This window comes from Streptomyces sp. NPDC052496 (assembly GCF_040679095.1).
Taxonomy (GTDB): domain Bacteria; phylum Actinomycetota; class Actinomycetes; order Streptomycetales; family Streptomycetaceae; genus Streptomyces.
The window spans coordinates 57007-114677 of the sequence record NZ_JBFAUH010000004.1 but is presented as its reverse complement, the minus strand read 5'-3'; the positions used below and the strand labels follow the sequence as shown (position 1 = coordinate 114677).

Here is a 57671-nt window from a genome sequence, read left to right as displayed (position 1 = left end):
GTCGGTTTTCGTCATGGTCGTTTGGCGGTACCGAGGGTAACCACGCATCGGGGTTCACCTGCACCACGCTGACCAGCAGCGGTACCCCGCGACGCAGTGAAGGGGGTGCCAAACGTGACGTGAGGCACGTGGTGGTCGAATGTTGGACCTCTGTATCGTCCTCCGCGTCGGGCAGCTTGTGCCCCTCCGCCCCGAAATCTACTCAGCCGAACACCACACTGCCGCTGCCCCGGGCGGCCGCAGACCGCACGGCTTCGCCGGCGGTCCCTCCCCACCACACGACACGACAACAGCCCGGGCCGGCTGTGCGGGACCTCGCGCGCCCATGGGCGATTTCCACCTGCTCCGCCGCCCGGCGGGCACGGAAGAAGAGGGGACGGGTAGTGCCCGGTACTTCGCACCACAGCAGGCCCTTGTCGTCGGCGCAGCGTGGCATCTGGTTCGCGCAGCAGCTCGATCCGGACAGCCCCAGCTACAACACCGCCGAGTACGTGGAGATCGAGGGCCCCCTCGATGTGCCGGCGTTCGGGGCGGCCGTGCGGCGGGCGGTGGCGGAGACCGGCACGCTCAACGTCCGCTTCGCGGACGACGGCCAGGGGCCGTACCAGGCGTACGCGCCCGCGGGCGACTGGTCCTTCCGCGTGCTCGATGTCGGTGCGGAGCCGGATCCGCGGGCGGCGGCCGAGTCCTGGATGCGGGCGGAGATGGCACGGCCCGTGAGCCTGGAGACGGGCCGGACGTTCACCCTGGTGCTGCTGCGTGCCGGGGCCGGCCGCTGCTTCTTCTACCTGCGGGCCCACCACCTCGTCACCGACGGCCACATGTGCGCGCTGTTCACGCACCGGGTGGCCGAGATCTACACGGCCCTGGTCACCGGGGTGCCGGAGCGCGAGGACGGTGGCGGCTCGCTGGAGCTGCTGCTGGCCGACGACACCGCGTACCGGGAGTCGGAGCGTTTCGCGAGTGACCGGGTCCACTGGCTGGACCAACTGGCGGGCCGGCCCGAGCCCGTGACCCTCGCCGGCCGCACGGCCCGGGTCTCGCGGAGCTTCCTGCGGCACAGCGCACGCATACCGGACGCGACCGCCGACGGCCTGCGGGCGCTGGCACGGCGGTTACGCGTCGGCCTGCCCGTCCCCCTGATCGCCGCCACGGCGCTCTACCTCGGCCGGATGACCGGCGCCGGCGAGGTGGCCTTGGGCATTCCGGTGGCCGCGCGGAGCGGCGGCGGCCGGCACATCCGTGGGCCGATGGCCAACGAACTGCCCCTGTGGGTGGCGGTCCGGCCGGACATGAGCGGCCGGGAACTGATACGCCAAGTCTCCGCCGACGCGCGGAAGCTGCTCGGGCACCAGCGGTACCGGTACGAGGACATCATCCGCGACCTGCGGACGGTCGGCGGCGGGCGCCGCCTCTTCGGCCCGACCGTCAACATCATGTCCTTCGCTTCCGAGCTGACCTTCGGCGAAGCCCGGGGGACCGCCCGCAACCTGTCCATCGGGCCCGTCTCCGACCTCTCCGTACGCGTCGACGACCGCCTCGGCGGTGGCGCGCTCCAGCTCGACCTCGACGCCAACCCCGCCCTGTACGACGCGGCGGAGACCGCCGCGCACCACCGGCGCTTCCTGCGCCTGCTGGAAAACCTCGCCACGGCCGACCCGGAACTCCCCGTCGGCCGCCTCGACTTCCTGCTGCCCGGTGAGCGTGCCGAGGTGCTGCCCGCGCGGCCGACGGAGGCAGCTCCCAAGGTGGAGGGCTCCGAGGCTGACCTCCACGGCCCGACGCTGCCGGCGCTGTTCGAGGCGCAGGCCGCGCGCACCCCCGGCGCTCTCGCGGTCCTCGCGGGCGACGCCGGGGACGACGTACTGACCTACCGCGAGCTGAACGAACGGGCCAACCGGCTGGCGCGGCTGCTGCTGAAGCGGGGAGCGGGGCCGGAACGGCTGGTGGCCGTGGCGCTGCCGCGCTCCGCCGACCTCGTGGTGGCCCTGCTCGCCGTGGTGAAGACGGGCGCCGCGTACCTGCCGGTCGACCCCGGCCACCCGGCGGAACGCATCGCGCTCATGCTCCGTGACGCCGACCCCGTGTGCCTGGTCACCACGGGCCGGGCGGGCGCCGCGGCCCCGCATGCCGCGGACGCCGTGCGGCTGGACGACGACACCACGGTCCGCGCCCTGGCCGAAGGGCCCGGTGGTGACCTGACCGACGCCGAGCGGGCCGGACGGCTCGACCCCGCGCACCCCGCGTACGTCATCTACACCTCCGGGTCGACCGGCACCCCCAAGGGCGTCGCGGTCCCGCACCACAACGTGGTGCGGCTGTTCCGGCAGACAGCCGGGTGGTTCGGCTTCGGCCCCGACGACGTGTGGACGCTGTTCCACTCCTACGCCTTCGACTTCTCGGTGTGGGAACTGTGGGGGGCGCTCCTGCACGGCGGCCGGCTGGTCGTCGTCCCGCAGGACGTGAGCCGTTCGCCCGAACGGTTCCTCGACCTGCTCGTACGCCACCGGGTGACGGTGCTCAACCAGACACCGTCGGCCTTCTACCCGTTGATCCAGGCCGACCACGACCACCCGGAGCCGTCCGCGCGACTGGCGCTGCGCACGGTCGTCTTCGGCGGCGAGGCGCTGGACCCCGGCCGGCTGCGCGACTGGTACCTGCGCCATCCGGCCGACGCGCCGCGCCTGGTGAACATGTACGGCATCACCGAGACCACCGTGCACGTCACCCACGCCCCGCTGGACGAGCACGACGCCGCCGCCGACCCGCCCCGCAGCGTGATCGGCGAACCCCTCCCCGACCTGCGCGCCTACGTACTCGACAACGCCCTGCAACCGGTGCCGCCGGGCGTCACCGGCGAGCTGTACGTGGCGGGTCCGGGCCTGGCCCGCGGCTATCTCGGACGGCCGGGACTGAGCGCGGAACGCTTCGTGGCCGACCCCTTCGGCCGCCCCGGGCAGCGGATGTACCGCACCGGGGACCGGGCGCGCAGGCACCCGGACGGCAGGCTCGACCACGCCGGGCGGGCGGACGACCAGGTCAAGCTGCGCGGGTTCCGTATCGAGCCGGGTGAGATCGAGGCCGTACTGGCCCGGCACGAGTCGGTGGCGCGGGCCGTGGTGCTGCTGCGCGAGGACCGGCCCGGCGACCGGCGGCTGGTGGCCTACGCGGTCGCCGCCGGCGGTGACCGGCCCGAGCCCGCAGCGCTGCGCGAGTTCACCGGCCGGCACCTGCCGGGACACATGGTCCCGGCGGCCGTCGTCGTCCTGGACCACCTGCCCCTGACAGCCAACGGGAAGCTGGACCGGGCCGCCCTGCCGGCCCCGGACTACACCCGGGGCCAGGCGCAGCGCCCCGCGCGCGACACGGCGGAACGGGTGCTGTGCGACCTGTTCGCCGAGGTCCTCGGCGTGGACCGGGCGGGCATCGACGACAGCTTCTTCGACCTCGGCGGGGACTCCCTGCTGGCCACCCGGCTGCTGAGCCGTGTACGGACCGTCCTCGGCGCCGAACTGCCGATCCGCGCCCTGTTCGACGCGCCGACCGTGGCAGGGCTGGCCGTGGCGGTGCGGGAAGCGGGCGGGGACGTCCGGCCGGTCGTACGGCGTGCGGAGCGGACCGAGGTGCTGCCGCTGTCGTTCGCCCAGCGGCGGCTGTGGTTCCTCAACCAGCTGGAGGGCCGCGAGGCCGGGGCCGAGTACAACATGCCGTTCGTCCTGCGGCTGGAGGGCACCCTCGACCGGACGGCCCTGGAAAGGGCGCTCACCGACGTCGTCACGCGTCACGAGACGCTGCGCACGGTCTTTCCCGAGGTGGACGGCGCGCCACGGCAGGTCGTGCTCGACCCCGGTGCCGCCGCGGTCACCCTCCCGGTGCGCGGCACCGACGCGGCCGGGCCGGCGGCGGCCCTGGCGAAGAGCGCGGCCACCGGCTTCGACCTGACCACCGAGCCGCCGCTGCGCGCCGAACTGTTCGCGCTCGCCCCGGACCGGCACGTGCTGTCGCTGGTGGTGCACCACATCGCGGGTGACGCGTGGTCCATGGTGCCCCTGGGCCGCGACCTGTCCACCGCCTACGCGGCCCGGCTGCGGGGCGAGGAGCCGTCCTGGTCCCCGCTGCCGGTGAGCTACGCGGACTACACGCTGTGGCAGCGTGACCTGCTGGGGCAGGAGCACGACGGGGGCAGCCGGATCGCGCGGCAGGTGGCGTACTGGGCCCGCACGCTGGCCGGGCTCCCCGAGGAACTGGCCCTCCCCGCCGACCGGCCCCGCCCCGGCGTGGCGAGCCACCGCGGCGGGACCGTGCCGCTGCGCCTGGACGCCGCCCTGCACGCGCGGCTCGCGGCGCTGGCCGAGGCCCACGGAGTGACGCTGTTCATGGTCCTCCAGGCCGGGCTGGCCGGGCTGCTGACCCGGCACGGCGCGGGCACCGACATCCCGCTCGGCTCGCCCGTCGCGGGCCGCACCGACGACGCCCTGGACGACCTGGTCGGCTGCTTCGTCAACACCCTGGTCCTGCGCACCGACACCTCCGGCGACCCCGGCTTCGGCGAACTGCTCGCCCGCGTACGGGAGACGGACCTGGCCGCCTTCGCCCACCAGGACGTGCCCTTCGAACACCTCGTGGAGGTGCTCAACCCCGCCAGGTCGCTGAGCCGGCACCCGCTGTTCCAGGTGCTGCTGACCCTCACCGGCCGGACGGCGGCGCCCGACGCGCTCCCCGGGCTGCGCGCCGAGGCCGAGCGGGTGGAGTCGGGCACCGCCAAGTTCGACCTGGCGGTCAACCTGACCGAGGCGGTGGACGCCGAGGGCGGCCCCGGCGGCGTCGCAGGGTATGTCGCCTACAGCGCCGACCTGTTCGACCGGGCCACTGTCCAAGCGCTGGTGACCCGCTTCGTACGGCTGCTGGAGGCGGCGGGGTCCGACCCGGACCTGCCGCTGGGCGCCCTGGAGATACTGGGCGAGACCGAGCGCCACCGTCTGCTGACCGAGTGGAACGGCACCGCGGCCGAGGGCACCCGGCCCACCGCGTTGCTGCCGGAGCTGTTCGAGCGGCAGGCCGCCGCCACCCCGGAGGCCCGCGCGGTCGCCGCGCCCGACGCCGAGCTGACGTACGCGCAGGCCGACGCCCGGGCCAACCGCCTGGCCCGCCTGCTGATCTCCCGCGGGACCGGCCCGGAGCAGGTGGTCGCCGTCGCGCTGCCCGGCTCCGCCGGACTGGTCGTCGCGCTGCTCGCGGTGCTCAAGACCGGCGCCGCCTACCTGCCGCTCGACCTGGCGCAGCCCCGTACGCGCATCGCCGGCCTGCTCGACGACGCCGCGCCCGCCCTGCTGCTGACGGACGGCGCCTCGGCGGACCGACTCCCCGACGACACCGCCACCGCCCGTCTGCTGCTCGACGACCCGGACACCGTGCGGGCACTGGAGCGGCAGCCCACGACCAGCCCCACCGACGCCGGCCGAAGCGCGCCACTGGTGCCGGACCACCCCGCGTACGTGATTTACACCTCGGGTTCCACGGGCCGCCCCAAGGGCGTGGTGGTCACGCACCGCGGCCTCGCGCACTACGTGGCCCGCGCACGGCGTGTCTACACCGGCTTGGACGGAACGGTCCTCGTCCCCACGTCCCTGGCCTACGACTTGGCCGTCACGGGCCTGTACGGGGCGCTGACCTCCGGCGGGTGCGCGGTCGTGGCCGGCCTGGACGACGACCCGTGGCTGACCGGGCTGCTGGCCCGCACCCCCGCGACGTTCATGAAGGCGACCCCGAGCCACCTGGGCCTGCTGGCCACGCTCCCGGCCGCCCTCACCCCGGCGCGGCAGCTCGTGCTCGGCGGTGAGGCGCTGCCCACCGGCGCCCTGGAGGAGTGGCGGGCACGCCACCCCGAGGTGGCCGTCGTCAACCACTACGGGCCGACAGAGGCCACCGTCGGCTGCCTGGACCTCCACCTGGCCCCCGGCGGGACCAGGGACGGCGCCACCGTTCCCGTCGGCCGGCCGATGACGGGCATGCGGGCGTACGTCCTCGATGCCGGACTGCGCCCGGTGCCGCCGGGCGTGGCAGGCGAGCTGTACGTCGCCGGGCCGCAGCTCGCGCGCGGTTACCTCGGCCGCCCCGACCTGACGGCGGAACGGTTCACCGCCTGCCCCTTCGGCGCGCCGGGGGAGCGGATGTACCGGACCGGCGACCTCGCCCGCTGGACCGCGGACGGCGTCCTGGTCTTCGCGGGCCGCGCCGACGAGCAGGTCAAGATCCGGGGCCACCGGGTCGAACCCGGCGAGGTCGAGGCCGCGCTGGCCGGTCACCCCTCGGTGGCGCGGGCGGCGGTGGTCGTACGGGAGGACCGGCCCGGTGACCAGCGGCTCGTGGCGTACGTCGTCCCCGCCGACGGGGCCGGCGCGGACCCGGTGGACCCGGCGGAGCTGCGCGCGTACCTGGCACGGCGGCTGCCCGAGCCCATGGTCCCCGCGCTGTTCACCACCCTCGGCGCGCTGCCGCTGACCCGCAACGGCAAGGTGGACCGGCGGGCCCTGCCCGCACCCGCGCAGGCACCGGCGACCACCGGACGGCCGCCGCGCAGCCCGGAGGAGGACATCCTCTGCGGCCTGTTCGCCGAGGTGCTGGGCGCGCCCCGGGCCGGCGTCGACGACGGGTTCTTCGACCTGGGCGGCCACTCCCTGCTCGCCACCCGGCTCGTCAGCCGCGTCCGGACCGTGCTCGGCGCCGAACTGCCCGTCCGGGCCGTGTTCGAGACCCCCACGGTGGCCGGGCTCGCGGCCCGGATCAAGGAAGCGGCCGGCCGCAGACGCCCACCGGTCCGGCCCGTCGCCCGGCGCCCGGAGGCGGTGCCGCTGTCGTTCGCGCAGCGCCGGCTGTGGTTCCTGCACCAGCTCGAAGGGGCGGCCCCCAACTACAACCTGCCCTTCGTCGTACGGCTGGAGGGCCCGCTCGACCGCGCCGCGCTCACCGCCGCGTTCGGCGACGTAGTGGCCCGGCACGAGAGCCTGCGCACGGTCTTCCCGGACACCGGCGGCACTCCGCGGCAGGCCGTCCTGGACGCCGGGTCGGCCGCAGCCGCCGTCGAGCTGCCGGTACGGCACGTCGCGGACGAGGACGAACTCGCCGGGGCCGTCGTCGCGGCGGCCGCCCACCGCTTCGAACTGACCCATGAGCTGCCGCTGCGGGCAGAGCTGTGCGCGCTCGGCCCGGAGCTGCACGTCCTGGTCGTGGTCGTCCACCACATCGCCGGCGACGGCTGGTCCAACGGCCCGCTGGCCAGGGACCTGTCCGAGGCGTACGCGGCCCGCCGGGCCGGGCAACCGCCGCGCTGGGAACCGCTGCCGGTCCAGTACGCCGATTACACGCTGTGGCAGCGGGACCTGCTGGGCAGTGAGGACGACCCGGACAGCCTGGCCGCCCGGCAGATCGCCTACTGGTCCCGCACGCTCGACGGGCTGCCCGAGGAGCTGGACCTGCCCGCCGACCGGCCCCGCCCGGCGGTGCCCGGCCACACCGGCGGGATCGTGCCCGTCTCCGTCGACGCCGCACTGCACGCCCGCCTCGAAGAGCTGGCCCGTACCTCGGGCGCCAGCCTGTTCATGGTGCTCCAGGCGGGACTCGCGGCGCTGTTCACCCGCCTCGGCGCGGGCACCGACATCCCGCTCGGCAGCGCCATCGCCGGGCGCACCGACGACGCGCTCGACGACCTCGTCGGGTTCTTCCTCAACACCCTCGTACTGCGCCTGGACACCTCCGGCGACCCGGCCTTCGACGAGCTGCTGGGCCGGGTACGGGAGACCGCGCTGGCCGCCTACGCCCACCAGGACGTGCCCTTCGAGCACTTGGTGGAGGTGCTGAACCCGGCCCGCTCGGCCGCCCGGCACCCGCTGTTCCAGACCATGCTGACACTGCACAACAACGCCCGGCCCCGGCTCGACCTGCCCGGGCTGCGGGTGAGCCCGGACATGGCCGAGGTGGGCACGGCCAAGTTCGACCTGTCCTTCGGGCTCGTCGAGGAGCGCGGCCCGGCCGGTGAGCCCGCGGGCCTCGGCGGCATCCTGGAGTACAGCACCGACCTCTTCGACCACGCCACCGCCGAGGAACTGGTGGCCCGCTTCGTCCGGCTGCTCGGCGCCGCGGCCGACGGGCCCGGCCGTACCGTCGGGGAGCTGGACATCCTCTCCCCGCCGGAGCGGGAACGGATCCTCGGTGTCTGGGCCGGGACGCCGCGGGACGCGCCCGCCCGCACCATCCCCGAACTGTTCGAACAGCAGGCCACGCGGACCCCGCACGCGACCGCGGTCGTCGCCGGCGGCACCACACTGACCTTCGCCCAGCTGCGGGCGCAGGCCGACGGACTGGCCCGACGCCTGGTGGAGCGCGGCGTAGGACCCGACACGCTGGTCGGACTGTGCGTGTCCCGGTCGGCGCGGATGGTTCCGGCCATGCTGGGGATCTGGAAGGCCGGCGGAGCGTGCGTGCCCCTGGACCCGGGCTACCCCTCCGAACGCCTGGCGTTCATGCTCGCCGACTCCGGGGCACGGGTGCTGGTCACCGAGCCCGGGCTGTCCGGTCTGCCGGACAGCCACACGGCGGACACCCTCCTCCTGGACGGGGAGGAGCTGCCGGACACGGCCGCCGATCCCGTGCCGATGCCCGCCGTGCGTGCCGACCACGCCGCCTTCATCGTCTACACCTCCGGATCGACCGGCGTGCCCAAGGGCGTGGCCCCGCGGCACGGCGGCATCGCGAACCTGTTCACCAGCCACCGCGACCACGTCTTCGCCCCGGCGGCGCGGGCGTCGGGCGGCACGCTGCGGGCGGCGCACACCGCGTCGCTCTCCTTCGACCTGTGCGTCGGACAGCTCCTCGCCCTGCTCGCGGGCCACGAGCTGCACGTCATCGACGAGACCACCCGCCGCGACGCCGCAGCGCTGGGCGCCTACGTACGGGACCACCGGATCGGCTACCTGGGCATCACCCCGACCCTCACCCAGGAACTGCTCGGCCTCGGCCTGCTCGGCGGCCCGGGACACCAGCCCGCCGCGATCCTGCTCGGCGCCGAGGCCACCGGCCCGGCACTGTGGCAGCGGCTGCGGGAACTGCCCGCCACCGAGGTGCACAACTATTACGCGCCGAGCGAGTGCACGGTCGACGCGGTCGGCGCCACCGTCTCCGGCAGCGCACGGCCCCGGATCGGCCGGCCGGTCGCGGGCATGGCGGCGTACGTGCTCGACGAACGGCTGCGCCCGGTGCCGCCGGGAGTACGGGGCGAGTTGTACCTGGCGGGCGCCCAGCTCGCCCGCGGCTACCTGAACCGGCCCGGCCTGACCGCCGAACGGTTCCTCGCCAATCCCTTCAGCGCCGTGCCGGGCGCCCGGATGTACCGGACCGGGGACCTCGCGCGGTGGACCCCCGACGGCGCGCTGGAGTACGCCGGCCGGGCCGACGACCAGGTCAAACTGCGCGGGTTCCGCATCGAACTCGGCGAGGTCGAAGCGGTGCTGGAGCGGCACCCGTACGTGGCGCACGCCGTGGCCGTGGTGCGTGAGGACCGGCCCGGCGACCGCAGGCTGATCGCCTACACGGTGGCGGCGCGCGGAGCCGTACCGGACCCCGCCGGACTGCGCGCCCACGCCGCCCGGACCCTGCCGGAGTTCATGGTCCCCGCCGCTGTGGTGCCGCTGGACGTGCTGCCGCTCACCCCGAGCGGCAAGGTGGCCCGCCGTGCCCTGCCCGCCCCCGGCCCCGCCGCGCCCCAGGGCGGCCGGGCACCGCGCACGGCCCGCGAGGAGATCCTGTGCGGGCTGTTCGCCGAGGTGCTCGGCTGCGCCCGGCCCGGTGTCGACGAGGGGTTCTTCGACCTGGGCGGCCACTCCCTGCTGGCCACCCGGCTGCTGTCCCGCATCCGCGCCGTACTGGGCGTGGAACTGGCCGTACGCGACGTGTTCGAGGCGCCGACGGTCGCCGCCCTCGCCGCACGGCTCGACGCCGGCGGCACGGTGCGGCCCGCCCTGCGCCCGGCGGCGCGGCCCAGCACGCTCCCGCTGTCGTTCGCCCAGCGGCGGCTGTGGTTCCTCAACCAGCTCGATGGCGCCCGCGCCGCGTACGCCATGCCGCTCGCGCTGCGCCTGCGTGGCGGCCTCGACCGCGCCGCGCTGGCCGCCGCCCTCGCCGATGTCGTCACCCGGCACGAGATCCTGCGCACGGTCTACCCCGAGACTGCCGGAACGCCCGAGCAGGTCGTGCTCGCCCCGGACCGTGCCGCGCCCGGACTGCCGTGCCGCGCCGTGGACGAGACCGGTCTCGCGGCGGCGGTCGCCGCCGCGGCCGGGCACCCGTTCGACCTGACCACCGAGCCCCCGCTGCACGCGGAACTGCTCGCCCTCGGCCCCGACGACCACGTCCTGGTGCTCGTCCTGCACCACATCGCGGGCGACGGCTGGTCCAACCTGCCGCTCGCCCGGGACGTCACCGCGGCCTACGCCGCCCGCCGCGCGGGCGAGACCCCCGCATGGACACCGCTGCCGGTCCAGTACGCCGACTTCACCCTCTGGCAGCACCGGCTCCTCGGCGACCCCGCCGACCCGGACAGCCTGATCACACGCCAGACGGATTTCTGGGCCGAGACGCTGGCGGACCTCCCCGAGGAACTGGCGCTCCCCGCCGACCGGCCCCGCCCGGCCGTGGCCGGCCACCGGGGCGGCCGGGTGCCGTTCACCCTGGACGCCGCCGCGCACGCCGCGCTCGGTGACGTCGCCCGCGCCTGCGACGCGAGCCTGTTCATGGTCGTACAGGCCGCGCTCGCCGCCCTGCTCAGCAGGCTCGGGGCGGGGTCGGACATCCCCATCGGCACACCGGTGGCGGGACGTACCGACGACGCGCTGGACGACGCGGTCGGGTGCTTCGTCAACACCCTCGTGCTGCGCACCACGACCGGCGGCGACCCCGCCTTCACCGACCTGGTGGCGCGGGCCCGCGAGACCTCCCTGGCCGCCTACGACCACCAGGACGTGCCCTTCGAGCACCTGGTGGAGCGGCTGGAGCCGGTCAGGTCACTGGCCCGCCACCCGCTCTTCCAGGTGATGCTGGCGCTGCGCAACACGGGCGAGGCACCGCTGGACCTGCCGGGGCTGGCGGTGAGCGCGGTGCCGGTGGACACCACGGCCGTCAAGTTCGACCTGGCGTTCACGGTGACCGAGCGGAGCGGCCCGCAGGGCGAGGCCGCCGGCCTCGGCGGGGAACTCGACTACGCGAGCGACCTGTTCGACGAGGCGACGGCCCGGCGGATCGCCGCCTGCTTCGAACGGCTGCTGGAGGCCGTGGCGGCCGACCCCTCGCGCAGGCTCGGAGACCTTCCCGTCCTGTCCCCGGCCGAGCGGGAGTTGGTCCTGAGGGGGTGGAACGCGACCGCGCGGGTGCTTCCTCCGGTCACGTTGCCGGAGTTGTTCGGGGCGCAGGTGGCGCGGACGCCGGACGCGGTGGCGGTGGTCGGCGGGGACGTGTCGCTGTCGTACGGGGAGCTGGACGCGTGGGCGGGCCGGCTGGCGCAGGTTCTGACCGGGCGGGGGGCGGGTCCGGAGCGGGTGGTGGCGGTGGCCCTGCCGCGCTCGGTGGAGCTGGTGGTGGCGCTGCTGGCGGTGCTCAAGAGCGGCGCGGCCTACCTGCCCGTCGACCTTGACCACCCTGCCGAGCGCACCCGGGCGGTGCTGGACGAGGCGCGTCCCGTGTGTGTCCTGGACGACCTGGAGGACGTACGGAACCCTCGGTCCGAGGCGGTGAGCACCGGGCCGGCCGTACGGCTCACGCCGTCGCATCCGGCGTACGTGCTCTACACCTCCGGCTCCACCGGCGCCCCCAAGGGTGTCGTCGTCCCGCACGAGGGTGTCGTCAACCGGCTGCTGTGGGCGCAGGCGGAGTACGGCCTGGACGCCTCCGACACCGTGCTCCAGAAGACCCCGTCCGGCTTCGACGTGTCCGTCTGGGAGTTCTTCTGGCCGCTGGTCACCGGCGCCCGGCTGGTCGTGGCCCGGCCGGACGGCCACCGGGATCCGGCTTACCTGGCCGCGCTGATCCGCGAACACGCCGTGACCACCGTGCACTTCGTGCCGTCGATGCTGCGGGCCTTCCTGGCCGAGCCCACCGCCGCTCGCTGCACCGGTCTGCGGCGGGTGCTGTGCAGCGGCGAGGCACTGCCCGCCCAACTGGCCGCCCACGGCCGCGACGTCCTGGGCCCGAAACTGCACAACCTCTACGGGCCGACCGAGGCGTCCGTCGACGTCACCTCCTGGGCCTGCGCCGACCGTCCGGGGCCGGTGCCCATCGGCCGCCCGGTCGCGAACACCCGCGTATACGTGCTGGACGCCGCCCTGCGGCCCGTCCCGCCCGGCGTGACCGGGGAGCTGTACGTGGCGGGTGTGCAGCTCGCCCGTGGCTACCTGGCCCGGCCCGGCCTGACGGCGGAACGGTTCGTCGCCTGCCCGTTCGGTGAGCCGGGGGAGCGGATGTACCGCACGGGCGACCTCGCCCGCTGGACCGCTGACGGCGTACTCGCCTTCGCCGGACGCGCCGACGACCAGGTCAAGCTGCGCGGTATCCGTATCGAACCCGGTGAGATCGAGGCCGTCCTGACCCGCCACGACACCGTCGCCGCGGCCGCCGTCGTCGTCCGCGAGGGCCGTCCCGGTGACCAGCGGCTGGTCGCGTACGTGGTCCCCGCGCCGGGAACCGAACCGCAGCCGGAGGAACTGCGCGCGTCCGCTGCCCGCGCGCTGCCCGCCGCCATGGTCCCGGCCGTGGTCATGGTGCTCGACGCGCTGCCGCTGACCCCGAACGGAAAACTGGACCGCCGCGCCCTGCCCGCCCCGGACGCCACCGCCCCGGCCGCCGGACGCGCGCCGCGCACCCTCCACGAAGAGATCCTGTGCGCCGTCTTCGCCGATGTGCTCGGCCGCTCCGTGCCGGGCATCGACGACGGGTTCTTCGACCTCGGCGGGCACTCACTCCTCGCCACCCGGCTCATCTCCCGCGTCCGGGCCGCCCTCGGCGCGGAACTGTCCGTACGTGACGTGTTCGAAGCACCCACCGTGGCCGGCCTGGCCGCCCGTATCGGCACCGCGGGCAGCCGACGGCCCGCCCTCCGGCCCGCCGCGCCCCGCCCGGACACCGTCCCGCTGTCCTTCGCCCAGCGCCGGCTGTGGTTCCTGCACCAGCTGGAGGGCCCCAGTCCGACCTACAACATGCCCTTCGCGCTGCGGCTGTCCGGCGCGGTGGACGCCGGCGCCCTGCGCACCGCCCTGCACGACGTGGTCGCCCGGCACGAGACCCTGCGCACCGTCTTCCCCGAGGTCAACGGCGGCCCCCGCCAGGTCGTGCTCGGCCCGGACGAGGCCGCGGTCGAGCTGCACACCCACCCCACCGACGCGGCCGGACTCACCCGGGCCCTGACCGAAGCGGCCCGCTACCGCTTCGACCTGACCGCCGAACCGCCGCTGCGCGCCGACCTGTTCGAGGCCGGACCGGACGAGCACGTCCTGCTCCTGGTGCTCCACCACATCGCCGGGGACGGCTGGTCGAACGTCCCGTTCGCCCGGGACCTGTCGACCGCCTACACCGCCCGCAGCACCGGCCGCGTCCCCGAGTGGGCGCCGCTGCCGGTCCAGTACGCGGATTACGCGCTGTGGCAGCACGACCTGCTCGGCAGCGAGGACGACCCCGACAGCCTGATATCCGCCCAGGTCGCCCACTGGACCCGCACGCTGCGCGACCTGCCCGAGGAGCTGGCGCTGCCCGCCGACCGCCCCCGCCCGGCGGTCTCCGCGCACCAGGGCGGCAGGGTGTTCTTCACGCTGGACGCGGAGTTGCACACCCGGCTCGCCGAGCTGGCCCGCGCACACGGCGCGACGCTGTACATGGTGGTGCAGGCCGGCCTCGCCGCCCTGCTGACCCGGCTCGGCGCGGGCACGGACATCCCCCTCGGCTCCGCCGTCGCCGGCCGCACCGACGCGGCCCTGGACGACCTCGTCGGCTTCTTCGTCAACACCCTCGTACTGCGCCTGGACACCTCCGGCGACCCCGCCTTCACCACCCTGCTGGAGCGGGCCCGCGAGACCGACCTGGCCGCCTACGCCCACCAGGACGTGCCCTTCGAACACCTCGTGGAGCTGCTGAACCCGGCCCGCTCGGCCGCCCGGCACCCCCTCTTCCAGGTGATGCTGACGCTCCAGAACAACGCCGCCGCCGAGTTCACCATGGCCGGCCTGCGGGTGACCCCGGACGTCGCCGAGCTGGCCGCGGCCAAGTTCGACCTGCTGTTCAGCCTCACCGACCGGTACGCCGAGGACGGCGCCCCCGACCGGGTCGACGGGGTGCTGGAGTACAGCGCCGACCTGTTCGACCACGGCACCGCCGAAGCCCTCGCGGCCCGCTTCGTACGGCTGCTGCGGGCCGTGGCGGGGGCACCGGACCGGCCGATCGGTACCGTCGAACTGACCGACGCCGCCGAGCGCGAACGGCTGCTGGAGACGTGGAACGGCGCCGCCCTCAGCACGCCGCCGCAGACCCTGCCCGAGGCGTTCGAGGCGCAGACGCGGCGCACGCCGGACGCGGTGGCCGTCACCGACGGCGCCACCCACCTCACCTACGCCGAGCTGAACGCGCGGGCCAACCAGCTGGCGCGGCTGCTCATCGGGCGCGGCATCGGCCCGGAGCACCTGGTGGCGGTCGCCCTGCCGCGCTCGGCCGGCCTGGTGGCGGTCCTGCTCGCCGTCCTCAAGGCCGGCGCCGCCTACCTGCCGCTCGACCCGGCGCACCCGGCAGAACGACTGCGCTTCCTGCTCGGCGACGCCCGTACCGCGTACGGGCTCACCACCACCGCCCTGGCCGGCGGCCTGCCCGAGACGGACACCCGGTGGCTCACGGTCGACGGCGAGGAGGCCCGGCGGGCGGCCGGGGAACAGCCGGAGCACGACGTGGCGGACGCCGAGCGCACCGCGCCGCTGAGCCTGGAGCACCCCGCCTACGTCATCCACACCTCCGGCTCCACCGGCACCCCCAAGGGCGTGGTCGTCGGACACCGGGCGCTCGCGGCCTACCTGGCGTTCGCCCGCGAGGCGTACCCCGGCACCGCCGGCACCGCCCTGCTGCACTCGCCGGTCTCCTTCGACCTCACCGTCACCGCGCTGTACGCACCGCTCACCTCGGGCGGCCGGGTACTGATCGGCGACCTCGCCGTCGACGCGCCCGATCCGGGCCCGTACACCTTCCTGAAGGTGACACCGAGCCACCTGGCGCTGCTCGGCACCGCACCTCCCGCAGCGCGCACGGCGGTCGCGGACCTCGTGGCCGGCGGCGAACTGCTCACCGGCGAACAGCTCGCGCCCTGGCGGCGGGCCCAGCCGCAGGCCGCCGTCGTCAACGAGTACGGGCCGACCGAGACCACCGTGGGCTGTGTCGCCCTGCGGGTGCCGCCGGGCACGGCGACCGGCGACGGCCCGCTGTCGTTCGGCCGGCCGGTGCCCGGCACGCGGGTGTACGTGCTCGACGAACGGCTGCGGCCGGTGCCGCCCGGCGTGCCGGGCGAGCTGTACCTGGCGGGCGCGCAGCTCGCCCGCGGCTACCTGAACCGGCCCGGCCTGACCGCCGAACGGTTCACGGCCGACCCCTTCGGCGGGCCGGGCGAGCGCATGTACCGCTCCGGGGACCTGGCCCGGTGGTCCGCCGACGGCCGGCTCTTCTTCGCCGGGCGCGCGGACCAGCAGGTCAAGGTGCGGGGCCACCGCATCGAGCCGGGCGAGATCGAGGCCGCGCTGGCCCGCCACCCGGACGTGTCCCGGGCCGCCGTCGTCGCACGGGAGGACCACGCGGCCGGCACGCAACTGATCGCCTACGTCGTTCCGGCGGCCGGCGAAGGCCGCGACGACGCAGCGGCGCGGGACCAGCTCGACGAGTGGCAGGAGGTATACGACTCCCTGTACGGCGCCGCCGGCCGCGAGAACGGCGCACCGGCCCCGTTCGGCGCCGACTTCCGGGGCTGGACCAGCAGTTACGACGGACGGCTCCTCCCCGTCGAACAGATGCGCCGGTGGCGGGAGGCCACGGTCGCCCGCATCCGCGAGCTGCGCCCGCGCCGGGTGCTGGAGTTCGGCGTGGGCAGCGGGCTGCTGCTCTCCCACCTCGCCCCCGACTGCGAGACCTACTGGGGCACCGACATCGCCGCCGACGCCGTCGCCCGGCTGCGGTCCCAGGTGGCCGGACGCCCGGACCTGGCCGGACGGGTGGAGCTGCGGGTCCAGCCCGCCGCCGACGCGAGCGGCCTGCCGGCCGGCTCCTTCGACACCGTCGTGATCAACTCCGTCGCCCAGTACTTCCCGGACGCCGACCACCTCACCGACGTGCTCGGCACGGCGCTGGAACTGCTCGCCCCCGGCGGGGCCGTCTTCCTCGGTGACGTGCGCGACCTGCGGCTGCTGCGCTGCCTGCACACCGCGGTGCAACTGCGCCGCGCCACCCCGTCCGCCGACCCCGCCGCCGTACGCCGCGCCGTGGAGCAGGCCGTCGCGCTGGAGAAGGAACTCCTGCTCGACCCCGCCTTCTTCACCGCGCTCGCGGCGCGGCACCCGGACATCGCCGGCGTCGACGTGCGGGTCAAGCGCGGCGCGTACGTCAACGAGCTGAACCGCTACCGGTACGACGTCGTCCTGCACAAGCGGCCCGCCGGGCTGACGGACCTGACGGCCGTACCGGAACTGCGCTGGGGCCACGACGTGTCCGGGCCCGACGGCCTCGCCCGGCGCCTCACCACGGAGCGCGTCCCCGCGCTGCGGGTGACCGGGGTGCCCGACGAGCGGCTGGCGGACGAGACGGCCGCCCTCCTCGCCATGGACGAGGGACGCCCCCTGGCCGACGCCCTCGCCCTCCTCGGCCCCGCCGAGCAGCCGACGGCACCGGACCTCGGCCCGGACGCCTTCCACGAGCTGGGCGAGAGCGCCGGTTACCAGGTGGCGGTCACCCGCTCCGGCGACGACGCCGCACTGCTCGACGTCCTCTTTCTCGACCCGGCGGTGACCGCCCTCGACGGCGTCCACCGCCCGGCGGCGGCCGCCGTGGACGGGCCGCCGCAAGCACTCGCCAACGACCCGGCGTCCTCCCGGCGGCGCGGCGAACTCGTCGCCACGCTCACCACCGCGCTGCGCGAGGAACTGCCCGCGTACATGGTGCCGGCCGCCGTCATGGTCCTCGCCGAACTCCCGCTGACCGGCAACGGAAAGCTCGACCGGGCCGCGCTGCCCGCCCCCTACCTCGGGTCCGTCGAGGGCTCGCGCCGGCCGTCCACCCCGCGCGAGCGGGTGCTGTGCGACCTGTTCGCCCAGGTGCTGGGCGTGGCGGCGGTCGGCGTCGACGACAACTTCTTCCACCTCGGCGGCCACTCGCTGCTGGCGACCCGGCTCATCAGCCGCATCCGCACCGCCCTGGGGGCCGAACTGCCCGTCCGCGCCCTGTTCGAGACGCCCACGGTCGCCGGGCTGGCCGCGCGACTGGCGGCGGAGGAGACACCGGGCGAGGCGCGGCCCGCACTGCGGCCGATGCCCAGGCCCGAGACGGTGCCCCTGTCGTTCGCCCAGCAGCGGCTGTGGTTCCTGCACCGGCTGGAAGGCCCGAACGCCACCTACAACATGCCCATCGCCCTGCGCCTGCGCGGCGCGGTGGACCGTACGGCACTGCGCGACGCGCTGGCCGACGTGGCGGCCCGGCACGAGACCCTGCGCACCGTCTTCCCGGTGACCGACGGAGTGCCCCGCCAGCTCGTCCTCGACGCGGACGGGGCCCGACCCGAACTGCTCGTACGGCACACCGACGAGGCCGGGCTGCGCGAGGCCGTCCGGGCGGCGGCGCGCTACCCCTTCGACCTCGCGGCCGACCTCCCGCTGCGCGCCGAACTGTTCGTCCTGGGCGAGCGGGAGCACCTGCTGGTGCTGGTGGTGCACCACATCGCCGGCGACGGCTGGTCGATGGCCCCGCTGGCCCGGGACCTGGCCACCGCTTACGCGGCACGCACCCGGGGCCGGGCCCCGTCCTGGACGCCGCTGCCCGTCCAGTACGCGGACTACACCCTGTGGCAGCGCGAGCTGCTGGGCGACGAGACCGACCCGGACAGCCCGTTCGCCCGGCAGGTGGCCTACTGGAGCGAAACCCTGGCCGGCCTGCCACCGGAACTCCCGCTCCCGGCGGACCGCCCCCGGCCCGCCGTGTCCACCTACCGCGGCGAGATGCTCGGCTTCGACCTGAGCCCCGCACTGCACCGCAAACTGGCGGACCTCGCCCGCGCCACCGGGGCAAGCCTGCACATGGTGCTGCACGCCGGCCTCGCCGCCCTGCTGACCCGGCTCGGCGCGGGCACCGACCTGCCGATCGGCAGCGGCGTCGCCGGGCGCCACGACGAGGCGCTCGACGACGCGGTCGGACTCTTCGTCAACACCCTCGTGCTGCGCACCGACACCTCCGGCGACCCGTCGTTCGGCGAACTGCTCCGGCGCGTACGGGAGACGGCCCTGAACGCCTACTCCCACCAGGACGTGCCCTTCGAGCACCTGGTGGAGGTGCTGAACCCGGTCCGCTCCCCGAACCGGCACCCGCTCTTCCAGGTGGCGCTGGTCCTGCAGAACACCCCGGAGGCCGGGCTGGCGCTCCCCGGTGTGGAGGTGACGCCCGAACCGGCCGCCTCGGGGACCTCGCGGTTCGACCTGTTCTTCAGCGTCACCGAACGCGGCGCCGGGGGCGGCGTACGCGGGACGGTGGAGTACAGCACCGACCTGTTCGAACAGCGGACCGTGCGGACGCTGGTGGAGCGGCTGACCCGGCTGCTGGAGGCGGTCACCGCCGACCCGGCGCGCCCCATCGGCGAGGCCGACGTCCTCACCCCCGCCGAACACGCCCGGACGCCCGGGGCCGACGGCCCGCAGGTGCCGCCCGCCACCGTGCCGGAGCTGTTCGCACGCCAGGTGGCCCGGCACCCCGACGCCCCCGCGGTGCTGTCCGCGTCCGGCCCGCTGAGCTACCAGGAGCTGAACGCCCGGGCCAACCGCCTGGCCCACCTGCTGCTGTCCCGCGGTATCGGCCCCGGGCACATCGTCGCCCTGGCGTTCCCCCGCGGTGCGGGCCTGGTCGTGGCGGTCCTGGCGACGCTCAAGGCGGGGGCGGCGTACCTGCCCCTCGACACCGGCTACCCGGCCGAGCGCCTGGCCTTCATGCTCGACGACGCCCGCCCGTCGCTGCTGCTGACGGGCGCCGCCGGCCAGGACGTGCCCGGAGCCGACCGCCTGCCCCGGCTCGACCTGGACGGCTCCGACGCGGACCTGACCCGGGACCTGGCCGGACGGCCGGACACCGACCCCGGCGCGGAGCGGACCGGACGGCCCGGTCCCGCACACCCAGCGTACGTGATCTACACCTCCGGCTCGACCGGCGTGCCCAAGGGCGTGGCCGTCACCCACGCGGGCGCGGCCGCCCTGGCGGCGTCCCAGACGGACGCCTTCGGCGCCGGACCGGGCAGCCGGGTCCTCCAGTTCGCCTCGCCGAGCTTCGACGCGGCGTTCTGGGAGCTGTGCATGGCCCTGCTGACCGGTGCGGCCCTGGTGGTGGCTCCGGCCGAGAAACTGCTGCCGGGCCCCGACCTGGCCGCGGTGGTCGCCGAGTACGACGTGACGCACCTGACCGTGCCGCCCGTCGCCCTGGGCGTCATGACACCCGATCAGCTCGCGCCGGTGACCAGCCTGGTGGTCGCGGGAGAGCACTGCCCGCCGCGGACGGTGGCGGCCTTCGCCCCCGGCCGTCGGATGGTCAACGCCTACGGGCCCACCGAGTCGACGGTCTGCGGCACCATGAGCCGGCCGCTGACCGGGGACCACGCCGTCCCGCCCATCGGTACGCCCATCACCGGCACCCGCACCTACGTCCTGGACGCGGCCCTGCGCCCGGTGCCGACCGGCGTGGTGGGAGAGCTGTACCTGGCGGGCGCGGGCCTGGCCCAGGGCTACCTGGGGCGGCCCGGGCCGACCGCCGAGCGGTTCACCGCCGACCCGTTCGGCGCGCCCGGCACCCGGATGTACCGCACCGGTGACCTCGCGCGGTGGAACGCCGAGGGCGCGCTGGAGTTCGCCGGGCGCGCCGACGACCAGGTCAAGGTCCGGGGCCACCGGGTCGAACTGGGCGAGGTCGAGGCCGCCATGGCCGCCCACCCCGAGGTGGCGCAGGCCGTCGCGGCGGTCCGTGACGACGGCCCCGGCGGAACCCGCCTGCTCGGGTACGTGGTCCCGGCGGCGGGCGCCCCGGAACCCGCGCAGACCGCCGACGACGCCCCGGAACGGGTGCTCGGCGAGTGGCGGCAGCTCTACGACACCCTGTACGGGACATCCGGACCCGCCCCGTTCGGTGCGGATTTCACCGGGTGGAACAGCACCTACGACGGGGCGCCCCTGCCCGCCGACGAGATGCGGCAGTGGCGGGACGCCACCGTCGCGCGCATCAAGGAGCTGCGGCCCCGGCGGGTGCTGGAGATCGGCGTCGGCCGCGGCCTGATCCTGTCGCGGCTCGCCGGGGAGTGCGAGGCGTACTGGGGCACCGACCTGTCGGCAGCGGTGATCGAGGCGCTGACGGCGCAGGTCGCCGAACAGCCCGGGCTCGCCGCCAAGGTGGAACTCAGGGCGCAGCCGGCGGACGACCTCACCGGGCTGCCGGAAGGTTTCTTCGACACCGTCGTGCTCAACTCGGTGGCCCAGTACTTCCCCGGCGCCGCCTACCTCACCGAGGTGATCGACGCCGCGCTGCGGCTGCTGGCACCGGGCGGCGCCCTCTTCCTCGGCGACCTGCGCAACCTGCGGCTGCTGCCGAGCCTGCGGGCGGCCACCGGCGCCACCGCACCCGAGCGGGAACTGCTGGTCGACCCGGACCTCTTCCCGGCCCTGGCCGCCACCGACCCCGAGGTCGCCGCCGTCGACGTACGCCTCAAGCGCGGGGCGTACCACAACGAGCTGTCCCGCTACCGCTACGACGTCGTCCTGCACCGCACGCCGCAGGCCGCGCCGGCCCGCTCGTTCGCCGCCGCGCCCGCGCTGCCCTGGCACCCGGACCTGGGCGGAGCGGAGGAGATCGCCGCGCTGGTGGCGAAGCGCCGGCCGGACCGGCTGCGCGTCACCGGCATCCCCAACGCGCGGCTGGCGGGCGAGGCAGCCGCCGGTCACGCGGTGACCGTGGATCCCGAGACGCTGTGTGCGCTGGCGGAGGAGCTGGGGTTCTGGACGGCCGTCACCTGGTCGGGCACGGCCGGTGACGCCTGCTTCGACGCCCTGTTCGCCGCCCCGGACGCCGCCCCCGCGGACGGCGGTGCCCCGGTCACCGGGGTGTACCTGCCGGCGGCCGGCCGCCCGGTGCCGCCGTCCTTCACCAACGACCCGGCGGCCGCCGCGCCGCCGGCGGCCCTGGGCTCCTCCGTACGTGCCTGGCTGCGCCGACGCCTCCCGGAGTACCTGGTGCCCGCGGTGATCGTCACGCTCGACGCGCTGCCGCTGACCCCGAACGGCAAGGCCGACCGCAAGGCGCTGCCCGCGCCCGAGACCGCCGGGACCACCGCGGGCCGCCCCCCGGCCACCGCCCGCGAACGGCTGCTGTGCGACATCTTCGCGGAGGTGCTCGGCCGCCCGTCCGTCGGCGCCGACGACGACTTCTTCGAACTCGGCGGCGACAGCATCGTCTCCATCCAGGTGGTCAGCCGGGCCCGGGCCGCCGGGCTGACGATCGGCCCGCAGGACGTCTTCCGGCACAAGACCGTCGCGGCACTCGCCGCGGCCGCCGGGACGCCGGACGCGGCGCCCACCGCCACGGAGGCGCCCCAGGCGGGCATCGGCGTGGTACCGCTGACGCCGGGCCTGCACGCGCTGCGGGAGCGTGCCGCGGACCCCGGCACCGGGTACGAGGCGATGACCGTACGCACCCCGGCAGGGCTCGGCACCGAGGCGCTGGAGACCGCCCTCCAGGCGGTGCTCGATCACCACGACGCCCTGCGGATGCGCCTGACCCCCGGCGGGTCCACGGAGGTCGACGGACCGCAGTGGCTGCTCGAAGTGCTGCCGCCCGGAACCGTCCGGGCGGCGGACCACCTGCGCCGCGCCGACGGAGCACCGCACGAGGCCGCCGTCACCGAGGCGGAGCGGGCCGCCGCGGCCCGCCTGGCGCCGGAGTCCGGAGTGCTGTTCCAGGCGGTCGGTTTCGACGACGGGCCCGGCCGTCCCGGCCTGCTGCTGCTCGTCCTGCACCGCCTCGTCACCGACCCGCAGTCCTGGCGCATCCTGCTGGGGGACGTCGCGGACGCCTGCGAGGCCGCGGCCGAGGGGCGGAGCCCGCAACTCGTCCCCGTCGGCACGTCGTTCCGGCGCTGGGCCCAGCACCTGCGCACCCAGGCACGCGACCCCCGGCGGACCGGGGAGCTGTCACGCTGGACCGGCATCCTCGCCGGACCCGGCCGTCCGGACGAGGCGCCGTACGGCCTCCCGGCGCGGGAGAACGGGGACCGCGTGCCGGCGGCCCCCCGGCCCGACGATCCGCTGACGGCCACCCGGCCTGACGAGCCCCTGACGGCTTCCCGGCCTGACGATCCGCTGACGGCCCCTCGGCCTGACGGGCCCCTGACGGCCACCCGGCCCGACGAGCCCCTGCCGCCCGGCCTCCCCGCCGAGCCCCTGACGACCGTCCTGTCCGCCGAGCGCACCGGGCAGGTGCTCACCGACGTGCCGGCGGCCTTCCACGCCGATGCCGAGGACGTGCTGCTGACCGCGTTCGCCCTGGCGGTCGCCGACTGGCGGCGGCGTCGCAGCCCCGGCGCCACCGACGGCACCGTGCTCGCCGACGTACGGCGCCCGGGCCGCGCGCACATCGGCGAAGGTATCGACCTGTCCCGCACCGTGGGCCACTGCACGGCCACCCACCCTGTCCGCCTGGACCTGGGCGACCCGGGCGGGGAAGCGCTGCGGGAGGACGGCGGGCACGCCGCCGCGACGGCCCTCAAACGCGTCAAGGAGGAGCTGCGGTCCCTGCCCGACGGCGGTCTGGGCCACGGTCTGCTGCGCCACCTCAACCCCGCCACCGCCCCCGAACTGGCGGCCCTGCCCGCTCCCCGGTTCGCCTTCCACTACCTCGGACACCTGCCGCAGGTCCCGTCCGGCCCGGAGGAGACCGGCGAGCCGGCGCGGTACTGGGCCGAGGTGGACGTCACCGCCGTGGACGGCCCCGACGGCCCGCGGCTGACCGCGACCTGGCGCCGGGCACGCGCGCCTCTGACCAGCCGCGACATGGACGACCTGGCCGCCGTCTGGGCCCGCGCGCTGGAGGCCCTGGCCGCCCAGGCCGCCAAGCCCGACGCCGGCGGCCGCACCCCGTCCGACGTACCGCTGGTCCGCATCAGCCAGGACAAGCTCGAACAGCTCGAAGCCGCATGGAGGCGATCACGATGACGCAGGCGGGGCCGCAAGGGGAACTGGAGGACATCCTCCCCCTGGCACCACTCCAGGAAGGGCTGCTGTTCCACGCGCTGTACGACACGGCGGCCCTCGACCTCTACACCCTGCAGAGCGCCTACGACCTGGACGGCGACCTCGACGCGGCGGCGCTGCGCGAGGCCGCGCGCACCCTGCTGCGCCGCCACGCCGCCCTGCGCGCCGGCTTCTGGCACGAGGGCCTGGACGAGCCGGTGCAGGTCGTCCCGCGCGAGGCCGAACTGGCGTGGCACCACGCCGACCTCACCGGGACCGGCCCCGAGGAACGGGAGGCGCGGGCGGAGCGGATCGCGTCCGAGGACCGGCTGCGCCGCTTCGACCCGACCCGCCCTCCGCTGCTGCGCTTCACCCTCCTGCGGCTCGGACCGGCCCGGCACCGGTTCATCGTCACCGCCCATCACCTGGTGCTGGACGGGTGGTCCGTACAACTGCTGCTGGGCGAGCTGTTCCAGCTGTACGTACGGGGCGGCCGGGAGGACGGGATGCCTCCCGCGGCCCGGTACCGCGACTACCTGGCCTGGCTGGCCGGACAGGACCGGGCCGCGGCCGAGGACGTGTGGCGCCGCGTCCTCAAGGGCGTCGAGGAACCCACCCGCGTGGCGCCCGCCGACCCGTCCCGGGAACCGGTCCTGCCCGGCCAGGTGCTGTACGACCTGCCGGACGGCCTCACGGCAGCGCTCGACGCCCTCGCCCGCCGCGAGCGGCTGACCCTGAGCACGGTCTTCCTGGGCGCCTGGGCGGTCGTCCTCGGCCGGCTGACCGGCAAGGACGACGTGGTCTTCGGCACCACCGTCTCCGGCCGCCCGCCCCAGGTGCCCGGCGTCGAGCGGATGATCGGCCTGTTCGCCAACACCCTGCCGGTACGCGTCCGCCTCGACCCGGAACAGCCGCTGACCGGGATGCTGGCCCGGCTCCAGGAGGAACAGACCCGCCTGCTGGCCTGCCAGCACGTGGGGCTCTCCGGCATCCAGCGCAGCCTGGGCTCGGGTGAACTGTTCGACACGGTGACCGTGTTCGAGAACCTGCCCGCCGGGGAGAGCGAGCTGGCCGCCACCGCGCACGGCAGCGGACTGCGGGTGACGGCGAGCCGGAGTCAGGGCGTCACCCACTACCCGCTCAACTTCATGGTGATGCCCGGCGCACCGCTGCGGCTGCGCCTGGACCACCAGGCCGCCCTGTTCGACCGGGACGCCGCCGAAGCGATCATGGCGCGGGTGGTGCGGGTCCTGGAGAACCTGGTCGCGGAGCCCGGCCGGCGGACCGGCGCGCTGGAGCTGATGACCGAGGCCGAGCGGGCGTGGGTACTGGAGGAGTGGAACGGCAGGGCCGGTGAGCCGCCGTCCGTGCTGATACCGCAGGAGTTCGCGGACCAGGCGGCGCGGACCCCGGACGCGGTGGCCGTCGTCTGCGGCCGGGTGTCCTGGACGTTCGCCGAACTGGACGCGCGGGCGGACCGCCTCGCGCGGCGCCTGGTCGCCCGTGGCGCCGGGCCCGACGTCCTGGTGGGGCTGTGCGTGCGCCGGTCGGCGGAGATGATCGCCGCCGTGCTGGCCATCTGGAAGGCGGGCGGGGTCTGCGTAGCGCTGGACCCCGGCTACCCGGCGGAGCGGCTGGCGTTCATGCTGACCGACGCGGCGGTGCCGCTGGTGCTGACCGAACGCGAGCCGGCCGGGCGTCTCGGGGAGGACCCGGCGGCGTCCGTGATACTGCTGGACGACGATGCGTCCGAGGGCGAGGGCGAGGGCGAGGGCGAGGGCCAAGCCCAGGGCGATGCCGCCCCCGCAGCGGCCCGTACCCCGGCCCTGCGTGGTGATCACGCGGCCTACGTCGTCTACACCTCCGGATCGACCGGTGTGCCCAAGGGCGTGGTCGTCACCCACCTGGGCCTGGCGAACCTGTTCGCCGACCACCGCGACCGGGTGTTCGGCCCGGCGGCCGACGCCGTGGCCGCGTCGTCCGGACGGCGGCTGCGCGTGGCGCACACGGCGTCGGTGTCGTTCGACGCCTGCATGGGGCAGTTGACCGGCCTGATCGCCGGACACGAACTGCACGTCGTCGACGAGGACACCCGCCGCGACGCCACCGCGCTCCTGGCGTACGTACGCGAACGGAGCATCGACTACCTGGGCGTCGCACCCTCGCTGATGCGGGAACTGACCGCGCTCGGGCTGCTGGACGGCCCCGGACACCGGCCGGGAGTCGTCCTCCTCGGCGCGGAGGCCACCGACGCGGCGCTGTGGGAGACACTGCGCGCCCACCCGGACACCGAGGTGCACAACTATTACGGGCCCAGCGAGTGCACGGTGGACGTCGTCGGCGCCCGGGTGCGCGACAGCGACCGGCCCGTGATCGGCCGGCCGGTCGCCAACACGCGGGCCTACGTGCTCGACGCGCGGCTGCGCCCGGTGCCGCCCGGCGTGGTGGGCGAGGTCTACGTGTCCGGCCTCCAGCTCGCCCGCGGCTATCTCGCCCGGCCCGGCCTGACCGCCGGCCGCTTCGTCGCCGACCCGTTCGGCGGCCCGGGGACGCGGATGTACCGCACCGGCGACCTCGCCCGCTGGACCGCCGACGGCCTGCTGGCCTTCGCCGGACGGGCGGACGGCCAGGTCAAGCTGCGCGGCTACCGGATCGAACCCGGCGAGATCGAGACGGTGCTCACCCGGCACCCCACCGTCGCACACGCGGCCGCCGCCGTACGCGAGGACCGGCCCGGCGACCAGCGCCTGACCGCCTACGTCGTCCCCGCGTCCGGCGCCCGCACGCACCCGGGGGAGCTGCGCGAGTTCTGCGCCGGGACGCTGCCCGAGTTCATGGTGCCCGCCCAGTTCGTCGAGCTCGACGCCCTGCCGATGACCCCCAGCGGCAAGCTGGACCGCCGCGCCCTGCCCGCCCCCGGCGCGGGCACCACCGTCGGCCGGGAGCCGCGCGACCCGGTCGAGGAGATCCTGTGCGGCCTGTTCGCCGAAGTCCTCGGCGTGGCCCGGGTCGGCGTCGACGACGGCTTCTTCACCCTCGGCGGCCACTCCCTGCTCGCGACCCGGCTGGTCTCGCGCGTCCGCGCGGCCCTCGGCACGGAACTCGCCGTACGGGACGTCTTCGAGGCACCGACCGCCGCCGGCCTCGCGGCCCGGCTCACCGCACCGCGCGAGGAGGCCCGGCGACGGCCGCCGCTGCGGCCCGCCGCCGAGCGCCCGGCCGCACTGCCGCTGTCCTTCGCCCAGCGGCGCCTGTGGTTCCTGCACCAGCTGGAGGGGCACGCGGCGGCCTACCACATGCCGTTCGCGCTGCGCCTGACCGGCGGGCTCGACGCCGCGGCCCTGCACACCGCCCTGAACGACGTGGTGGCCCGGCACGAGATCCTGCGCACCGTGTACCCGGACACCGGGGGCACCCCGCGCCAGCACGTCCTGGAGCCCGCCGAAGCGCCCGTGCCGCTGCCCCTGCGGACGGTCACCGAGGACGAACTCGCGGCAGCCCTCGCGGACGCGGCCGCCCGCCCCTTCGACCTGACCGCCGAACCGCCGCTACGCGCCGCCCTGTTCGCGCTGGGCCAGGACGAGCACGTCCTGCTCCTGGTCCCCCACCACATCGCCGGGGACGGCTGGTCGAACGTCCCGTTCGCCCGGGACCTGTCGGCCGCCTACACGGCCCGCAGCACCGGCCGCGCTCCGGACTGGGCGCCACTGCCGGTCCAGTACGCCGATTACACCCTCTGGCAACGGGACGTCCTCGGCGAGGAGGACGATCCGGACAGCGTCCTCGCCCGCCAGGTGGCGTACTGGCGTACCGCGCTCGACGGCCTGCCGGCCGAGCTGGAGCTGCGATCGGACCGGCCCCGTCCGGCGGTGTCCGGACACCGTGGCGCCACGGTCCCGCTGCGCGTCGCTCCCGGCACCCACGGCCAACTCGCCGAACTGGCACGGGCCAACGGGGCGAGCCTGTTCATGGTCGTCCAGGCGGCCCTCGCGGCGCTCCTGACCCGCGAGGGCGCGGGCACCGACATCCCGATCGGCACGCCGGTCGCGGGGCGTACCGACCACGCGCTGGACAACCTCGTCGGCTGCTTCGTCAACACCCTGGTGCTGCGCACCGACACCGGGGGCGACCCGTCCTTCACGGACCTGCTCGACCGGGTCCGCCGCACCGGCCTGGCCGCGTACAGCCACCAGGACGTGCCCTTCGAGCACTTGGTGGAAGTGCTCAACCCGGCCCGCTCGGCGGCCCGGCACCCGCTGTTCCAGGTGCTGCTGTCCCTCCAGCACGCCGAAGACCTGCCGGTGGAACTGCCCGGCCTGCGCGTCCGCGCCGAGGAGACGCGGTCCCGCTCGGCCAAGTTCGACCTGCTGTTCCGGGTGGCCGAGCGGAACACCGCCGACGGCGGGCCCGGCGGCCTCGAAGGCGGTGTCGAGTACAGCACCGACCTGTTCGACCGGGACACCGTGGAGGGCCTGGTCACCCGCTTCGAACGGCTGCTGGAGACTGTGGCGGCCGATCCCTCGCGCAGGCTCGCGGACCTTCCCGTCCTGTCCCCGGCTGAGCGGGAGTTGGTCCTGAGGGGGTGGAACGCGACCGCGCGGCCGCTTTCTCCGGTCACGTTGCCGGAGTTGTTCGGGGCGCAGGTGGCGCGGACGCCGGACGCGGTGGCGGTGGTCGGTGCGGACGTGTCGCTGTCGTACGGGGAGCTGGACGCGTGGGCGGGCCGGCTGGCGCAGGTTCTGGCCGGGCGGGGTGCGGGTCCGGAGCGGGTGGTGGCGGTGGCCCTGCCGCGCTCGGTGGAGCTGGTGGTGGCGCTGCTGGCGGTGCTCAAGAGCGGCGCGGCCTACCTGCCCGTCGACCCCGCCCTCCCGGCGGAACGCGTCCACCTCCTGCTCGACGAGGCGCGACCGGTATACGTCCTGGACGATCCGGAGGACGTACGGAACCCCCGGCCCGAGGCGGCGGGCACCGGGCCGGCCGTGCCGCTCACGCCGTCGCACCCGGCGTACGTGCTCTACACCTCCGGCTCCACCGGCGCCCCCAAGGGCGTCATCGTCCCGCACCACGCGGTCGTCAACCGGCTCCTCGGCATTCAGGAAGAGTTCGGCCTCGAACCCTCCGACAGCTGCCTGTACAAGGCGCCCGCCGCCTTCGACGCGTCCGTGTGGGAGCTGTTCTGGCCCCTGACCACCGGAGCCCGCGTCGTCGTCGCCGCCCCTGAGGGCCACCGGGATCCGGCCTACCTGGCCGCGCTGATCCGCGAACACGCCGTGACCACGGTCCACTTCGTACCGTCGATGCTGCGGGCCTTCATCGACGAACCCGCCGCCGCCCGGTGCACCAGCCTCCGCCGCGTCCAGACCGGCGGCGAACCGCTGCCGACGGAGCTGCGCGACCGTGCCACCAGCCTCCTCGGCACCCGCCTGAACCACCTCTACGGACCGACGGAAACCACCATCCACGCCACGACCTGGTCCTGGGAGCAGCAGACGGCGGCCGCCCGCAACACCCTCACCGACCACGAGACGCCCGCCGGCCAGGACACCTCCGACGGCCGTGCCACCGCCACCCGCCCGGTGCCCATCGGCCGCCCCGTCCGAAACATCCGTGCCTACGTGCTGGACGCCGGCCTCGGCCCGGTGCCGCCGGGGGCGACCGGGGAGCTGTACGTGGCGGGTGTGCAGCTCGCCCGTGGCTACCTGGCCCGGCCCGGCCTGACGGCGGAACGATTCGTCGCCTGTCCGTTCGGTGCGCCGGGGGAGCGGATGTACCGTACGGGCGATCTCGCCCGGTGGACCGCGGACGGCGTACTCGCCTTCGCCGGACGCGCCGACGACCAGGTCAAGCTGCGCGGTATCCGTATCGAACCCGGTGAGATCGAGGCCGTCCTGACCCGCCACGAGGCCGTCGCCGCGGCCGCCGCCGCTGTCCGCGAGGACCGTCCCGGTGACCAGCGGCTGGTCGCGTACGTGGTCCCCGCGCCGGGAACCGAACCGCACCCCGCCGACCTGCGACGCCACGCCGCACAGCACCTGCCGGAGTTCATGGTGCCGACCGCCGTGGTGCTACTGCCGGCCCTGCCCCTGACCCCCAGCGGCAAGCTCGACCGGCGCGCCCTGCCAGGGCCGGGCCCGCTGTCCGTGACGGCCGGGCGGCCCGCCCGTACCCCCGAGGAAGAGGTGCTCTGCGGCCTGTTCGCCGAAGTCCTCGGCCTGACCGGAACCGGGATCGACGACGACTTCTTCGGCCTCGGCGGGGACTCGCTGGCGGCCATCCGGCTGACCCGCCGCATCCGGGAAGCGGCGGGCGTGGAACTGTCGGTCAGCGACCTGTTCGCGGCACCCACGGTCAGCCGGCTGATGGACCGGCTGCGCGTCGGCGTCCGCAACGACGCCTTCGACGTCCTGCTTGCGCTGCGTGACTCCGGCGGGCTGCCGCCGCTGTTCTGCGTCCACCCCGCGGGCGGCCTGAGCTGGTGCTACACCGGGCTGCTGCGGCACCTGGGACCGGACCGGCCGGTGTACGGCCTCCAGGCCCGCGGCCTCGCCCGCCCCGAGGCGTACCCGACGTCCATGGACGAACTGGTCACCGACTACGTCCGGCAGCTCCGCTCGGTCCGGCCCACCGGCCCGTACCACCTGCTGGGCTGGTCCTTCGGCGGCCTCGCGGCCCACGCGGTCGCCGTCCGCCTCCAGGCCGAAGGCGAGGAGGTCGCCTTCCTCGCCGTGCTCGACTCCTACCCCCGCGCCCCCGAGGTCCCGGCCCCGCCCGTGGAGGAACGGGAGATCCTGGCGACGCTGCTCGACTTCGCAGGCCACAGCGAGGACGCCACCGGCTCCGGGCAGCTGCGCATCGAGGACGTCATGGAGATCCTGCGCAGCGGCGGCGGCCCCCTGGCGGACGTCGAGGAACGCCGTGTCGCCGCCCTGGCCGACGTCTTCACCAACAGCAGCAACCTGGCGTCGGCACACACGCCCGGCCGGTTCCACGGCGACCTCGTGCACTTCACCGCGACCGCCGGCCGCCCGGCCGAAGCGCCCACGGCGGCCGGCTGGCAACCGTTCGTCACCGGGCGCGTACGCCGGTACGCCGTGGACTGCACCCACCACGACATGTGCCGGCCCGAGCCACTGGCCGACATCGGCCGCGTGGTCGCCGAGTTGCTGGAGGGCAGGCACGACGAGTCGGCCTGTTAACACTCCGCCTTCCAGCTCACGCAACTCTCCCCCAACTCACACATTTCTCTCCTTCTCCGAATTCCCCCAAGATCACCCAAGCCCGTCCAGGCTCACGCAATCTCACCTCAAGAAGGAACCCATCATGACCAACCCCTTCGAAAACCCCGACAGCACCTACCTGGTGCTGGTCAACGACGAGGGCCGGCACTCGCTGTGGCCGTCGTTCGCGGAGGTGCCGGCCGGCTGGACGGTCGCCCACGGCGCGGACACCCGGGACGCCTGCCTCGCCCACGTCGAGGAACACTGGACCGACATGCGCCCGAAGAGCCTCGTCCGGGCCATGGACGACGCCGGGTCTCCGTCCGCCCGTTGACCGCCGCGGACCGTGAGGGGAGACACCGCTGTGCTGACGTACCAGGAATCAGCCGTCGGCGGCGCCGAGGGCGTGACGGTGGAGCTGACGCCGCAGGAGACCGAACAGTTCCGTAGGGTCGCCGCCGAGATCACCGGCGTGGTGCCGCACGGGGCACCGACCGGACCCGAGCAGCTCGATGACCCCGGACTGCTCGCGGAGATCGAGGTGGCGGCACGCTGGCTCCCGCCGCGCCTGGCCCGTGAGCTCAGCCGCTTCCGCAGGCAGGGCAACCCGCACGGCGTCCTGCTCGTACGTAACGTACCGCTCGACGACGACCTGCCCCCGACCCCCGCCGACGGCGCCGCGCCCGACTGGTCGCGGCTGCGGACGGCGACCGTCGCCCAGCTCGCCGCGGTGTCCTGGCTGGGCGACGTCATCGCCTACGCCGACGAGAAGGCGGGCCGTCTGGTCCAGGACATCGTCCCGGTCAGAGGCGCCGAACAGCGCCAGGAGAACAGCGGCAGCGTGCTGCTCGAACTGCACACCGAGGACGGCTTCCACCCCTGCAAACCGGACTTCGTGACGCTGCTGTGCCTGCGCGCCGACCACGAGCGCCGGGCCCGCACCACCTACGGTGCCATCAGCCAGGCGCTGCCCCGCCTGTCCGCCGAGTGCGTGCGGGTACTGCGGCGTCCGCTGTTCCGGATCCACTCCAGCAGTTCGTTCAGCGGCTCGTGCGGCGGACCGGGCGCGAACACCGGCACGGTCACTACCGGCACCGTCTCGCCGCCCCTCCCCGTGCTGAGCGGGCCGGCCGACAGCCCCGAGATCGTCGCCGACTTCCATGCCATGGAACCGCTGGACGAGACCGCGGCGCGCGCGTTCGACGAGCTGCGCGAGGCCATGCTCGCCGTACTCGCCGGCACGGTCCTCGAAGCCGGCGACCTGATCATCGTCGACAACCGCGCCGCCGTGCACGGCCGCACCGCCTTCCGGCCCCGCTACGACGGGCAGGACCGGTGGCTGCGACGCTGCTTCGCGGTCGCCGACCTGCGCCCGTCCCGCGCCATCCGGGCCGCCGGATCGCAGGTGTGCGCGCCACTGGGGCCGGTGAGCGCGCCTTGAGAGGGCGCGACCGTCTCATGCCTGGCCGGTGGGGGCCTCTGCTTCCAGGGCGGTGAGCAGTTCGGTGAGTGCGGGCAGTGACCGTTCCAGCGCCTCGCGGCTTTCCGGGCGCAGGCCGGCCAGGGCACGGCGCAGGGCGGCCGTGCTGGTGCGGTCGTAACGGTCGAGCATGTCGAGGGCCTTGGGTGAGGCGGCGAGGTGGGCGGTGCGCAGGTTGGTGGGGGAGGGGGTGCGTTCGACCAGGCCCGCGGTGCTCAGGGTGCGGATGAGGTTGCTGACGGTGGAGGGGGCAGCCTTGAGCCGGGCGGCGGCTTCGCGCGGGGTGATCGTGCCGGCGTCGGCCAGGACCCGCAGGAGTTCGATCTGGGCCTCGGGGAGGTCGGGCAGGCCCTCGGAGCGGCGGGTGCGCAGTACGGCTCGGCGCAGGGGGCCGAGGAGTCGGCCGAATTCGGTCGCGGTGTCCATGACTCCATTGTGCCCCAGCTAACATTTTGCTCCAAAACAGTTTTGTTGCAAAATGAAGGGGCGGATCCGCACCCATCCCACCCGTACGAGGAGGACACCATGACCACTGTCGCCGACCCCATCCCCGCCCAGGACCTCTCCGGGATCGTCGGCCACCGCTTCATCTACACGTACGCCAACGGCTGGCAGTACGAGATGTACGTGAAGAACGACCACACCATCGACTACCGCATACACAGCGGCCACGTCGGCGGCCGGTGGGTCAAGGACCAGGAGGTCGACCTGGTCCGGCTCGACGAGGACAGCTACAAGGTGTCGTGGACCGAGCCCACCGGCACCTCGGTCGCCGTCAACGTCATGCCCGGCAAGCGCCGCCTGCACGGAGTGATCTTCTTCCCGGACTGGATCCGCCGGCACGGCGAGCGCACCGTCTGCTACCAGAACGACCACCTGGACGCGATGCGCGCCTACCGCGACCAGGGCCCGACCTACCCCATCTACGTGGTCCCCGAGTTCGCGAAGATCACGCTGTTCGAACACGTCGGCGCCGATGACGACTCGGTCGTCTCCGTCGCTCCCGGCGACCTTCCTGCGGGCTGGTCCCAGCGCACCGACTGACTCATCCGCCCGCGCCGGCCGGACTGGCCGCTGGTGCCCGACGCCCGACGCCGGTGTCCAAGCCATCTGGACACGCGAAGCGGACGACACGAATCTCGCGGTGAGCCGCCCGAGCCGTCAGCCGGTAGGGTCCTGCTCGTCGGCCTCGATCCCCAGCCTGCCGTCATGCCAAGGTGTGATGGGAGCCGAGTCCCGGGTGACCAGGAACTCCGGACGCATCGGGCTGGGCGGGGCGTTGTCGACCGAGTTGTACGTGATGAGGAGCAGGGCGCGGCGGTCCGCGGAGATGTTGTTCGAAGACGAGTGGACGATGCTCGGGTGGAAGGCATGGACCGAACCCGCGCGGCCCGTCATGCGTTCCTTGCCGCTCTTCCGGGCCAGCGTCTCGGCCGTGTCCGCGGATACCGTGTACGCGAGGTCCTCGGAAACGTGCCGGCGCCAGTCGCCCTTGCCGTCCCCCGACTCGGGGAGGTCGAGGAGGCCGAGACGGTGAGAGCCCGGGATGACGGACAAGGGGCCGTTCTCTTCGTGGATGTCGTCCAGTGACACGGCGATGTTCACAGCGTCTGGGCACGGCATACCGTCCTCCTCGCTCCAGAACGCATAGTCCTGGTGCCAGGGCCAGGCCGCGCCCTCATGTGCCTGTTTGAGGTTGATCTTGAACTGGTAGACGTAGACGGACTTGCCGGTCAGTGCCTCGGCCAGGGCGACGAGCTGCGGGTGCCTCACCAGCGCGGCGCATACCTCGTCGAAGGAGTGGCAGCCGTGGATGGCCCGCACCACGTCGGTGCCCTCCTCGTAGACGACCTCCGGCCGACGCTCCCGGCACAGGGAATCGACGTGCCTGCGTATGAGTTCGACCGCCGCCTTGTCGAATCGGAACGGTACGGGGCACCAGCCGTCCTCGTCGTAAGCGGCCCGCAGCCGGGCGAAGGGGATGTCGAGTGTCGTGGTCATGAGGCGATCTCCTTAATTGAATATCTGGGTGCGTCTTCAAGATGCGTGAAGTTGCGCGTCGGAATCGGCTCGGTTTTTTCATTGTGGAGGCATGCCCGCGATTTACCTGACCGGACCAAGTCGATATGATGACGCCACCTCCTGCTCGCGACTGTGACGACGCACGCGCCGAAACGCGTGCATGCCTCATGTAGGTGCGGGGGACGGGCATAGTGCCACGCTGGAACAGTGAGAAAGGGTTGTAAGGCCTGATGAGTGATTACGCTGCGTTATCCCCGGCCCGCTGCGGCGTACTGGCGCGTCGCTATTACGAACTCGTGGATGCCGGGCAAGTAGAGGGCCTGCTGGCGCTCTTCTCCGACGACGCCGTTTACCGGCGGCCAGGTTATCCGGCGCTACGGGGGCGTGCGGCGATGCGTGCTTTCTATCTGAATGAGCGCGTCATCTCGCATGGCCGCCATGAACTGTTCGCCGTCATAGCGGATGGTGAACGTGTTTCCGTGCGAGGTGAATTCCGCGGGCAACTGAAGGACAGGAGCAGCGTCACCGTAGGTTTCGCGGACTTCTTCACGGTGGGACCGGACGGGCTTTTCACGCGCCGCGACACGTATTTCTCCTCCCCAGCAGTCTAGTACTCCAGCGGAATTCACCGCTCCCGCTGGTCTGAGGCGCCATTTCGAACCTGGCGGGCGGACGACCAGGGACCGGCACCTGTCGGCAGACGCTGGGTCTCTCCCACGGTGAGCAGGGCCGGCTCGGCTGCGTCTGGTCCTGCGCCCCTTCCCGGCCGCCGCCGCGGTCATGGCGGCCGGGAAGTCGTGGGTGAGTGTGGAGGCCGCCGGCCGGCGGGAAGGACCCGACGTTCTGGGCGGTCACGGCGCAGTTCCCGCGTGGTCCGGCCTCGCGGCCCGGGTGGCGTCGATGTGCGCGGCGAGGTCCTTGAGCACCGGCCGGCGGAGGATGTCGCGGAACCCGATCGGAACACCCAGGTCCCGCTCGACTCGCTGCCGTGTCCGGTAGACGAGCAGTGAGTTTCCTCCTGCGCTGAAGAAGTCGTCGGTCGTGCGGACGGTAGTGGAACCGAACAGTTCCTGCCACAGGCCGATGAGATAGCGTTCGGTCGCGGTGGCGGGCGGCTGTCCCTCGGTGGGCCGGCGCGAGTCTGCCGCGAGCAGCTCCCGCAGTGCGGGCAGGTCGCGTTTTCCGTTTTCGTTGAGGGGGAGCGCCGGAACCGTCAGAAACGTACTGGGCACCATGTACGCGGGCAGGAACTCCTCCGCGAAGCTTCTGAGTTCACCTTCGGTCAGCGTCTCGTGTGCTGTCACGAAAGCCACCAGCCGTAGGTCCAGTCCCCGTCCAGCGGCGATGACCACGCTTTCCTTGACCTTCGGATGCCGGTCCAGGGCGCGTTCCACGTCCGCCGGTTCCACACGGTAGCCGCGGATCTTGACCTGGTCGTCCTTCCGGCTGACGAATTCCAGCAGCCCGTCCGGACGTTGGCGGACCAGGTCGCCCGACGCGTACATCCGGCTCCCGTCCCGTGCGAAAGGGTCCGGGTGATAGTGCTTCGCGGTGAGCTCCGGCTGACCGAGATATCCCCGTGAGACTCCCGGTCCGCCGATGAAGAGCTCCCCGACTTCCCCGCGCGGAACGGGACGGTGTTGGTCGTCAAGGACATGGAGAGCGAAACCGTCGAGAGCGGCGCCGAGGGGAACGGCGGTGTCTTCCGGCCGGGTGTCCCGTACGTGGTGGATGGCACACCCGGTGGTGGTTTCACTGGGGCCGTAGATGTTCCACAGCGATCCGCGGAATCCGGAGTCGAGTACGTTCCGGCACGCCGCAGGTTGCATCTCGCCGCCTCCGGCCACGAGGACCCGCAAGGAGGAGAAGATCCGGGGGTCTTCGTGCCCCAGGTGGTTGAACGCCATCGTCGGCAGGAGCAATGCGCTGATGCCGCGTTCGTCGAACTCCCGACGGACGTCCAATTCCAGGAGGTCGGGCAGGCCGGGCATGACGACGATTTCCGCGCCGGTGGCCAGACTTCGCCACGTCTCGAAGTGGAAGGCGTCGAAGGAGACGTTGTTGACCTGGGCGGTACGGTCGGTGGGACGGAGTTCGGGCACCGCTCGGTTGATGGCGAAAGCCATCACATTGCGGTGTTCGAGCGTGAAACCCTTGGGTTCCCCGGTGGAGCCCGACGTGAACAGTACACAGGCAGCGTCTTCGGGCCGGGGGCCCACCGTGGGCTCCTCCGTGAAGGGGTCCGGTGCCCCCTGGTCCTCGATGATCTCGGTACCGAGGTGAGCGAGCCGTTCCCCCCAGCCCGGCTCGGTGAGCACGGCCTTGGCTTCGCTGCGTTCGATCATCAAGTCGCGACGTCTGTCCGGGTAACGGAGGTCGATCGCCACGTAAGCAGCGCCTGCCTTGAGGATTCCCAGCAAGGAGACGAACAGCTTCGTAGAACGCAGGCGGTAGAGCGCCACGCGGTCCTCACGGCCGATCCCGCGCGTCCGTAGCCGACGGGCCACGGCCGCTGCCCGCTGGTTCAGCTCCCGATAGGTGAGCGTCCCTTCCGCGTCGCTGACGGCCGGCCGCTCGGGGTGGCGAGCCGCCGTGCTCTCGAACAGGGCGACCAGCGTCTGCGGCGCTCGCTCCGCGCCGGAAGTCCCGGAGGGAGGAAGGGTGCGTACTGCATCGGACATGTGAGGCTCCTGAACATCGTGATGGGGAAGACCCGTATGGCCGCCTGCCGGTGAGCCGGCGGGCAGCGAGGTGTTCACGCACACGCCGGGGACGGCTCGACGGGCCGCAACTTCCCTGTGCGCTGGTGGAAGAAGAACACCTGGCCGAGGACGAGCATGAGGTTCGCGCAGGCCAGGCTGGCCCAGAGCGCGTGCAGACCGGCCCAGGAGGCAATGGGTACGGCGACCAGGGCGAGTCCCCCGTAGCAGACCGCGAACGTCAACAGGCTCGGTGTCGTCCGTCTGATCGCGACCAGGCCGAAGCCGAAGACCGCCTGTACGGCATCCAGTACGACCACGCTCAGCACCACGGGCAACAGCGCGAGGACGCCTGCGTGCACATCCTGGTCCTTGGAGAAGAGAGTGACCACCGGGCTTCTCAGCGCGACGAGGGCGGTGCCGAGCACGGCCACGGCGCAGAGCCCCACCCAGGCCCCGGCGACCACCGCCCCGCGCACCTCCCGGACGCGCCCGGCCGCGACGTGTACGGACACCAGCGGTACGGTCGCCTGGCCCACGGCCACGGCCGCGGTGAACATCAAGTTGACCAGTGACACGGCGATGCTGTGGACCGCGGCGCTCTCGGTACTGATCCGCGCGGCCGCGAGGGCCAGCACACCCAGGACGGCGAACTTGATGAGCACCGTCGCCGCGAGCGGGATGCCCACCTTGGCGATCCCGAGCACCTCGCGCGGGTGCGGCCGGCCCAGACGCAGCGGCCTCCCGGCCAGGATCGTGGAGCGGCGCAGCACCGAGTGCGCGATCACCGCGTTGATCAGGCTGGAGGTGAGCATCGCGAGGCCCGCGCCGGCCAGGCCGAGTGCGGGAACGAAGCCCATCCCCCCGACCAGGACCACGGAGAGAACCACCGCGGCGGCGGTGCCGCACATCCCCGCCCGCATGACCGCCTTCGCACGCCCGAGACCCACCAGCGCTGACGTCGCCGTGCTGCCCACGGAGGTCACGAGCACACTGCCCGCCAACAGCGCGGGCAGCACGCCCAGCTCCGCGAGCGTGGACTCGGGTACGCCGGTGAGGCGCCCGACCAGGGGGACCGCGGCCACCGCCAGGGCCCCGAGCAGCCCCACGACGATGCCCAGCCACGAACCGTTGCGGACGACGTGCAGCAGACGGTCCGCGTTGTCGCGCTCGGTGGTCACGAAGGGCATCACGCCGCGCATGGCGCCGGTGACGGCGGCGACGGCGGGGCTGAACACGGCGATGGTCACCGCGAAGGCGGCCAGGGCAGCGGTGGCGTGCCGTCCCAGCATCACGGTGTCGACCAGAGAGCCCGCTGACGACGCGACCATGGTCACGTAGAGAGGCAGGGCGGCGCCGGCGATCTGCCGGGCCCGGCCACCCGCCCGGCCGTCGGCCGTTGTTTCCTGCTCAGACACTGTGAACTCGTTCTCCTTCTCGGGGCGCTGACGACGCCGCGGCGGCGAGCGCTCTTTCTACATCGGTGACGATGTGCTGGGAAAGTTTCTGTGCCTGGTCGAAGAGGTAAAAATGCCCGCCCGGCCAGGATTGTGTGTCCACCCGCGCGTGGAAATGTTTCCGCCAAGGGGTGATGTGCTCGTGCGTCACGAGCGGATCGGTGTCACCGTAGTGAATCGATGCGGGAATTCCCATGGCCGGACCGGGGGTGTAGGTATAGGTGTCCACAATGGCTATGTCCCCGCGAAGTACCTCCACCAGATAGGCGGCCATGTCGGGGTCGGTCAGCATTTCCTCGGGTGTCCCTCCGAGGTCGCGCAGGAAGCCGACCAGCTCGGTGGTCGGCCAGAGATCGCGGCGCTCGGTGTGCAGGTCGTGCACCAGCTGCGGGGCCGCACTTCCGGAGAGCCCCAGCCAGGTGGGAGGCCGGGCGGAAACGGCCAGCTCGCGGGCGAGTTCGTAGGTGACCAACGCGCCCATGCTGTGCCCGAAGATCCCGTATGCCCCGCTGGCCCGGGCGAGGATTCCCGGACGCAGGAACGCGGCTGCTCCGGTCGCGCTCCGGCAGGGCGGGTCGCCTGCCGTACGCCCGCGTCCCGGCAGGTCCACCGCGTACAGCTCCCAGGTCTGCGGCAGATGTCGCGCGAACGGCGAAAAGGCGGTCGCGGAGCCTCCCGCATGATGAATGAAGAAACAGGTGAAAACCGGGCCGGGGGGCCGGATGCCTCCCGTCTGTTCTCGTGGGCGCAGATTGCTGAAGGTTAACTCCAGGTCCATTGTTACCTTTCCGGGTGGCCGATATAGTGAGCCAGGCCAGATGTCCGATCGGTCGTGGAGTTTTCTCTCGGAAGGACCTGATCATGAACAGGATTGCCTTTGTTTTCCCTGGGCAGGGATCCCAGACCACCGGCATGGGCCATGATGTGGTGCGAGAATTCCCGGCCATCGCGCGGACGTACTTCGACACCGCGGACGAGGTGCTGGGTTTCCCGCTCAGCCGGCTGTGTTTCGACGGCAGCGCCGAGGACCTGCGCGACACGTCGGTGACCCAGCCGGGCATCTTCGTCACCAGCCTGGCCATACAGGCGGTGCTGCACGAACGAGGGGTCCGCCCGGAAGTGGTGGCCGGGCACAGCCTCGGCGAGTACACGGCGCTGGTCTGCTCCGGGGTCCTGGAGTGGACGGATGCTCTGCGGCTGGTCCGGGAGCGCGGCAGGCTGATGGAAGGTGTCAACCGCCGCACACCGGGGAAGATGGCCGCGGTTGTGGGGCTCGCGGCCGCGCGGGTGGAGGAGCTGTGTGAGCAGGTGTCCCGTGCGGCCACGTGCACGGTGGAGGTCGCCAATTACAACACCCCGTCCCAGACCGTGGTGTCCGGTTCGCTGGCCGGTGTCGACGCCCTGTCCCACGCCGCCCTCGGTGCGGGGGCCGCACACGTGGTGCCCCTCAACGTGGGTGCCCCCTTCCACTCCTCCCTGATGCGGGACATCGAGGAGGAATTCGGCAGCCACCTTGAGGCGGTGCGGTTCGGCACCCCGAGGATTCCGGTGGTCGCGAACGTGACGGCCCGGTACGTGGAGTCCGGTGCGGAGGCCAGGGAACTGCTGAGGCGCCAGCTCACGTCTCCGGTGCGCTGGTACCAGTCGCTGGAGCTGCTGGTGAAAGACGAGGCAGCGGCCTTCGTCGAAGCGGGACCGGGCCGGGTGCTCACCAACATCGGCAAGACGGCGGCGCCGGGGATCCCCGTCCTGGCGGCAGGGACCGTCCGGCAGCTCTCCAAGGCCGTGGAGCGCTTGCTGCCGGTGCCGTCCTGAGGAATGGCGCACGGCGGGAGTCCCGGCCCGGGCTCCCGTCGCGCGGCCCGCGTCGGTCTCACAGTGCGGAGCACCTGGCCTTGAGCCGGCTCAGGTACTTCAGTGATGCGAGCACATCGTCCGTGTCGATCCCGAAATCGATGAGGCAGGCGACCTCGTCGACTCCGAGTTCGGCGAGACGCTCGACGAGCGGCAGGCAACTGTCGGGAGACCCGATCAGGCAGCGGGTGCTCGCGTACTCCCGATAGGTGTGCTCCAGCAGCTCGGACAGCGCCTCATCCATCTCTTCCGTCGTGCCTGCGGTACCGGGCACGGGGGCCGTCACGTCGAACAGCTTCATGGAAGAGCGCATGTACCGCGTCAGCGGTCCGCGCGCCGCGTTCAGTGCCTGATCCTCGTCACGGGTGACGAACGAGTGCAGCATGACGCTGATCCGCTCCTGCTCGACGCCGTGCCCCGCCTCGCCGAGTGCCTCGCCGTACACGGCGAGGTTGTCCTCCAGTTCTTCCCACGACTGGCCGAGCAGGTGGGTCAGGATCCCGTGCCCCTGCTCCCCGGCCCGGGCGAAGGTCGCCTCGGAGCCGGCCGCGGTGATCCAGACGGGCAGGCCGCCGCGCTGCGGGCGGGGGTACGTGCCCACCGACCGTTCCGTGCCGTCGGGGCCCTTGCGCCGGACCGTTCCGCCGGACCATAAGGTGGCGAGGTCGGCCGCGCTGTCCCACAGCATGCTCTTCCTGTTCTCGAAGTGGCCCGGTGCCAGCACGAAATCGTCGGGGTTCCAGCCCGAGGCGAGGGCGACGCCGGCCCGGCCGCCGGAGATCCGGTCCACCATGGCCCACTCCTCCGCGACCCGGAGCGGGTCGTGCAACGGGAGCACCACGCTGCCCGCGCGAATGTCCACCCGGCGGGTCGTGGCCGCCACCGCGGCGGCGGTGACGGAGGGGTTGGGGAATGGCGCACCGAACGGGTGGAAGTGCCGTTCGGGGGTCCACACCGCCGAGAACCCTTCGGAGTCCGCGAACTGCGCCGCTTCCAGCAGCAGTCGGTACTGCTCGGCGGGCTCGTCACCGTTGGCGAAGAAGAACAGGCTGAATTTCATTTCTCTTCCTTCTTTCCGGTTACCTGGCCCGCAGCTGCGGGGCGACGGAACCGACGGCGCACAGCGCAGCGTCCTTCGCCGCACACACCGAGGTGCCGGTTTCGAAGGAGAGGGCGTACACGGCATGCCGGTACAGAGCCAGCAGACGCGCGTCGCTCTCCTCGACCGCGCTCGGCCTGTAGGTGAGCACCGCCCGGAACGTGGTCGCGGTGTCGACAACGCTGAACTGGACGCGCTGACCGGGCGCCAGGGCGACGGGCCCCACCTCACGCAGCGGTCGGTCGTTCAGCAGGATCACCTCGTCCTCGTCGCGGATGTAGTTCATGACCACGGGGAGCGCTGCGAATTCCGCGAGGTGGGCATCGGAGGCCGCAAGATCGGCGTAAGGCATCGTACGTACGAGCAGCACTTGGTCGATCACGTCGCGCACGGAAGCCAGAGCGGCGTCCAACGAGACCGCCCCGGACAGGGGCAGCGGTACCGGGACGACGTTGGCGAAGGCGCCGACCGATGCGGCGAGCGAGGCGTGCGGCCGCCCGTCGAGCGGTACCGAGAGACACACCTCCGTACGCTCCTCCGCCCAGGACAGTGCGAGGGCGAAGGCGGTGAGGTGCAGCACGAACGGCGTGACGCGATGCTGCGTGCAGCGCGTCCGCAGCACCTGCTGCAGCTCCTCCCCAGGGGCCCAGGAAAGCTGCCCGGTCACCCGCGCCGCACCGGGTGGTGTCCGGTCCGTGGCCGTCACGTCCGAGGGCAGCAGCCGCCGCCACAGGGCGGCGGCATCGGCCAGCCGGTCGCCGTCGAGCCGGGTCCGCCAGGTGAGGTAGCGCGCGAAGCCGTGGTCCGGACGCGGTCGTGCGTCGGAATCCGCATAGGCCTCGGCGAGCGCCCGGCACACGTGCGTCAGCCCGATCCCGTCCAGCGCGAGGAGGTGCACGGTGAGCGCGAGCAGCGTCTGCCCGTCGGGGCCGTCGGCTGTGGCCGTCCGGAGCAGGAGTCCGCTTCCGGGATCGACGGGATCCTGCTGAGCCCGCTCGTACAACCAGGCCGACGTGTGCTGTGACGGGACGCCGGCGGGGAGCCGGTGCCGCCGTACTTCCACGGCGGGGAGTTCGGGGCCGGAGACGGACACGCGCGCGTCGGGAGAGGCCTTCAGCCTCAGTGCCGGGTAGCGGTGGAACACCGTCCGCAGCGCGGCGCGCAACCGTGCCTCGTCCAGCCGCTGTCCGGCGTCGAAGACGTAGGTCTTCTGCTGCGCGCCGGAGGGCTCGCGGGCCGACACGCGCAGTCCCGGCGGAAGCTCGTCGGGTGGGCCGGTCTCCGGCAGCTCCTCTTCCCGGGGCGGGTCTTCGGTGGGCCACCGTCGCGCGACGAGATCCGCGAGCCGAGCCGCGGTGCCGTGGGTGTAGAACTCGGTGACGGCCAGGGGGATGCCGAATCTCTCCCGCACGGCGTGGACCAGCCGGGTGGCGAGCAGCGAGTGGCCGCCCGCGTCGAAGAAGTCCTCTTCCGGGCCGAGGCCGGGGCGGTCCAGTGCCTCCCGGAACGCGTCGAGGACCTGGGGGAGAACACCGCTGTCGGGATGCGTCCGGCAGGGGTCGGGTTCCCCGCCCGGCCGGCTGCCGGGAGCAGGCAGCCGGGCCGGGTCCACCTTGCCGTTGACGTTCGTCGGCATCCGGTCGATCGTGGTGAACGAGGCCGGCACCATGGCGGCCGGAAGCCGCTCGCGCAGCCGGGCTCGGGTACGCCGCACCACATCCGTGGCGTCCGGCGCGGTGACGAGGTACGCGTCGATCCGGCGGTCGCCCGCCGCGCCCCGGACCACCAGCGCGACGTCCAGGATGTCCGGATCCTCGCGTACGGCCAGCTCGATCTCCGCCGGTTCCACACGGACTCCGCGGATCTTGACCTGCCGGTCGCCGCGGCCCAGGAACTCCACATCGCCGGAGTGCGGCAGGCGTACCAGGTCTCCACTGCGGTAGACCCGGCCGCTGTCGGCGCGGTGACCGAACCGTTCCTCGGTCAGCTCCGGCCGGCCCAGGTACCCGGTGGCCACGCACACCCCGCCGATGCTCAGTTCGCCGACGGTGCCACGGGGCACGGGTTGCCCGTCCTTGCCCACGATGCGCAGCACGGTGTTCTGGATGGGGCGGCCGACGGGGGCGCGCCGCGGCCATGCGCCGGGCGGGCCGTGGAAACGGTGCGACGTGACGACGTGGGTCTCGGCCGGCCCGTAGTTGTTGATCAGTTGGCACTCGGCGCGTGCTTCGAAGAACGCCAGCACGTGCTCGCCGATCTCCAGTTGCTCGCCGGTGGACGCGATCTCACGCAAGGACGCGAACGCGTCGGCGTCGTGGCGGAAGCGGGCCGCCAGCGCATGCAGGAGAGACACCGGCACGATGGCTTTTTCGACCTGGTGCTTGTCCACGAACCGCGCCAGGGCGTCATGGTCCTGCTTGGTCTCCTCGTCGGCGATGTGCAGGGAGCCGCCCGCGCAGAGGGCGGCGAAGGTCTCGTGGAAGGCGGCGTCGAAACCGTAGGAAGCCAGTTGCAGCCAGCGCCGCGCCCTGGTGTACCCCTCGGTCTCCCAATGGATGAGGTTCGCCAGCGCCCGGTGGGGGAAGTGGATGCCCTTCGGTGTTCCGGTGGTACCGCTGGTGTAGGTGACGTACGCACCCGTCTCCCCGACGGCTGTGTCGCCGGGCGCGGCCGGGTCGCTGCCCAGGAACGCGGTGAGATCCGGTACGGCGACTGCCCGCGCCCGCTGCGCGAACTCCGCGTCCGCGGCGTGTTCGCACAGTACGACTTCGGCGCCGCAGTCCTCGGCCATGGCAGTGAGGCGCTGCCGGGGGTGATCGAGGTCGAAGGGCACCGGGGTGGCTCCGGCCCGGAGCACCCCGAGCAGGGCCGCTACCAGCGGGACGCCGCGCCGCATGGCCAGGCCCACGGTGGAGGCCGTTTCCACCCCGTGTGACCGAAGCAGCCCGGCGATCCCGGCCGATACTTCGGCCAACTGCCCGTACATCAGCTCGAACCGGCCGTCCGTCACGGCGAGCCGTTCGGGCACCCGGTCCGCCCACCGGGCGAAAACCGCGTGGACGGGCAGCTCGGGGACGTCGACGGCCGGGCCCGTCAGCGAGGACGCGGCGAGCGCGGCGGCCTCGGGCGGCTCTGCCGGTATGGCCGAGATGCGGGCCGTCGGGTGCTCCATCAGGGCACCGAGTACGTGCGCGAACCCCTCCTGCCAGGCCGCGACCGTCTCCCGGTCGAACCGATCGGTGTCGTACAGGAAGCGGCCGGCGAGCGCGCCGTCCTCGTCGAACCAGCAGTCCAAGGAGAGGGGGTACGGGCTCGTGGTCCGGGCGAACGCCACAGGGCGCGCCTGGAGGCCTGCGGGCGGTTCCGGGACGCTCGCCCGCCGGCTGAGCATGTTGAACAGCACAGGGAAGACCGACGCGCCGTCCGGCGCCCGGTGGCGGCCACTGCCCGTACCCAGCTCCTGGAGCATCATTTCGAACGGCAAATCCTGGTGGTCCAGGGCCGACGTGAGGCGCTCGGCGGTGTCCTGCAGCAAGGACCGGACATCGCGGTCCGCCGCGATCCGGGCACGGAACGGCAGGGTGTTGACGAAATTGCCGATGAGGTCGCGGGTCTCGGGCCGGTGCCGTCCCGACACCGGGATGCCGATGACGAAGTCGCCCTGGTTACCGATCTTGCTGAGCAGGGTGACGAACGCCATGAGGACGACGACGAAGGAGGTGACGCCCTCCCGCCCGGCGTAGTCCCCGACGGCTCGGGAGACCGTCGCCGGAAGCTTGAACTCCCATGCGTCGCCCTGGTGGGTGCGCTGGGCACCGGGTGACCGGTCACTGGGCAGTTCCAGCGGGTCGGGCAGGTCGGCCAGGGCGTCGCGCCAGAACCGCCGCTGCCGGTCGGCCTCCTCGGACCGGAGCCACCGGGCCTGCAGCTGAAGGTAGCGATCCAGCATTCCGTCGATGGGCTGCGGGGCCGGCCCGCCGCCGGTCCGCCGGGCATAGCCGGTGTAGAGGTCGCGCAGGAGAATTCCGGTGGAGTGGGCGTCCGCGCCGATGTGGTGCAGGACGAGGGCCAGCACATGCCGGTCCGGCGCGGTGCGCAGAAGTCTCGCCACGAACGTCGGTGCCCGGTCCAAGGGGATCGTGGTGCCGATCAGTTCGGTGAGCTGCCGGCTCAGGGCCTCCTCGTCGGGCACGTCCACCAGTGGCAGGTCCACCGCCACGTCGGGCACGATCACCTGCTCCGGTCGTCCGCCGGAACGGCGGAACCGCACCCGCAGGCTCTCGTGCCGGGCCACGACGTCGGTGAGCGCGGCGCTCAGGGCTGCCACGTCCAGCGGTCCCCGGAGATCGGCGAGCACGGGAACGTTGTAGGACTGCGCGGCTCCCGGTATCTCGCTGAGGAAGAGGAACCGCTCCTGCAACGGCCCCACGGGGAGACTGATCTCCTGGCCCGGCGCGGGCTCCGTCGCACGAGGCGCCACTTCGGACCGTTCCTCCGTGCCGGGCCCGGCCGTGTGCATCAGCCGGGCCAGACGGCGCGGCGACGGATTCCTGAGGAACGAGCCGAGCGGCACCGCCCGCTGCCATCGCGCCCCGGCCAGTGCCGCGATCCGGGTGGCCAGCAGGGAGTCGCCACCGAGGGCGAACAGGTCGTCGTCCAAGGACACGTCGTCATGGCCGAGAGCACGGGCGAAGATCGCGCAGGCTGCTTGCTCGTCGGTGCTCTCCGTACGGTGGGAAGCGGGTGCGACGGCGGCTGCCGGGGCGGGAACGGGGGCCGGGAGCGGCGGCACCTGCTGCGGGTGTGCCGCAAGCCAGTAGCGCTGCCGGTCGAACGGATAGAGCGGCAGCTCGGTGATCCGGCCACCATCGGCCGGAGTGACACGGCGGGGGTCCACCGGCAGGCCCAGGACCCAGGCGCGGCCGAGCGCGGCCAGAAGAGCCTCGTGGCCCGGCCGTGCTTCCTGCGGCACGGCTCCGAGGACGGCACCCGCGAAGTTGGGGGGCACCGAGCAGGGCAGGGCGGCACCCGGCGCAGGCGTGACGATCGCGGACACCGGAGGGGTCAGGGTGCGCTGCCCGGGAGCCGCCGGCCGGCCGGTGAACACCGTCGTGCCGTCGGGAACCCGGCCCGCGGAACAGAGCTGCGCCCCGTCCGGGTCGTACCAAGGGACGCGGACGGCGCTGAGTTCCGCGTCGCGCAACACGTGTTCCCACGAGGTCTCCCGGGCCGAAGCGGCCAGGGCCGTGGCGAGGGCGTCCTCGGGCAGGGCCCCGGTGAGTACCGCGGCGGCGGGTCTGGCCGCCACCTCGGCGATGACCGCTCCCGGCCGTATGCCGTGGGTCGCCCACACGGCGGAGCAGCCCAGGGTGACCACCGCGTTCACCAGGGGTTCCGGTGCCTGGCGGGGGAAGTCGGTCAAGGCGTCGTGGACGGTCGTGCCACGGGCGGTGGCCCACGAGGAGATCAGGCGTCCGGTGGTCTCGCGGAAGGCCGGCTGGTGCTCCCAGAGCGAGCGCAGCGCTTCCAGGGTCCAGACGTCGTGCCTCAGAAGGAATGCGGGCATCCGCTGCCCCCGGTCCGCCGGGGACGCTTCCCCGTCGAGGAGGAGCGGCGCGTGGTGCGCGCGCCACAGCAGTGCCCGGCGCAACGGATGCACCTCGCGACCCTCGCTCAGGGTGAAAGCGACATCGCGCACATCGTCCGGATCCGCTGTGGCGACGCGTTCACGCAACCGCGCCTCCAGTGCGTGCAGGGACCGGGGGGACGTCGCCGAGAACGGCAGCAGCAGGTGGTCCGGTACGGCCTTCCGCTCGGCCTGCGGAACCGCCGGTGCCTCCTCCACGAGGAGGTGCACATTGGTGCCACCGACTCCGAAGGAGCTGACTCCCGCCAGCAGCGGCCCCGGCGCCGTCCACGGGAGCGTGCGCGTCTGCACGTGAAACGGCGACCCGGCGAAGTCGATGTGCGGGTTGGTTCGCTCGCACCCCAGGGTCGGCGGGAGCGTGCGGTGCCGCAGTGCCAGCACCACCTTGATGAGCCCGGCGATGCCGGAGGCCGAGTCCAGGTGCCCGATGTTGGACTTGACCGAACCGATGGCGCAGAAGCCGGTGGCGTCGGTGGTTTCGCGGAACGCCTCGGTCAGGGCGCTGACCTCGATGGGGTCGCCGAGCACGGTGGCCGTACCGTGCGCCTCCACGTAGGACACCTGGTCGGCGGTGACACCCGCCAGCTGATGCACGTAGGCGATCAGCTCGGCCTGGCCCTCGGTGCTGGGAGCGGTGAAGCCGCTCTTGCGCGGGCCGTCATTGTTCATCCCGCCGGCCCGGATGACCGCCAGCACCCGGTCGCCGTCCTGCAGTGCGTCCTCCAGGCGGCGCAGCACGACCAGGCCGACACCGCTGGCGAACACGGTGCCCTGCGCCTCGTCGGAGAAGGGCAGACAGCGGCCGTCCGGGGAGGCGATGCCGCCTGCCTCGTACACGTAGCCGAGTTCTTCCGGCATGATGCCGGCGCCACCGGCCAGGGCGGCGTCGGCCTCGTAGTCGAGCAGAGCGCGGCACGCCTGGTGCACCGCGGCCAAGCTGGAGGCACAGGCACAGTCCACCGCGATGCTCGGGCCGGTCAGCCCCAGCCGGTAGGACAGCCCGGTGGCCCCGAACCCCCGGTCGTTGCCCATCAGGACACGGTGCCAGCCCAGGGCCTCCACCGCTTCGGGGTGCCCGAGCACATGGCGCAGCAGGTAGTCCGAATGGTTCAGACCGACGAACACACCGATCCGGTCGCGACCGGCGGACGGGGCCAGACCCGCGTCCTCCAGCGCGTGTACGGCCGTTTCCAGCAGAAAGCGCTGCTGCGGGTCGGTGATCCTGGCCTCGGCCGGGGTCATGCCGAAGTAGGCGGCGTCGAAGAGGGCGGGGTCGGCGAACCCCTTGCGCTCGGCGACGTACGACGGATCGCCGAGCGCCCGGTCCAGCAGTCCCGCGCGCCGCAACTCGTCGTGGGGCACGTGTTCGTGCGGGGCGATGCCGTCACGCAGCAAATCCCAGAACTGTGCGGCCGATTCGGCCCCCGGGAAGCGGCACGCCATGCCGGTGACGGCGATGGCCGGGAGGGCGTCTTCATGCTCTGCTGGGCCGTCCACGGCCATGGTTCACGCTCCGGTGGGGCCTCGTAGGTACAGGGGGTCAGACGGCTTCCGGACCGGAGCCGGTGCCGCGCAGACGTTGCTTGCGCTGGACTTGCTGGCGGCGTTTGAGCTGCGCGGCGCGGCGGGCCCGCGACGCGGCCTCCGGCACAGCCGTGGACTCGGAACCGGTGTCCTGGCCGCGGGCCAGGTGGGCGGCGTAGGTCCGCACACTGGGGAAGCGGAACAGATCCACGATCCGGGCGTCGGCGTGGACGTGCTTACGCACCTCGGTGAGCAGCCGGGCCACCAGGATCGAACTCCCTCCGGAGCGGAAGAAGTCGGCCGTGGGACCGATCGTGTCGTCGGCGAGGACGGAACGCCAGACGCCCAGGAGCTTCACCTCAAGCTCCCCGATGGGCTCCTGGGGTGCCTCCTCGGCCTTGTCGAGGGGGACCGGTGGCAGGGCCCTGCGGTCCGTCTTGCCGCTTGCCGTGGTCGGCAGGGATGTACGGGTGACAAAGACGGCCGGCAGCATCTGATCCGGCAGCACCTCGGCCAGCCCGGCCCGCAGCACTTCGGGGTCCAGCGGGTGGCCCTCGCGAGGGACACAGTGGGCGACCAGCACACTGCGCTGTTCGGTGCGCTGAACGGTCACCGCGCATTCGGCTACGGCCGGCAGGGCGTTGACGGCCTGCTCGATCTCCTCCAGCTCGATCCGGTAGCCGTTGACCTTGACCTGGTTGTCCATGCGGCCGACCAGTTCGAGATGACCGCCGGGGAGCAGCCGGGCCACATCGCCGGTCCGGTACACCCTGCCCTCACCGGGCACCGACGCCAGAACGGGAAAGCGGGCCTCGGTGAGTTGCCGGTCGCCGACGTACCCCTGGGCCACGCCGGCGCCGGCCAGCACCAGCTCACCGTACATTCCGACCGGTACCGAGTGGAGGGCCGCGTCCACCACGTACGCGGCGGTGTTGGCCAGCGGCTTGCCGATCAGTACCTTCTCGGGACGGTCGGGAACCTCCCAGCACGTGGACCACACGGTGGTCTCCGTCGGCCCGTACATGTTCAGAACCTTCGGGATGCCCAGCGCCTTCAGCCTCCGGGCCAGCGTGGTGTCGAGCGTCTCACCGCCGACCATGAGAAGGCGCAGTGAACGCAACGCCTCCTCACCCCCGGGGAGTTGCAGCACTCCGCGCAACAGGGTGGGCGTCGCCTGCATGGCCGTCGCCTTCTCACCCAGAATCAGTTCGGGGACCGTCGCGGGCTCGCGCTCGCCCGCGGAGCGCGGTGCGTTCCGCAGCGTCTCCGATGTCTCCGCGAGCACCACGGGGATGCCGCGTGCGAGGGTCCAGAGCAGTTCGACGACGGCTATGTCGAAGGTCACCCCGGTGACGGACAGCCAGACCGCGTCCTCGGGCAGCGGGACCGCCCGGTCGAGGGCGGTGAACAGATGGGCCAGGTTGGCGTGGGAGATCTCGACGCCCTTGGGCAGCCCGGTCGAGCCCGACGTGAAGATGACGTACGCGGAGTCCGTGCCGGCCACGGGCTCACCGACGTCCCGCGTGCCCAGCAGGCCGGCTGCGTCGATCCGCGCTCCGGTGAAACCTGGGCACTCTCCCCCGTAAGGCTCCCCCGTGACGAGCGCGGTACACCGCGCGGTGTCCAGCATCGTCTCGACGCGTGCCGTGGGGGCGGCGCCGTCCAGCGGCACGTACACCAGGCCCGCCGACATGATGCCCAGCAGGACGGCGACCAGCTTCGGAGTCCTCGGCATGAGCACACCGACCCGCTGGCCCGGGCGCAGGCCCGCGGCCGCCAGTCCCGCGGCAACCGCTCGCGCCATACGGGCCACGTCACCGCGGGACAGGGTCGTGCCGCGGAACGTCAGGGCAGGCTGGTCCGGTTCCTCGGCGAGCCGGTCCCGTATGAGCGCGTGCACGGGAGCGGGCGGTACGGGGCAGACGGTACGGGCGTTCCAGCGGGCGATGTCGGCTGCTTCGGCGGGATCGATCAGCGGCAGCTCACCGAGCCGGGCGTCCGGCGCCGCGCACATGCGCTCGACGAGATGCCGGAACCAGGCGACGAAGCGCCGCGCGTCGTCCGCGTCCCACAGAGTCGTGTCGTACACCAGCAGCGCGTGCAGTTCATCGCCGTCCTCGCGCAGTTTGAACAGAAGGTCGTACTGCGCGGAGTAGACAGGGGTGTCGGCGGGCTCGGCCTCGACGCCGGGGAACGTCAGATTCTCGTCCGGGTAACTCTGCAGGATGAAGATGGTCTGGAAGACCGGTGAGTGCGAGCTGCTGCGTTCGGCGGCGACAGCCTGCACCACCTGGTCGAACGGAAGGTCCTGGTGGGCGAACGCCTCGAATGCCGTTCTCCTGACCTGGGTCAGGAAGTCCCGGACGGTCTGCTGTTCGTCGATACGGTTGCGCAGAGTGATGGAGTTGAAGAAGAGTCCGAGGGAGTTCTCCAACACCGGGTAGGGACGGTTCGCCAGCGGACTACCCAACGCGATGTCGTCGCTGCGGCTCAGCCGGGACAGCAGGAGCGAGTAGGCGGCGGCGAATGCGCTGTACAGCGTGGTACCTGTCCGGGCGCACAATTCCTTGGCCCTGCGGAGGAATTGCGCATCGTAGACGGAAGTGAACGCCGAGCCCCGGTAGTGCTGGACGGCGAGACGAGGCCGGGACGGCACGAGGTCGAGCACCGGGGGGAGCTGGGCCAGGGTCTGACGCCAGTACTCGCGCTGCTGCTGGGCGAGTTCGCTCCCCAGCCATTCACGCTCCCAGACGGCGTAGTCGGCGTACTGCACGGGCAGGTCGGGCAGGCGCGGTCTCCGCTTCTCCAACCGTGCCGTGTAGCACTCCGACAGCTCCTTCCGGAGGAGTCCGGTCGACCACCCGTCGGAAATCACATGATGCTGGGTGACGACGAACACCCACCGCCGGGGACCGGTGCGTACCAGGTCGAAACGGATCAGCGGGGCCACGGCGAGGTCGAACCTGGTGGAGACGATGGCGAAGAGGGTGTCGTCGATCGATTCGGGACCGGCCTCGTGCTGCTCGAAAACGGGTGCGCACCGCTCGTCGATCACCTGCCGCAGGCCGTCGTCGGCCTCGACCAGGGCGGTTCGCAGGACTTCGTGTCGGGCGGTGACGTCCGCGACGGCTTCCCGCAGCACGGCCTCGTCCAGGGCGCCCCGCAGCTCGTAGGCGAAGTACATGTTGTACACGGGAAGTTCGGTCGCGGTCTGCTCGATCAGCCAGAGCCGCTGCTGCGCGTAGGAGGCGGGGAGGGGGAGCGTCCGGTCGACGCGTTCGATGCGGACCTGCCGCCGGGCCTCTTCCTCCCGGTACTCGCGCAGGAACTGCAGAATCTCCTCGCGGTGCGCACGGATGGTGTCCTTGACGTCGTCGGTCAGGGCACCGTCCGGCGACGACACCGCCAGTCGGTCGGCCTTGGCCGCGACCCGGATACCGTCCCTCGCCAGACGCTCCAGAAGGGCGGTGATGTTCACAGTTCGACCGTTCCCCTCGTGTCGTCGTGACCGTCGGACGTGAGGGTCCGGTACAGGTTCATCGATGCCGTTTCCGCGATCACCAGCTCCGTCATGCCGGCCAGCGTCTCGGCATCGAGCAGATCGCCGAGTGGGACGCGCACCCGCAGGCGCTCGCGGATCCTGGCCAGTACCTGTGAGGCCACGATGGAGTGCCCGCCCAGTTCGAAGAAGCTGTCGTCGGGCGCCACGGATTCGACCCCCAGCACCTGTCGCCAGATCTCCGCCAGCTGGTCCTGGATCTCCGAAGGATCCGAAGGAGCGGTGACAGGAGCCGCGGGCGCGTCGTCGGCGGCGGGGGACACCGGGGGCGCTGAGGACTGCGGGGGCTCGGCTGCCCAGTGGCGCGCCGTGTCGAAGGGGTACGACGGCAGCACCGTACGGCGGGCGGCAGCGGATCTGGGCAGCAGGTCCCAGGCCACGTCGGCGCCCCTCTCCCAGCAGTGTGCGACCAGGCCCAGCCACTGTTCCCAGGAGGCCGGCGCCGGGAGGACAAGGGGGAAGCGCGCGGGCAGCACGGTCTCCGCTCCGCCCAGCACCGCGGAGCGGGACACCTCCACGAGATGGTCCGGCGAGGGAAGCTTGCCGACGGGCAGGGTCTCACCGAGCGTCACGGACAGCAGGTCACACGAGGGACGCGTCCACGGCGCGGCCGTCAGCTCCCGCTCGATCGCCATCAGCTCCCGCTCACACCGGCTCAGGTCACCGTCCCGGCCCGTCGCGGCCACCATGCGTGTGTGGCGGAGGAAGCCGCGCATCGCCACGTCCCAGGGCAACACTCCGGCGAACGCGAACGTCACGTACTCGCCCGCGCCCACGGCCGCCAGGGCCTCCGCTGTCACGCCGAGGGCTCGCAGCGCCTCCAGGGCGCCGTGGGCCGCTCGGAAGGCGTCGCCGGACACCCCGTCGAACGCGTCCAGACGGTCCGGGCCCGGGCGTTCCAAGGCCGTACGCAGCCGAGGCAGCCGGTCGGCGAGAAGGTGGATGCCAGGGGGACCGGCCGCGAAGGCCTCGTCCAGGCCGACGCCCAGCACAAGGGGCTCCTGCGGCGTGGGTGCGGCACCCTCACCCAAGGACGCGGCGAGCTCCCGCAGCGACGGAGTGACCCACGCCCGCCTCAACTGCCGCGCTTCGCGGCCTTCCTGCAGTGTGAACGCCACGTCGGCAGCGGCGCTCGGGCCCGGTACCGACGGGACCGCACGCGCCAGTTGCTCGCACACCGCGTGGAAGGCGCGAGGTGAGTGCGCCGACACCGGATAGATCTGTGGCTCGGACACGGGTTCGGCCGCAGCGGGCACCACGTCGGGGGACTGCTCCAGGACGACGTGCGCGTTGGCCCCGCCAAGGCCCAGGGAGGTGACCGCGGCACGCCGCGGGTGCGCGGATTCGGGCCACGGGCGCGTACGGGTGTTGATGTACAAGCCGCTGTCTTCGAGCGTGATGGCGGTGTTCAGTACGGAGTGGCCCACGGTCGCCGGCACGGTCGCTGCACGCAGCGCGAGTACCGTCTTCAGGAATCCGGCCATCCCCGCGGCGATGTCGAGATGACCGACCGAGGACTTCACCGTGCCCACGGCACAGGGCGAGCTCACCCCGAGCAGCCCCCGGGCTTCCTTGAGAGCGGCCAGTTCCACGGGATCCCCCAGGGGGGTGCCCGTACCATGCGCTTCCACGTAGCCCACGGTCGCCGGATCGACGCCGGAGTCGGTCAGAGCCGCGACGATGGCCTCGCGCTGCCCTCGTACGGTCGGCGCGGCGAAGCTCTGGCGGTCGGCACCGTCGTTGCTCAGCGCCGAACCCCGCACCACCGCGTGGACGGTGTCGCCGTCGCGCAGCGAGTCGTCGAGGCGCTTGAGCACCACGACGCCGACGCCGCTGCCCGGCACCGTGCCGCCGGCCGCGTCGTCGAAGGGACGCAGCCGGCCGTCCGGTGCGAGTACGCCGCCGTCGACGGCGCGGTAACCGTACTCGTACGGCATCAGCAAGGAGACGGCTCCCACCAGCGCGAGGTCACAGTCTCCGGCGAGCAGGCTGCGCCGGGCGAGGTGGATGGCGGTGAGCGACGTGGAACACGAACTGCTCACGAAGACGCTCGGACCGCGCAGGTCCAGATGGTAGGAGACCCGGAGCGGCAGCGCGGTCGGGCTGTCCAGCAGGCCGGCGGGGGCCTGGTGACCGCCGGGCAGGTAGCGGGCGTACCGGTTGTCTCCGCCGCCGCAGAAGACGCCGATCCTCCGGTCCTGCCGGCGGCCGGCCCATCCGGCGTGTTCGAGCGCGTGCACGGCCTCCTGGAGAAGCAGACGGTGCTGGGGGTCCATGGCCGCCGCCTCGGCGGGGGAGATCCCGAAGTAGTCCGCGTCGAATTGGTCGATGTCGTCCAGTGTTCCGGAGACCGGCACGTATTGGGGATCCGTCTGCAGTTCCCCGGGGACACCCAGCGCGCGGATGCGTTCCGGCGTGCGGGACGTGAGGAAGCAGGCCCCCTGGACCAGGTTCTCCCAGTAGGCTTCGATGTCCGGTGCGCCCGGGAACCGGCAGGCCATGCCGATCACGGCGACACCCTGCGGCGTTTCCCGCAGGTCCGGGTCAGTCGGCATGCTCTGTCTCCCCTTCGGTGCCGTTCAGCAGGCGTGCGACGGCCGCCACGGTCGGGTAGGTGAACAGGTCGGTGACTGCGACGTCGGCCCTGAACTCCTGCCTGATCAGGCGGTGCAGGCGAATGAGGGTCAAGGAGTTCCCGCCCAGTTCGAACAGGCTGCTGTCGCGGGGGATCCGTGTGCTGTCGATGCTGAGGGCCGTGGCCCACAGGTCCGTGAGACGGCGTTCCAGATCGCCGCGCGGAGCGCCCTCGGCCGTCGTACTCCGCCCGACCTCGGGCGTCGGCAGGGCACGCGCATCGACCTTTCCGGTGGGGGTCACGGGCAGCTCCGGCAGCCCGATGAGGTGGTCGGGTACCAGTTCGGCAGGCAGTCGCTCGGTGAGGTGGCGACGGAGGCCGTCGAGGTCGACGCCGTCGGCCACCACGCAGTAGGCCAGGAGGGAGTCGGGCGCCTCCGGCCGCACGGTGACCACGGCATCGCTGACCTCCGGATACGCCATGATCAGGTGACGGAGCCCGTCGAGTTCGACCCGCAGCCCGCGCACCTTCACCTGGGCGTCGTCGCGGCCACGGAACTCCAGCACGCCGTCCTCGCGGAAGGCCGCGAGGTCTCCCGTCCGGTACAGGCGTGCCGAGGGGTCCTGACTGAACGGGTGCGGGATGAAGCGCTCTGCGGTGAGTTCGGCGCGGTTGATGTAGCCGAGGGCCAGCGGGAGCCCGCCGAGGTGGAGCTCCCCCACGAAGCCCGGCGGGAGCGGCTGCCCCCCGGGCCCCAGTACGTAGGCCTGAGCACCGTGGACCGGGCGTCCGATGGGTACGGTTGCCGTTCCCGTGCGGTCTTCGGCTGAGCACCGGTGGAACGTCGCGTCGATGGTGGCCTCGGTGGGTCCGTACAAGTTGACGACTTCGGCACGGCACGCCCGCCGGACGGCATCGACCACCGGGCGTTCCAGCGGTTCGCCGCCCGAGAAGAGCCGGCGCAGCGCGGTACAGTCCGACAGGGTTCCTTCGGCCAGGACGGCCTTGAGCAGCGTGGGGACGAACTGGGCCACGGTGACCCCGTACCGGCGCATTTCCGACAGCAGCAGGGCCGGGTCGCGGTGCGCCCCTTCAGGCGCGATCACGGTGAGCGCACCGGCTGTGAGCGGCGCCAGGTACTCCCATACGGAAGCATCGAAGATGCCCGGTGTCTTGAAGTAGAAGCGGTCGTCAGCGCGCCACCCGAATTCCTGCCGCTTCCAGGCAAGGTGGTTCGCCAGGGCCCGGTGCGGGACGACGACGGTCTTGGGCAGACCGGTGGTGCCCGAAGTGGCGATGAGGTAGGCGGGGGCGCTTCCGCTCAGTGGCACGTCCTCGAACGGCCGGTGCGGGACGTCCTCGGCGGCCTGCTCCAGGTCGACCAGGGGGATGCCCTCCGGTATTCCCCTGTCGGTGGCGCCGTGCACGACGGCGGCGGCAGCCCCTGAGTCCGAGAGGAGGAAGGCGCGCCGGCGCGCCGGCTGCTCGCCGTCCACGGGCAGAAAGGCGTGTCCACTGCGTAACACCGCGAGGACCGACGCGACGAAGCGCACCGACCGGGGCAGGCACAGCGCCACGACGCTTCCGGGCGGAAGAGCGAGGGCCGCGATCCGCGACGCGATGTCGCGGCTCATCAGGTCCAGCTCCCGGTACGAGTACGCCTGGCCGTTCTCCAGGACGGCGACGCTGTCCGGAGCCGTCCGCGCCTGCTGGGTGAAGCACTCCGGAACGAGTGCTGCCCGCTCGTCGGGTGGCACGGGATTCCAGGAGTCGAGCACCAGGGCGCGGTCTGCCGCGGACGCCAACGGAACGGCCCGTACCGCTCCGTCCCAGCCGGTGACGATCGCGCGGAGGATCTCCTCGCAGGCGGCGGCGATACGCCGGGCGGTCGCCGGCTCGTACAGCCGCTTCCGGAACTCCAGCAGGCCGGTCACCTGCGTGCCGCGGATCTCCACGGACAGCATGAGATTGGCCTTGCCGTCCCGGACCGCGGTGGGAATCTCCGTCACCCCGATGCCGGGCAGCGGCAGGCGCTCCGCCGTCGCGTCGTTCAGGGACAGCATCGCGGGGAGGTCGGAAACCCCCGAGTGCGGGTGGGTCGCCTTGCGCACCTGGTCCCAGAGCCGGTCCAGTGGTGCGCTCTGGTGGTCGAAGCTCTCGAACAGGGAGTCCTGCACGGCCGCCACATAGTCGTGTAACCCGAGATCGCGCTGCTCCGGGCAGCGGAAGGCCAGCAATTCTGTGAACAGGCCCACCACTCGGTCGTACTCGGACCTCTTCCAGTCGATCGCCGGGTACGTGATGAGGACGTCATCAGCCCTGGAGAAGTGCTGCAGAGCCACGGCGAAGGCCGCGAGCAGGACGGCGAACGGGGTGAAGCCGAGGCGCTCGCTGGTGGTCAGGAGGCCGGCCGGCACGGCGACCGGCACCGATGCCATGTGCAGGGCGTCCGGTTCCGTGGCGGGCGCTTCCGGTGCGTGCAACACGTCACCGTGCCAGCCCTTGAGGTAGTCGCCCCAGAACGCGGCACCGCGGGCGCCGTCGGGCGACGCGAAGTGCTCCTCCTGCCAGCGGGCGTAATCGAAGTAATCGGTGCGTGCAGGAGTCTGCTCCACCGGCGCTCCGCCGGCCGCTGCGGAGTACGCCTCGGCGAGATCCTCCAGGACGATCGGCACCGAGGGGGCGTCCACCGCCACATGGTCGAAGACCAGCAGGAGAACGGAGTTCTCGGGGCTGAGGCGGAAGAGGTGCGCGCGCAGCCGCGCCGTCGACTCCGGCCCGAACGGCCGGGAGATCTCGCCGGCCAGACGCTCTCGCAGGCTGTCGGCCGGGATGTCGTGCACGGCCAGAACTCGCGCGGGCACCGTGCCCAGGGACTGGTGGAGCGTGCCGTCCTGGGCTTCGTCGATGTCCACACACAGAGCCGGGTGACGTTCCATCACCCGCCGCACTGCGCCTTCGAGTGCCGATGCATCGACGGGACCGGTCAGGCGATAGGCCCTGGGGACGTTGTAGAGGT

Annotated in this window: 17 protein-coding genes (1 of these 17 running past the window's edge); 7 read left to right on the top strand and 10 right to left on the bottom strand. The window is 72.9% G+C overall.

Annotation, left to right across the window (positions count from 1 at the left end; translation table 11 throughout):
• The first annotated feature begins 119 nt into the window (after nt 1–119).
• From AB0L45_RS07690 to AB0L45_RS07675, 4 genes are all read left to right on the top strand, one after another.
• A complete protein-coding gene (locus AB0L45_RS07690) occupies nt 120–23501 on the top strand; it encodes a non-ribosomal peptide synthase/polyketide synthase (protein WP_365837191.1) in 23382 nt (7793 codons plus the stop codon).
• The gene (locus tag AB0L45_RS07685) at nt 23498–30715 is read left to right on the top strand and encodes an amino acid adenylation domain-containing protein (protein WP_365837189.1); all 7218 of its coding nucleotides are present in this window, start codon (nt 23498–23500) and stop codon (nt 30713–30715) included. The genes AB0L45_RS07690 and AB0L45_RS07685 overlap by 4 nt, the downstream gene beginning before the upstream one ends.
• 124 nt (nt 30716–30839) lie before the next feature.
• Entirely contained in the window at nt 30840–31070 is a 231-nt protein-coding gene (locus AB0L45_RS07680; RefSeq protein ID WP_365837187.1) for an MbtH family protein, read from the top strand.
• Nucleotides 31071–31100: 30 nt separating this feature from the next.
• Nucleotides 31101–32177, top strand: a complete 1077-nt coding sequence (locus AB0L45_RS07675; protein WP_365837185.1) for a TauD/TfdA family dioxygenase — start codon at nt 31101–31103, stop codon at nt 32175–32177.
• Between the two features lie 15 nt (nt 32178–32192).
• On the opposite strand, the gene AB0L45_RS07670 is transcribed toward AB0L45_RS07675, so the two are convergent.
• The gene (locus AB0L45_RS07670; RefSeq protein WP_365837183.1) at nt 32193–32642 is read right to left on the bottom strand and encodes a MarR family transcriptional regulator; all 450 of its coding nucleotides are present in this window, start codon (nt 32640–32642) and stop codon (nt 32193–32195) included.
• A gap of 99 nt (nt 32643–32741) precedes the next feature.
• Between AB0L45_RS07670 and AB0L45_RS07665 the strand changes: the two genes are divergently transcribed.
• A complete protein-coding gene (locus AB0L45_RS07665; protein WP_365837181.1) occupies nt 32742–33260 on the top strand; it encodes a phenolic acid decarboxylase in 519 nt (172 codons plus the stop codon).
• A gap of 117 nt (nt 33261–33377) precedes the next feature.
• On the opposite strand, the gene AB0L45_RS07660 is transcribed toward AB0L45_RS07665, so the two are convergent.
• On the bottom strand, nt 33378–34217 hold the full coding sequence (locus AB0L45_RS07660) for a phytanoyl-CoA dioxygenase family protein (RefSeq protein ID WP_365837179.1): 840 nt from the start codon (nt 34215–34217) through the stop codon (nt 33378–33380).
• 251 nt (nt 34218–34468) lie between these two features.
• Here AB0L45_RS07660 and AB0L45_RS07655 point away from each other — a divergent pair, with 251 nt between their 5' ends.
• Entirely contained in the window at nt 34469–34849 is a 381-nt protein-coding gene (locus tag AB0L45_RS07655) for a nuclear transport factor 2 family protein (protein WP_365837177.1), read from the top strand.
• Between the two features lie 240 nt (nt 34850–35089).
• On the opposite strand, the gene AB0L45_RS07650 is transcribed toward AB0L45_RS07655, so the two are convergent.
• From AB0L45_RS07650 to AB0L45_RS07640, 3 genes are read right to left on the bottom strand one after another with little or no spacing between them, the layout of a single operon-like run.
• A complete protein-coding gene (locus tag AB0L45_RS07650) occupies nt 35090–36997 on the bottom strand; it encodes a non-ribosomal peptide synthetase (protein WP_365837175.1) in 1908 nt (635 codons plus the stop codon).
• Nucleotides 36994–38355 carry an MATE family efflux transporter gene (locus tag AB0L45_RS07645; protein WP_365837173.1) on the bottom strand — a complete coding sequence of 454 codons (1362 nt, stop codon included), beginning with the start codon at nt 38353–38355 and terminating at the stop codon, nt 36994–36996. Before AB0L45_RS07645 ends, AB0L45_RS07650 begins: the two co-directional genes overlap by 4 nt.
• The gene (locus tag AB0L45_RS07640; protein ID WP_365837171.1) at nt 38348–39172 is read right to left on the bottom strand and encodes an alpha/beta fold hydrolase; all 825 of its coding nucleotides are present in this window, start codon (nt 39170–39172) and stop codon (nt 38348–38350) included. Before AB0L45_RS07640 ends, AB0L45_RS07645 begins: the two co-directional genes overlap by 8 nt.
• Before the next feature lie 83 nt (nt 39173–39255).
• Between AB0L45_RS07640 and fabD the strand changes: the two genes are divergently transcribed.
• On the top strand, nt 39256–40209 hold the full coding sequence (fabD, locus tag AB0L45_RS07635) for an ACP S-malonyltransferase (RefSeq protein ID WP_365837169.1): 954 nt from the start codon (nt 39256–39258) through the stop codon (nt 40207–40209).
• Nucleotides 40210–40267: 58 nt separating this feature from the next.
• Here fabD and AB0L45_RS07630 read toward each other — a convergent pair whose 3' ends face one another.
• The 5 genes in view from AB0L45_RS07630 to AB0L45_RS07610 are tightly spaced (at most 37 nt apart) and all read right to left on the bottom strand, a layout consistent with a single transcriptional unit that may run on beyond the window.
• Nucleotides 40268–41308, bottom strand: coding sequence for a MupA/Atu3671 family FMN-dependent luciferase-like monooxygenase (locus AB0L45_RS07630; protein WP_361615148.1), 1041 nt, complete (start codon nt 41306–41308; stop codon nt 40268–40270).
• Between the two features lie 19 nt (nt 41309–41327).
• Entirely contained in the window at nt 41328–48497 is a 7170-nt protein-coding gene (locus tag AB0L45_RS07625; RefSeq protein WP_365837167.1) for an amino acid adenylation domain-containing protein, read from the bottom strand.
• Nucleotides 48498–48534: 37 nt separating this feature from the next.
• Nucleotides 48535–51996 (bottom strand): amino acid adenylation domain-containing protein, encoded by a 3462-nt coding sequence (locus AB0L45_RS07620; protein ID WP_365837165.1) that lies wholly within the window; start codon nt 51994–51996, stop codon nt 48535–48537.
• Nucleotides 51993–54632: a beta-ketoacyl synthase N-terminal-like domain-containing protein gene (locus AB0L45_RS07615; RefSeq protein ID WP_365837163.1), complete on the bottom strand. Its 2640-nt coding sequence runs from the start codon at nt 54630–54632 to the stop codon at nt 51993–51995. Before AB0L45_RS07615 ends, AB0L45_RS07620 begins: the two co-directional genes overlap by 4 nt.
• Nucleotides 54622–57671, bottom strand: the 3' portion of a protein-coding gene (locus tag AB0L45_RS07610) for an amino acid adenylation domain-containing protein (RefSeq protein ID WP_365837161.1). It continues 124 nt past the right edge of the window; 3050 of the gene's 3174 nt are visible here — the last part of the coding sequence; the start codon falls outside the window, past its right edge — the gene reads right to left on this strand; its stop codon occupies nt 54622–54624. Before AB0L45_RS07610 ends, AB0L45_RS07615 begins: the two co-directional genes overlap by 11 nt.

Bases quoted from the DNA above. Each gene is read 5' to 3' on its own strand.
- AB0L45_RS07685 (WP_365837189.1), top strand. From the start codon at position 23,498: ATGACGCAGGCGGGGCCGCAAGGGGAACTGGAGGACATCCTCCCCCTG.
- AB0L45_RS07680 (WP_365837187.1), top strand. From the start codon at position 30,840: ATGACCAACCCCTTCGAAAACCCCGACAGCACCTACCTGGTGCTGGTC.
- AB0L45_RS07670 (WP_365837183.1), bottom strand. From the start codon at position 32,642: ATGGACACCGCGACCGAATTCGGCCGACTCCTCGGCCCCCTGCGCCGA.
- AB0L45_RS07665 (WP_365837181.1), top strand. From the start codon at position 32,742: ATGACCACTGTCGCCGACCCCATCCCCGCCCAGGACCTCTCCGGGATC.
- AB0L45_RS07660 (WP_365837179.1), bottom strand. From the start codon at position 34,217: ATGACCACGACACTCGACATCCCCTTCGCCCGGCTGCGGGCCGCTTAC.
- AB0L45_RS07655 (WP_365837177.1), top strand. From the start codon at position 34,469: ATGAGTGATTACGCTGCGTTATCCCCGGCCCGCTGCGGCGTACTGGCG.
- AB0L45_RS07640 (WP_365837171.1), bottom strand. From the start codon at position 39,172: ATGGACCTGGAGTTAACCTTCAGCAATCTGCGCCCACGAGAACAGACG.
- fabD (WP_365837169.1), top strand. From the start codon at position 39,256: ATGAACAGGATTGCCTTTGTTTTCCCTGGGCAGGGATCCCAGACCACC.
- AB0L45_RS07630 (WP_361615148.1), bottom strand. From the start codon at position 41,308: ATGAAATTCAGCCTGTTCTTCTTCGCCAACGGTGACGAGCCCGCCGAG.
- AB0L45_RS07625 (WP_365837167.1), bottom strand. From the start codon at position 48,497: ATGGCCGTGGACGGCCCAGCAGAGCATGAAGACGCCCTCCCGGCCATC.
- AB0L45_RS07615 (WP_365837163.1), bottom strand. From the start codon at position 54,632: ATGCCGACTGACCCGGACCTGCGGGAAACGCCGCAGGGTGTCGCCGTG.